The 57,671-nt window shown below is 46.4% G+C and carries 58 protein-coding genes and 1 other annotated feature (2 of these 59 running past the window's edge); of the genes, 54 read left to right on the top strand and 4 right to left on the bottom strand.

The window, feature by feature from the left end:
* The 31 genes from rplW to truA all read left to right on the top strand — a co-directional run.
* Nucleotides 1-145, top strand: the 3' portion of a protein-coding gene (gene rplW, locus F6I03_RS04125; RefSeq protein WP_070430151.1) for a 50S ribosomal protein L23. 149 nt of this gene lie to the left of the window's left edge; 145 of the gene's 294 nt are visible here — the last part of the coding sequence; the start codon falls outside the window, past its left edge; the stop codon is at nt 143-145.
* A gap of 18 nt (nt 146-163) precedes the next feature.
* On the top strand, nt 164-994 hold the full coding sequence (gene rplB / locus F6I03_RS04120) for a 50S ribosomal protein L2 (protein WP_067973042.1): 831 nt from the start codon (nt 164-166) through the stop codon (nt 992-994).
* A gap of 39 nt (nt 995-1,033) precedes the next feature.
* Nucleotides 1,034-1,312 (top strand): 30S ribosomal protein S19, encoded by a 279-nt coding sequence (gene rpsS / locus F6I03_RS04115; protein WP_067973039.1) that lies wholly within the window; start codon nt 1,034-1,036, stop codon nt 1,310-1,312.
* A gap of 21 nt (nt 1,313-1,333) precedes the next feature.
* Nucleotides 1,334-1,687, top strand: coding sequence for a 50S ribosomal protein L22 (gene rplV / locus F6I03_RS04110; RefSeq protein WP_067973036.1), 354 nt, complete (start codon nt 1,334-1,336; stop codon nt 1,685-1,687).
* Nucleotides 1,688-1,690: 3 nt separating this feature from the next.
* Nucleotides 1,691-2,341 carry a 30S ribosomal protein S3 gene (rpsC, locus tag F6I03_RS04105; protein ID WP_067973033.1) on the top strand — a complete coding sequence of 217 codons (651 nt, stop codon included), beginning with the start codon at nt 1,691-1,693 and terminating at the stop codon, nt 2,339-2,341.
* 1 nt (nt 2,342) lies between these two features.
* Nucleotides 2,343-2,771: a 50S ribosomal protein L16 gene (gene rplP, locus F6I03_RS04100; protein ID WP_067973029.1), complete on the top strand. Its 429-nt coding sequence runs from the start codon at nt 2,343-2,345 to the stop codon at nt 2,769-2,771.
* Nucleotides 2,764-2,961 (top strand): 50S ribosomal protein L29, encoded by a 198-nt coding sequence (gene rpmC, locus F6I03_RS04095; RefSeq protein WP_070430152.1) that lies wholly within the window; start codon nt 2,764-2,766, stop codon nt 2,959-2,961. The genes rplP and rpmC overlap by 8 nt, the downstream gene beginning before the upstream one ends.
* A gap of 28 nt (nt 2,962-2,989) precedes the next feature.
* A complete protein-coding gene (rpsQ, locus tag F6I03_RS04090) occupies nt 2,990-3,253 on the top strand; it encodes a 30S ribosomal protein S17 (RefSeq protein WP_070430153.1) in 264 nt (87 codons plus the stop codon).
* Between the two features lie 28 nt (nt 3,254-3,281).
* Nucleotides 3,282-3,650: a 50S ribosomal protein L14 gene (gene rplN / locus F6I03_RS04085; protein WP_070430154.1), complete on the top strand. Its 369-nt coding sequence runs from the start codon at nt 3,282-3,284 to the stop codon at nt 3,648-3,650.
* A gap of 28 nt (nt 3,651-3,678) precedes the next feature.
* Nucleotides 3,679-3,987 (top strand): 50S ribosomal protein L24, encoded by a 309-nt coding sequence (gene rplX / locus F6I03_RS04080; RefSeq protein ID WP_070430155.1) that lies wholly within the window; start codon nt 3,679-3,681, stop codon nt 3,985-3,987.
* 23 nt (nt 3,988-4,010) lie between these two features.
* Nucleotides 4,011-4,553, top strand: coding sequence for a 50S ribosomal protein L5 (gene rplE / locus F6I03_RS04075; RefSeq protein ID WP_070430156.1), 543 nt, complete (start codon nt 4,011-4,013; stop codon nt 4,551-4,553).
* Nucleotides 4,554-4,571: 18 nt separating this feature from the next.
* Nucleotides 4,572-4,757 (top strand): type Z 30S ribosomal protein S14, encoded by a 186-nt coding sequence (locus F6I03_RS04070; RefSeq protein WP_083272384.1) that lies wholly within the window; start codon nt 4,572-4,574, stop codon nt 4,755-4,757.
* Between the two features lie 34 nt (nt 4,758-4,791).
* Nucleotides 4,792-5,190, top strand: coding sequence for a 30S ribosomal protein S8 (rpsH, locus tag F6I03_RS04065; RefSeq protein WP_067973014.1), 399 nt, complete (start codon nt 4,792-4,794; stop codon nt 5,188-5,190).
* A gap of 38 nt (nt 5,191-5,228) precedes the next feature.
* Complete coding sequence (gene rplF / locus F6I03_RS04060) at nt 5,229-5,765, top strand: 50S ribosomal protein L6 (RefSeq protein WP_067973011.1); 537 nt, start codon at nt 5,229-5,231, stop codon at nt 5,763-5,765.
* Nucleotides 5,766-5,820: 55 nt separating this feature from the next.
* On the top strand, nt 5,821-6,168 hold the full coding sequence (gene rplR, locus F6I03_RS04055; protein ID WP_070430157.1) for a 50S ribosomal protein L18: 348 nt from the start codon (nt 5,821-5,823) through the stop codon (nt 6,166-6,168).
* 20 nt (nt 6,169-6,188) lie between these two features.
* On the top strand, nt 6,189-6,695 hold the full coding sequence (gene rpsE, locus F6I03_RS04050) for a 30S ribosomal protein S5 (protein WP_070430158.1): 507 nt from the start codon (nt 6,189-6,191) through the stop codon (nt 6,693-6,695).
* 13 nt (nt 6,696-6,708) lie between these two features.
* A complete protein-coding gene (gene rpmD / locus F6I03_RS04045) occupies nt 6,709-6,891 on the top strand; it encodes a 50S ribosomal protein L30 (protein ID WP_070430159.1) in 183 nt (60 codons plus the stop codon).
* 33 nt (nt 6,892-6,924) lie between these two features.
* Entirely contained in the window at nt 6,925-7,365 is a 441-nt protein-coding gene (rplO, locus tag F6I03_RS04040; protein ID WP_070430160.1) for a 50S ribosomal protein L15, read from the top strand.
* Entirely contained in the window at nt 7,365-8,663 is a 1,299-nt protein-coding gene (secY, locus tag F6I03_RS04035; protein ID WP_070430161.1) for a preprotein translocase subunit SecY, read from the top strand. Before rplO ends, secY begins: the two co-directional genes overlap by 1 nt.
* 27 nt (nt 8,664-8,690) lie before the next feature.
* The gene (locus tag F6I03_RS04030) at nt 8,691-9,338 is read left to right on the top strand and encodes an adenylate kinase (protein WP_070430162.1); all 648 of its coding nucleotides are present in this window, start codon (nt 8,691-8,693) and stop codon (nt 9,336-9,338) included.
* 120 nt (nt 9,339-9,458) lie between these two features.
* A complete protein-coding gene (gene infA / locus F6I03_RS04025; protein WP_067972992.1) occupies nt 9,459-9,677 on the top strand; it encodes a translation initiation factor IF-1 in 219 nt (72 codons plus the stop codon).
* A gap of 27 nt (nt 9,678-9,704) precedes the next feature.
* Complete coding sequence (gene rpmJ, locus F6I03_RS04020; RefSeq protein WP_083272385.1) at nt 9,705-9,818, top strand: 50S ribosomal protein L36; 114 nt, start codon at nt 9,705-9,707, stop codon at nt 9,816-9,818.
* Between the two features lie 19 nt (nt 9,819-9,837).
* Nucleotides 9,838-10,203: a 30S ribosomal protein S13 gene (gene rpsM, locus F6I03_RS04015; RefSeq protein ID WP_070430163.1), complete on the top strand. Its 366-nt coding sequence runs from the start codon at nt 9,838-9,840 to the stop codon at nt 10,201-10,203.
* 32 nt (nt 10,204-10,235) lie between these two features.
* Entirely contained in the window at nt 10,236-10,628 is a 393-nt protein-coding gene (gene rpsK, locus F6I03_RS04010) for a 30S ribosomal protein S11 (protein WP_067972985.1), read from the top strand.
* A gap of 87 nt (nt 10,629-10,715) precedes the next feature.
* Nucleotides 10,716-11,660, top strand: a complete 945-nt coding sequence (locus tag F6I03_RS04005; RefSeq protein WP_070430164.1) for a DNA-directed RNA polymerase subunit alpha — start codon at nt 10,716-10,718, stop codon at nt 11,658-11,660.
* Between the two features lie 26 nt (nt 11,661-11,686).
* Entirely contained in the window at nt 11,687-12,067 is a 381-nt protein-coding gene (rplQ, locus tag F6I03_RS04000) for a 50S ribosomal protein L17 (protein ID WP_067972980.1), read from the top strand.
* 669 nt (nt 12,068-12,736) lie between these two features.
* Nucleotides 12,737-14,680, top strand: coding sequence for an acyltransferase family protein (locus F6I03_RS03995; RefSeq protein WP_083290476.1), 1,944 nt, complete (start codon nt 12,737-12,739; stop codon nt 14,678-14,680).
* A gap of 184 nt (nt 14,681-14,864) precedes the next feature.
* Nucleotides 14,865-15,707, top strand: a complete 843-nt coding sequence (locus F6I03_RS03990) for an energy-coupling factor ABC transporter ATP-binding protein (protein ID WP_070430165.1) — start codon at nt 14,865-14,867, stop codon at nt 15,705-15,707.
* Nucleotides 15,683-16,561 (top strand): energy-coupling factor ABC transporter ATP-binding protein, encoded by an 879-nt coding sequence (locus F6I03_RS03985; protein ID WP_070430166.1) that lies wholly within the window; start codon nt 15,683-15,685, stop codon nt 16,559-16,561. Before F6I03_RS03990 ends, F6I03_RS03985 begins: the two co-directional genes overlap by 25 nt.
* Entirely contained in the window at nt 16,551-17,345 is a 795-nt protein-coding gene (locus tag F6I03_RS03980) for an energy-coupling factor transporter transmembrane component T family protein (protein WP_070430167.1), read from the top strand. The genes F6I03_RS03985 and F6I03_RS03980 overlap by 11 nt, the downstream gene beginning before the upstream one ends.
* Nucleotides 17,346-17,357: 12 nt before the next feature.
* On the top strand, nt 17,358-18,173 hold the full coding sequence (truA, locus tag F6I03_RS03975) for a tRNA pseudouridine(38-40) synthase TruA (protein WP_070430168.1): 816 nt from the start codon (nt 17,358-17,360) through the stop codon (nt 18,171-18,173).
* Nucleotides 18,174-18,448: 275 nt separating this feature from the next.
* Here the strand turns inward: truA and F6I03_RS03970 are convergent, their stop codons facing one another.
* Nucleotides 18,449-19,801, bottom strand: a complete 1,353-nt coding sequence (locus F6I03_RS03970; RefSeq protein WP_070430169.1) for an FAD-dependent oxidoreductase — start codon at nt 19,799-19,801, stop codon at nt 18,449-18,451.
* 384 nt (nt 19,802-20,185) lie between these two features.
* Between F6I03_RS03970 and F6I03_RS03965 the strand changes: the two genes are divergently transcribed.
* The 7 genes from F6I03_RS03965 (at nt 20,186) to F6I03_RS03935 (ending at nt 25,330) form a co-directional block, all read left to right on the top strand.
* Nucleotides 20,186-21,289, top strand: a complete 1,104-nt coding sequence (locus F6I03_RS03965) for an alcohol dehydrogenase catalytic domain-containing protein (protein ID WP_070430170.1) — start codon at nt 20,186-20,188, stop codon at nt 21,287-21,289.
* 12 nt (nt 21,290-21,301) lie between these two features.
* A complete protein-coding gene (gene fghA, locus F6I03_RS03960) occupies nt 21,302-22,129 on the top strand; it encodes an S-formylglutathione hydrolase (protein ID WP_070430171.1) in 828 nt (275 codons plus the stop codon).
* Between the two features lie 383 nt (nt 22,130-22,512).
* Nucleotides 22,513-22,956 (top strand): 50S ribosomal protein L13, encoded by a 444-nt coding sequence (gene rplM / locus F6I03_RS03955; RefSeq protein WP_070430172.1) that lies wholly within the window; start codon nt 22,513-22,515, stop codon nt 22,954-22,956.
* A 14-nt stretch (nt 22,957-22,970) separates the two neighbouring features.
* Nucleotides 22,971-23,363, top strand: a complete 393-nt coding sequence (gene rpsI / locus F6I03_RS03950; RefSeq protein ID WP_070430173.1) for a 30S ribosomal protein S9 — start codon at nt 22,971-22,973, stop codon at nt 23,361-23,363.
* A 178-nt stretch (nt 23,364-23,541) separates the two neighbouring features.
* Nucleotides 23,542-24,465, top strand: coding sequence for a diacylglycerol/lipid kinase family protein (locus tag F6I03_RS03945; protein WP_070430174.1), 924 nt, complete (start codon nt 23,542-23,544; stop codon nt 24,463-24,465).
* Between the two features lie 166 nt (nt 24,466-24,631).
* Nucleotides 24,632-24,829 (top strand): helix-turn-helix transcriptional regulator, encoded by a 198-nt coding sequence (locus tag F6I03_RS03940; RefSeq protein WP_070430175.1) that lies wholly within the window; start codon nt 24,632-24,634, stop codon nt 24,827-24,829.
* Nucleotides 24,830-25,330 carry a DUF3278 domain-containing protein gene (locus tag F6I03_RS03935; protein WP_070430176.1) on the top strand — a complete coding sequence of 167 codons (501 nt, stop codon included), beginning with the start codon at nt 24,830-24,832 and terminating at the stop codon, nt 25,328-25,330.
* Between the two features lie 90 nt (nt 25,331-25,420).
* Here F6I03_RS03935 and F6I03_RS03930 read toward each other — a convergent pair whose 3' ends face one another.
* Nucleotides 25,421-27,112, bottom strand: coding sequence for a sulfatase family protein (locus F6I03_RS03930; protein ID WP_070430177.1), 1,692 nt, complete (start codon nt 27,110-27,112; stop codon nt 25,421-25,423).
* A gap of 20 nt (nt 27,113-27,132) precedes the next feature.
* Nucleotides 27,133-28,419, bottom strand: coding sequence for a cation:proton antiporter (locus tag F6I03_RS03925; RefSeq protein WP_070430178.1), 1,287 nt, complete (start codon nt 28,417-28,419; stop codon nt 27,133-27,135).
* A 201-nt stretch (nt 28,420-28,620) separates the two neighbouring features.
* Between F6I03_RS03925 and F6I03_RS03920 the strand changes: the two genes are divergently transcribed.
* The 3 genes from F6I03_RS03920 (at nt 28,621) to F6I03_RS03910 (ending at nt 31,363) form a co-directional block, all read left to right on the top strand.
* Nucleotides 28,621-29,694 carry a threonine aldolase family protein gene (locus F6I03_RS03920; protein WP_070430179.1) on the top strand — a complete coding sequence of 358 codons (1,074 nt, stop codon included), beginning with the start codon at nt 28,621-28,623 and terminating at the stop codon, nt 29,692-29,694.
* Between the two features lie 35 nt (nt 29,695-29,729).
* Nucleotides 29,730-30,716 carry an alpha/beta hydrolase gene (locus F6I03_RS03915; protein ID WP_070430180.1) on the top strand — a complete coding sequence of 329 codons (987 nt, stop codon included), beginning with the start codon at nt 29,730-29,732 and terminating at the stop codon, nt 30,714-30,716.
* Between the two features lie 77 nt (nt 30,717-30,793).
* The gene (locus F6I03_RS03910; protein WP_070430181.1) at nt 30,794-31,363 is read left to right on the top strand and encodes a YdcF family protein; all 570 of its coding nucleotides are present in this window, start codon (nt 30,794-30,796) and stop codon (nt 31,361-31,363) included.
* A gap of 192 nt (nt 31,364-31,555) precedes the next feature.
* Here F6I03_RS03910 and F6I03_RS03905 read toward each other — a convergent pair whose 3' ends face one another.
* The gene (locus F6I03_RS03905) at nt 31,556-32,161 is read right to left on the bottom strand and encodes an SOS response-associated peptidase (RefSeq protein ID WP_070430182.1); all 606 of its coding nucleotides are present in this window, start codon (nt 32,159-32,161) and stop codon (nt 31,556-31,558) included.
* Between the two features lie 116 nt (nt 32,162-32,277).
* Here F6I03_RS03905 and F6I03_RS03900 point away from each other — a divergent pair, with 116 nt between their 5' ends.
* The 13 genes from F6I03_RS03900 to gtfA all read left to right on the top strand — a co-directional run.
* A complete protein-coding gene (locus F6I03_RS03900; RefSeq protein WP_070430183.1) occupies nt 32,278-32,799 on the top strand; it encodes a hypothetical protein in 522 nt (173 codons plus the stop codon).
* 260 nt (nt 32,800-33,059) lie between these two features.
* On the top strand, nt 33,060-34,310 hold the full coding sequence (locus F6I03_RS03895) for a hypothetical protein (RefSeq protein ID WP_083290477.1): 1,251 nt from the start codon (nt 33,060-33,062) through the stop codon (nt 34,308-34,310).
* A 158-nt stretch (nt 34,311-34,468) separates the two neighbouring features.
* Complete coding sequence (locus F6I03_RS03890; RefSeq protein WP_070430184.1) at nt 34,469-35,326, top strand: MetQ/NlpA family ABC transporter substrate-binding protein; 858 nt, start codon at nt 34,469-34,471, stop codon at nt 35,324-35,326.
* 125 nt (nt 35,327-35,451) lie between these two features.
* Nucleotides 35,452-35,685: a binding site (T-box leader), on the top strand.
* A 56-nt stretch (nt 35,686-35,741) separates the two neighbouring features.
* Nucleotides 35,742-36,578: a MetQ/NlpA family ABC transporter substrate-binding protein gene (locus tag F6I03_RS03885; protein WP_070430185.1), complete on the top strand. Its 837-nt coding sequence runs from the start codon at nt 35,742-35,744 to the stop codon at nt 36,576-36,578.
* Between the two features lie 23 nt (nt 36,579-36,601).
* Nucleotides 36,602-37,435: a MetQ/NlpA family ABC transporter substrate-binding protein gene (locus tag F6I03_RS03880; RefSeq protein ID WP_070430186.1), complete on the top strand. Its 834-nt coding sequence runs from the start codon at nt 36,602-36,604 to the stop codon at nt 37,433-37,435.
* Between the two features lie 16 nt (nt 37,436-37,451).
* Nucleotides 37,452-38,660, top strand: a complete 1,209-nt coding sequence (locus F6I03_RS03875; RefSeq protein ID WP_070430187.1) for a M20 family metallopeptidase — start codon at nt 37,452-37,454, stop codon at nt 38,658-38,660.
* A gap of 352 nt (nt 38,661-39,012) precedes the next feature.
* Entirely contained in the window at nt 39,013-48,963 is a 9,951-nt protein-coding gene (locus F6I03_RS03870; RefSeq protein WP_150983069.1) for a Rib/alpha-like domain-containing protein, read from the top strand.
* Between the two features lie 173 nt (nt 48,964-49,136).
* Nucleotides 49,137-50,453, top strand: coding sequence for an accessory Sec system protein translocase subunit SecY2 (gene secY2, locus F6I03_RS03865; RefSeq protein ID WP_083290520.1), 1,317 nt, complete (start codon nt 49,137-49,139; stop codon nt 50,451-50,453).
* Nucleotides 50,454-50,469: 16 nt separating this feature from the next.
* Nucleotides 50,470-52,008 (top strand): accessory Sec system protein Asp1, encoded by a 1,539-nt coding sequence (gene asp1 / locus F6I03_RS03860; protein WP_070626203.1) that lies wholly within the window; start codon nt 50,470-50,472, stop codon nt 52,006-52,008.
* Entirely contained in the window at nt 51,977-53,530 is a 1,554-nt protein-coding gene (asp2, locus tag F6I03_RS03855) for an accessory Sec system protein Asp2 (protein WP_070430495.1), read from the top strand. Before asp1 ends, asp2 begins: the two co-directional genes overlap by 32 nt.
* Nucleotides 53,508-54,473, top strand: coding sequence for an accessory Sec system protein Asp3 (gene asp3, locus F6I03_RS03850; RefSeq protein ID WP_070430494.1), 966 nt, complete (start codon nt 53,508-53,510; stop codon nt 54,471-54,473). The genes asp2 and asp3 overlap by 23 nt, the downstream gene beginning before the upstream one ends.
* Nucleotides 54,460-56,832: an accessory Sec system translocase SecA2 gene (gene secA2 / locus F6I03_RS03845; RefSeq protein ID WP_083290519.1), complete on the top strand. Its 2,373-nt coding sequence runs from the start codon at nt 54,460-54,462 to the stop codon at nt 56,830-56,832. Before asp3 ends, secA2 begins: the two co-directional genes overlap by 14 nt.
* 16 nt (nt 56,833-56,848) lie before the next feature.
* Nucleotides 56,849-57,671, top strand: the 5' portion of a protein-coding gene (gene gtfA / locus F6I03_RS03840) for an accessory Sec system glycosyltransferase GtfA (protein ID WP_070430492.1). 689 nt of this gene lie beyond the right edge of the window; only the first 823 of its 1,512 coding nucleotides appear in the window; it begins with the start codon at nt 56,849-56,851; its stop codon lies off the right edge, out of view.

Genomic DNA, 57,671 nt, shown 5'->3' with positions numbered 1-57,671 from the left:
TGTTAAAGTAAACATCATGAACGTGAAAGGTAAATTAAAACGTATGGGCCGCTACGCTGGTTATACCCGTAAGACCCGTAAAGCAATCGTGACTTTAGCTGAAGGCGACGCAATCGAAATCTTCGGCGCAGAAGACGCAGAATAAGAATAGGAGGAAACGAACGTGGCGATTAAAAAATATAAAGCTACTTCTAATGGTCGTCGTAACATGTCAGGTTATGACTTCTCAGAAATCACTAAATCGACTCCTGAGAAAACCCTCTTAGAAAAACAAAGCAAGCGTGCAGGTCGTAATAACCGTGGTAGCATCACAGTTCGTCACCACGGAGGCGGCCACAAGCAAGCTTACCGTATTATCGACTTCAAACGTAACAAAGATGATATCGAAGGTGTTGTTAAGGCAATCGAATACGATCCAAATCGTTCAGCAAACATTGCTTTAATCCACTATACTGACGGTGTCAAAGCTTACATCATCGCACCTAAGGGCCTTAAAGTAGGGACCCGCATCATGTCTGGTGAAAATGCCGACATTAAAGTAGGTAACGCCCTACCATTACGCTCTATCCCAGTGGGTACTGTTATCCACAATATCGAAACTAAGCCAGGTAAAGGTGGCCAATTAGTTCGTGCAGCTGGGACAAGCGCTCAAGTATTAGGTAAAGAAGACAAATACGTACTGGTTAAATTGAGCTCAGGCGAAGTTCGTATGATCTTAGGCACTTGCCGCGCAACAGTTGGTTCTGTTGGTAATGAACAACATGAACTTGTTACTGTTGGTAAAGCAGGTCGTTCACGCTGGTTAGGCAAACGTCCAACCGTTCGTGGTTCTGTTATGAACCCTAACGATCACCCTCACGGTGGTGGTGAAGGTCGTGCACCAATCGGACGTAAGGTTCAAATGACACCTTGGGGCAAACCTGCTCGTGGGATCAAGACACGTGATAAGAACGCACGCAGCAATAAACTTATTGTTCGTCGTCGTAACAAATAGCACTTCCATTAAATAGGAGATACGAAAGGAGCCAAATATATGAGCCGCAGTATTAAGAAAGGGCCTTTCTGTGACGACCATTTAATGAAAAAAGTGGAAGCACAGCAAGATGCCGACAAAAAATCAGTAATCAAAACCTGGTCACGTCGTTCAACGATTTTCCCTAACTTCATCGGGTTAACAATCGCTGTTTATGATGGACGCAAGCACGTACCAGTTTACATTCAAGAAGACATGGTTGGCCACAAATTAGGTGAATTTGTACCAACACGTACTTATCGTGGACATGCGAAAGACGATAAAGCAACACGTCGTTAAGATGAGGGGAGGAAATAAATAATGGCAGAACAAACAACTGCAAAAGCAACTGCAAGAACAGTTCGCATCTCTGCTCGCAAAGCACGCTTAGTTATCGATTTAATCCGTAACAAGACAGTCGGCGAAGCAATTGCTATTCTAAAGAACACTCCTCGTGCAGCATCGCCTGTAATCGAGAAAGTGTTGAACTCAGCAATCGCAAATGCAGAACACAACTATGACTTAGATGTCAGCAAATTATTTATCAGTGAAGCATATGTGAACGAAGGGCCTACAATGAAACGTTTCCGCCCTCGTGCAAAAGGTGGCGCCTCAAGAATCAACAAGCGTACCAGTCACATCACTGTTGTGGTAAAAGAAGCAGGGGAGGAATAATTAGTGGGTCAAAAAATTAATCCTACCGGTTTGCGTATCGGAGTTATCAAAGACTGGGACGCACGCTGGTATGCAGAAAAAGATTACGCAGATACTTTGCATGAAGACTTAAGCATCCGTGAATACATTGACAAAGCCTTGAGCGAAGCTTCAGTTTCTAACGTTGAAATTGAACGTGCTGCTAACAAGGTTAATGTAAACATCCACACTGCTAAACCAGGTATGGTTATCGGTAAAGGTGGGTCAGAAGTTGATGCATTACGTAAGAGCTTAAATAACTTAACAGGTAAACGTGTACACATCAATGTGGTTGAAATCAAGAACCCAGACTTAGATGCACGCTTAGTTGCTAAGAATATTTGTGAACAGCTTGAAAACCGTGTGGCCTTCCGTCGTGCGCAAAAACAAGCCGTTCAACGTACAATGAAAGCTGGCGCTCAAGGGATCAAAGTTATGGTTTCCGGCCGTTTAAACGGTGCAGATATGGCGCGTTCAGAAACAACTGACGAAGGAACTGTTCCATTACATACTTTACGTGCAGATATTGACTATGCATGGGAAGAAGCAGATACAACTTACGGTAAGATCGGTGTCAAAGTATGGATTTGTCGTGGTGAAGTCCTTCCTACAGTAAATAATCAAGAGGAGGAATAGCATGTTAGTACCAAAACGTGTAAAACATAGACGTGAATTCCGCGGTAAAATGCGCGGCGAAGCTAAAGGCGGAAAAGAAATTGCTTACGGCGAATACGGTCTACAAGCTCTAGATTCAAAATGGATTACTAACCGTCAAATTGAATCTGCGCGTATCGCCATGACACGTTTCATGAAACGTGGCGGGAAAGTTTGGATCAAAATCTTCCCTCATAAATCATATACCGCAAAAGCTATTGGTGTTCGGATGGGTTCTGGTAAAGGTGCTCCTGAAGGATGGGTTGCTCCCGTTAAACGTGGGAAAATCATGTTCGAAGTAGGCGGCGTTCCTGAAGAAGTTGCAAAAGAAGCGCTTCGTTTAGCAATGCATAAATTACCAGTTCGTTGCAAAATCGTAAAACGTGAAATTGGTGGTGAACTGAATGACTAAATTTGAAGAAATTAAAAATTTATCCGCTGCTGAACTTGAAGCAAAGGAAAAAGAATACAGACAAGAGTTGTTCAATCTCAGATTCCAATTGGCAACAGGTCAGTTAGAAAATACAGCACGCATCAAACAAGTGCGCAAAGAAATTGCTCGTATTAAAACCGCTCTACGCCAGGCAGAATTAGCTAAGTAATCATCAGTGAAGGAGGGAACCCAGTAGTATGGCAGAACGTAATAACCGTAAAGTATACCAAGGACGCGTTGTTTCTGACAAAATGGAAAAGACCATCGTTGTCCAAGTAGATACTTTTAAATTCCATCCAACTTATGGAAAACGTATTAAATACTCTAAAAAATATAAAGCACATGATGAAAACAATTCAGCAAAAATGGGTGATATTGTACGAATTATGGAAACACGTCCATTATCCAAAGATAAGCACTTCCGTCTTGTTGAAATCGTTGAAGAATCAGTTATCATTTAACAATTAACTGGAAGGAGGATACTTTAGGATGATTCAAACAGAAACTCGTATGAAAGTGGCTGATAACTCAGGCGCTCGTGAGGTTTTAACTATTAGTGTACTCGGCGGATCAGGCCGTAAGACCGCTAATATTGGTGACGTCGTAGTTTGTTCAGTGAAGAACGCTACACCAGGTGGCGTTGTTAAGAAGGGTGACGTTGTCAAAGCTGTTATCGTTCGTAGCAAGAGCGGCACACGTCGTGCAGATGGGTCATACATCAAATTTGACGAAAATGCATGCGTGATTATCCGCGACGACAAGACACCTCGTGGTACTCGTATCTTTGGCCCAGTTGCTCGGGAATTGCGCGAAAACAATTTCATGAAGATTGTTTCCCTAGCTCCAGAAGTATTATAATAAAAGATCAAAAAGGAGGTGCCCATCGATGCGTATTAAAACAGGTGATACTGTAATTGTGATTGCAGGTAAAGATAAAGGAACGCAAGCAACAGTTAAGCAAACTTTACCAAAACAAGATAAAGTCATTGTCGAAGGCGTAAACATTGTTAAGAAACACCAAAAACCTTCACAAGCAAACCCTCAAGGCGGAATTGTGGAAGAAGAAGCGCCAATCCATGTTTCTAACGTTCAATTAGTAGATCCAAAAACGGGCGAGAAAACACGCGTAGGTATCGAAGTAAAAGATGGCAAACGTGTACGTGTAGCTCGTAAATCTGGCGAAGCAATTGACTAATACGGGAAGGAGGACAATAGAACATGACTAATCGTTTAAAAGAAAAATACACAAACGACATCGTACCAGCATTAATTGAAAAATTTAATTATAGCTCTCCAATGCAAACTCCTAAGATTGACAAAATTGTCATCAACATGGGTGTTGGTGATGCTGTAACTAACTCTAAGAACTTAGACAAAGCAGTTGAAGAGTTAACTTTAATTTCAGGTCAAAAACCAGTTATTACCCATGCTAAGAAATCTATCGCTGGCTTCCGTTTACGTGAAGGAATGCCTATCGGTGCTAAAGTCACCCTACGTGGCGAACGCATGTATGACTTCTTAGACAAGCTAATCACTGTATCATTGCCACGTGTACGTGACTTCCGCGGAATCAGCAAACGCTCATTCGATGGCCGTGGGAACTACACCTTAGGCATCCGTGAACAATTAATCTTCCCTGAAATCGACTTTGATAATGTTGACAAAGTACGCGGGATGGATATCGTAATTGTTACAACTGCAAATACTGATGAAGAATCTAAAGAGTTATTAACTCAAATTGGAATGCCGTTCCAAAAATAATAGGAGGAGGGAATCGATTTGGCTAAAAAATCAATGATTGCGAAAAATAAACGCAAAGCAAAATATTCAACACAAGAATACACACGCTGCGAACGCTGCGGCCGTCCACACTCTGTTTACCGTAAATTCAAGCTATGCCGTATCTGCCTCCGTGAACTTGCCTATAAAGGACAAATTCCTGGTGTCAGAAAAGCTAGTTGGTAATCGAGAGTAATAAGTAAAGGAGGGTGAACAGGTAATGGTCATGACAGATCCAATCGCTGATTTCTTAACACGCGTGCGTAACGCAAATATGGTACGCCACGAGTCTTTTGAAGTTCCAGCATCAGCAATGAAAGTTGCAATCACAAAGATTCTTAAAGAAGAAGGTTACATCAAAGATTTCGAAGTCATTGAAGATGACAAACAAGGTATCATCCGTGTCTTCATGAAATATGGTAAGAATAACGAACGTGTAATCACTAACTTAAAACGTATTTCTAAACCAGGTTTACGTGTTTATGCAAAAACTGATGAAGTCCCTAAAGTCTTAAACGGTTTAGGAATTGCCATCATCTCTACTTCTGAAGGTGTTATCACTGATAAAGAAGCACGCGCTAAAAACGTTGGTGGCGAAGTCTTAGCTTACGTATGGTAAGCCCTTAAAAAAATAAAATTGAAAGAGGTGCAGTCTAGATGAGTCGTGTTGGTAATAAACCAGTAACAATTCCTAGTAACGTAACCATCGATGTACAAGACCACACTTTAACCGTTAAAGGCCCTAAAGGTGAACTGACTCGTACATTCGATCCACAAATCACAATCAATGTAGAAGAAAACGAAATCACTTTCGAACGTCCTAACAACCAAAAGAATGTTCGCGCTTTACACGGGACGACTCGTGCTTTAGTTAATAACATGGTTCTAGGGGTTAGCGAAGGTTTCAAGAAAACCTTACTCTTACAAGGGGTAGGTTACCGTGCACAAGCCCAAGGAAACAAATTAACGCTGAGCGTTGGTCTTTCCCACCCAGCAGAATTTGATATTCCAGAAGGTATCGAAGTTGATTTACCATCCAATACTGAAATTAATATTTCAGGTGCTGATAAAGACTTAGTTGGCCAATTCGCCGCTAACGTTCGTGAAATTCGTCGTCCAGAACCTTACAAAGGTAAAGGGGTACGTTACTCTGACGAACACATTATCCGTAAAGAAGGTAAAACCGGTAAATAATCTTAGGATTATCCTTACCTATCAAATTAAAGTAGAAATTAAGAGGTGAACCATTTTGATTAGCAAACCAGATAAAAATGTCTTACGTAAAAAACGTCACGCACGTGTACGTCGTCACATTTCTGGAACAGCAGAGTGCCCACGCTTGAGCGTTTTCCGCTCAAATAAACACATCTACGCTCAATTAATTGATGACGTAGCGGGTGTTACGCTTGCAAGTGCCTCTGATGGTGAAGAAACTGGGACAAAAGTTGAAAAAGCTGCAGCAGTTGGTAAGAAGATTGCCCAAGCAGCAGTCGAACAAGATGTCAAAACCGTTGTCTTTGACCGTGGCGGTTACCAATATCACGGCCGTGTTCAAGCCTTGGCTGACGCTGCACGTGAAAACGGACTAGAATTTTAGGAAAAGGAGGAAGCCATAACATGACAAACAAATTTGTACAAGTTAACGACCGTGAAATCGAAGATCGCGTTGTTGCTATCAATCGTGTCACTAAAGTAGTTAAAGGTGGCCGTCGCATGAACTTCTCAGCACTTGTTGTAGTTGGCGACAAAGATGGACACGTTGGATTCGGTACAGGTAAGGCTGCTGAAGTTCCTGAAGCAATCCGTAAAGCGGTTGAAGCTGCTAAGAAGAACATGATCGAAGTTCCTCGCGCAGGTACCACTATCCCTCATGAAGTATTAGGTATCTTCAACGGAGGCCAAGTCCTCTTGAAACCAGCCAAGAACGGTTCTGGGGTAGCCGCTGGTGGCCCTGTTCGTGCCGTTGTTGAATTAGCAGGTATTGCAGATATCACTTCTAAGTCACTCGGATCAAACACTCCAATTAACATTGTGCGTGCAACCATCCAAGGGCTAAAAGAATTGAAATCACCTGAAGAAATCGCTGAATTACGTGGTAAATCAGTTGAAGAAATCTTAGGTTAAGGAGGCTTACAACATGGCAAAAGTTCAAATAACTTTAAAACGCAGTGTTATCGGTCGTCCAGATGACCAAATCAAAACCTGCCAAGCGCTGGGCCTAACCCGGACTGGTCGTACAGTTGAAAAAGAAACTAATGCAGCGATCGATGGCATGATCAAGAAGATTGCGCATTTAGTTGAAGTTAAAGAAGTAAAATAATACAATAAGAAATAAGGAGGTGCCTTGAAGATTATGAAATTACACGAGTTAAAAGCAAGTGAAGGATCACGTCATGTCCGTAACCGTTTAGGACGTGGATCTGGATCAGGTAACGGTAAGACTTCAGGTCGCGGCCAAAAAGGTCAAAAAGCTCGTTCAGGCGGTAAAGTTCGTTTAGGTTTTGAAGGTGGGCAAACCCCATTGTACCGTCGTATCCCTAAACGTGGTTTTACAAACATTAACCGCAAAGAATTTGCGATTGTTAATGTGGACGATCTTAATGTTTTTGAAGATGGCGCAGAAGTAACGCCAGAAGCTTTAGTAGAAGCTGGCCTCGTTAAGAATACGAAGAAAGCTATTAAAGTTTTAGGTGCTGGTGAATTAGAACGCAAACTAACCGTTAAAGCAGCTAAATTCTCAGCTACAGCTAAAGAAGCAATTGAAGCAGCTGGGGGCACAATCGAGGTGATCTAATGTTCACTACTCTGAAAGCTGTATTTCAGGACAAAGACGTTAGAAGTCGCATACTCTTTACTTTGGGAATGTTAATTGTGTTCCGTCTCGGGACACATATAACAGTTCCAGGAGTGAATGCACAAGCGATAAATACGCTCGTAAATTCAGGGCTCTTTGGTCTATTGAATACCTTTGGCGGTGGGGCCTTGCACAATTACTCAATCTTTTCCTTAGGGGTTTCCCCCTATATCACGGCTCAGATTGTGGTACAGCTTTTGCAGATGGACATTGTGCCAGCCTTTACAGAATGGTCGAAACAAGGTGAAGTGGGACGGCGTAAGCTGAATAAGTGGACGCGCTATCTCTCCGTTCTTGTTTCTTTCTTCCAAGCCATTGCGATTTCGGTTGGCTTTAACTCCCTCTCGCAATTCGGCCTGATCAAGGATCCAGGCATGCTGACCTACTGTATCATTGCTTTAGTTATGACTGCAGGGTCTATGCTCGTCGTATGGATCGGAGAACAAATCACCCAGTTCGGTATTGGGAACGGGGTTTCCTTGATTATCTTCTCGGGTATTGTTGCTCGTATCCCTGGTGAAATTCTCACCGCTGTCAAGAAGGGCTTGATTGATGTAACTGACCAAGCTCAGTTCACTCAAAATGCCATCTTCGGTGGTGTTTTTACCCTTGTTGCATTACTTCTAATTATCTTAGTTGTTTACGTGAACCAAGCTGAGCGGCGCATTCCTGTGCGCTATTCCAAGCGGGCCAGCACGGTAGTGGAACAATCCCACATGCCGTTGAAGATTAACTCCGCTGGGGTGATCCCAGTTATCTTCGCTAGCTCGATCATCATGGTGCCACAGACTGTTCTCAGTCTTTTGTCGGCCCAGTTCTCAGATGCAGCCTGGTTCAAAACAGCAGAGACAGTCTTTAATCTCGAACAACCTATTGGGATGACCATTTATGCCGTAACGATTGTGCTCTTCACATTCTTCTACGCGCATATCCAAATCAATCCTGAACGTGTTGCCGAGAACTTCCAAAAATCAGGCGCTTATATCCCTAGTGTGCGTCCTGGTTTGCCAACAGAACGTTATATTTCCAAGATGCTCAATCGTTTAAGCAGTGTTGGCTCATTATTCCTAATGATGATTGCCATCCTACCTCTAATGGGGTCCTATTTCTTTGATCTTCCGCGAACGATTGGTCTTGGAGGGACAAGTTTACTCATCGTTGTTGGTGTTGCACTCGATACAGCTAAACAAATTGAAGGTCGCTTGATCAAGCGGCGCTATGTAGGCTTTATTCGCTAGTCAAGAATTAAAGTTCGGAGGATGGAAATGAATATTATTTTGATGGGACTGCCAGGTGCTGGTAAGGGTACCCAAGCAGAAAAAATTGTGGCAACTTATGACATTCCGCATATTTCTACGGGAGATATGTTCCGTCAAGCCATCAAAGACCAAACCCCACTCGGTAAAGAAGCGAAGTCATATATGGATAAGGGCGGCCTTGTCCCTGATGAAGTGACGAATGGGATTGTTAAAGAACGTTTGCAGCAAGCAGACACAGAAGCTAAGGGCTTCATGTTGGATGGCTTCCCTCGGACCCTCAACCAAGCTAAAGCCTTGGAAGAGATCCTTGAAGACATCGATAAAACAATCGATGCAGTTATCTACATCGATGTGGATCCTGAAGTTCTAGAAAAACGCCTCAGTGGTCGGATTATCTGTGGCAATTGTGGGGCAACCTTCAATGTCAACTTTAACCCACCTAAAGAAGAAGGCGTCTGCGATCGTTGTGGGGCAGAAGAATTCTATACCCGCGACGATGACAAGGCTGAAGTGGTTAAGAATCGGATCGAAGTGAACCAAGAGCAACAAGCACCAATCCTCGACTTCTACGAAAGTCAAGGCAAGGTTCACCGTGTGCCGGGCGATATCGGAATCGATAATGTCTTTAACGAAATTAAAAAGATCATTGAATAAATCCTTGATTTAGATGTTCTTTAATGGTATAATGTTCAGGTTAATCCTATTGAGAACTTTTGAGATGAGTTTTTCTTCATGTTGTCGTGTCGCACATATGTGTAACGAGGAGGAAATATAGTGTCTAAAGAAGATATGATCGAAGTAGAAGGTACGGTTACTGAGACCCTACCTAATGCAATGTTCAAAGTCGAACTTGAAAACGGCGTAGAGATTCTTGCCCATGTTTCTGGGAAGATTCGTGTGAATTATATTCGAATTCTACCGGGTGACCGTGTAAAAGTCGAAATGTCTCCATATGATCTGACCAAGGGACGGATTACATATCGTTTCAAGTAATTTCTAAATGATATAAGGAGGTCAATCGTGAAAGTTAGAGCGTCTGTTAAACCAATTTGCGACAAATGCAAAGTGATTCGTCGTAATGGCAAAGTCATGGTAATTTGCCAAAACCCTAAACATAAACAACGCCAAGGTTAATAAAGGAGGTGCCAATCGAATGGCTCGTATTGCAGGTGTAGATATTCCACGTAACAAACGTGTTGTCATTGCCTTAACATATATTTATGGGATCGGAAACACAACAGCTAAACAAATCTTAGCTGATGCTGGTGTCTCTGAAGATATCCGTGTGAACGATCTAAGCAATGACGAATTAGACAAGATTCGTGCAGAAGTTGATAAGATCAAGGTTGAAGGTGACTTACGTCGCGATGTCAACATGGACATCAAACGTTTACAAGAAATCGGTTCCTACCGTGGTATGCGTCACCGTCGTAACCTACCAGTTCGCGGTCAAAATACTAAGAACAATGCTCGTACCCGTAAAGGTCGCGGCGTAGCGATCCCTGGTAAGAAGAAATAATTAATTTAAAGTAAAGGAGGCAAGTTAATCAAATGGCTAAAGCAAAACGTCAAACACGTAAACGTCGTGTGAAGAAGAATGTTGAAGTTGGTGTCGCTCATATCCACTCAACTTTCAATAATACTATTGTTATGATTACTGATGAACATGGTAACGCAATTTCATGGTCATCTGCAGGTGCACTTGGTTTCAAGGGTTCTCGTAAATCAACACCTTATGCTGCCCAAATGGCTTCAGAAGCTGCTTCTAAGACAGCTATGGACCAAGGCATGAAGACAGTTGAAGTTTCTGTTAAAGGCCCAGGACCTGGTCGTGAATCTGCAATTCGTGCTTTACAAGCTGCTGGTTTGGAAGTTACCTCAATTCGTGACGTAACCCCAATCCCACATAACGGTTGCCGTCCTCCAAAACGTCGTCGTGTATAGTACTGTTTTTCAAACAGCTTGCCGAAAACTTTTTGGAAGCAGTAGTGGTGCAAAATTCACGTTTTGAAAGGGGAATACTTGTAGATTATGATCGAAATTGAAAAACCAACTATTGAAACGATTGAGATCAGCGATGATAACAAATTTGGTAAATTTGCGATTGAACCATTAGAACGTGGTTACGGAACAACCTTAGGCAATTCCCTGCGTCGTATTTTACTTTCATCATTGCCTGGTACAGCGGTAACATCAGTTCAGATTGATGATGTTTTACATGAATATTCTACAATCCCAGGTGTCCGCGAAGATGTCACTCAAATTGTGTTGAACATCAAGAAGCTTTCATTGAAACTTTATGATGTTGAAGAAAAACAAGTCGAAATTGATGTAGTTGGCCCAGCAGAGGTCACTGCAGCGGATATTACGGCCGATGCTGATTTTGATATCATGAACCCAGACCTACACATTTGTAGCCTAGAGGACGGTGCCCGTCTGCATATGCTGATGAATGTCCAAAATGGTCGTGGTTTTGTTCGGGCTGAACACAATAAATCAGAAAATATGCCAATTGGCGTAATTCCAGTAGATTCAATCTACACACCAATCGAAAAAGTTAACTACCAAGTTGAAAATATCCGTATTGGTGAAATTAACCAGTTCGATAAGTTGACTTATGATATCTGGACTGACGGGACCATCGCCCCTCATGAAGCGTTGAGTTTAGCTGCTAAGATTCTTACAGAGCACTTAGCGATCTTCGTTGATATGACCAATGAAGCCAAGTCTGCTGAAATTATGGTCGAAAAAGAAGAAACTCAGAAAGAAAAAATGCTCGAAATGTCAATCGAAGAATTGGATCTTTCTGTTCGCTCTTACAACTGTTTGAAACGTGCAGGTATCAATACTGTGGATGAATTAACTGACCGAACTGAACAAGAAATGATGAAAGTTCGTAACTTAGGCCGTAAGTCCCTCGATGAAGTCAAGAATAAGTTGGCTGCCCTCGATTTAAGCTTACGCCAAGAAGATTAATTATAAAGTGAAGGAGGAATTCTCTGATGAGTTACCGTAAATTAGGTCGCACCAGCTCACAACGTAAAGCTTTATTACGTGATTTGACGACTGATTTAATTATCAATGAACGTATCGAAACTACCGAATCTCGTGCTAAAGAAATCCGTAAATCTACTGAAAAAATGATTACTTTAGGCAAGAAAGGTGACCTTAGCGCACGTCGTCAAGCTGCTAAATTTGTTCGTAACGAAATCGCTGATGTTCGTGCGGAAGATGATGACATCGTTATTGAAACAGCCTTACAAAAATTATTCAACGAGTTAGGCCCTCGCTATGCAGATCGTCAAGGCGGCTATACCCGTATCCTTAAGACTGAACCTCGTCGTGGTGACGGTTCTAAGATGGCGATTATTGAATTAGTGTAAGCCAGATGTATGTAGAGCGTTATGATGATGGGGAAACCCAAGTCTAGCTCTTTCACTTCCGGGGCAGGTGCTCCGGAAGTGAAAATATATCCTAATTCCAAAACACGAGCATCCATGTTAATGCATGAATGCTTTTTTTGTTATCAGGGTGTGAGCAGTTGCGGTCAGACTTGAATGACTAGAGCCCAATCGGAAAAGAGCGGCTTTAGCCGATCGTTCCGATTGGGTGAAGTCACTTCAAGTCTGCAACTGCGAACCCGACTAGAGGGTGTGAGGGCTAGCGTGAGAAATAGATCTCTGGAGCCAAAAGACAGAGAAGACTGAAAGTCTTCGGCGGATTTTGGTGAAGAGGAGCACTTTCTGCATCCTCGAACCCGACTAGACAGGTTACGAAACTTAGCAGTTCTTAGCCCACAATTGAGACTGAGAAGTGTGGTTTGGCAGCCTCTAACCCACACTGGAGGCCCATGAATGTGGGTTGACGACGGGGCTTGAGGGGCACTAGCATATGAATCAGCAGCTTTCAAATCCACTTTAAAAATAAAAATTTTACAAATAAGTTTAACTGATCTTTTATAGACAAAATAAGAAAAAAATAATGTGGAGATTTGAAGACAGTAAGGGGGATTAGTGCTATTATTGGATTATTATTGATGAGGAGGGGCAATTTTGGCCAAACGTAAATATTTTAGACCCTTTGATAGCCTTCGCTTTCTGTCCATGCTGGCTATTATTTTTTATCATTACACCAAACACCTCTTGCCCGGTGGTTTTTTAGCTGTAGATATTTTCTTTGTTCTCTCAGCATTCTTAATCTCTAGTCGCTTGGAGAAGAGCTACCAGGCGACGGGAAGTTTTCCGCGTTTTTGGTCTACATTCTTTCGGCGACTGGGTCGGCTCTTCCGGCCTATGCTCTTTCTTTTAGTAGTCGGCACCTGCTATTTGTTGGTCTTTCGCTTCGACCTCCTAACCAATTTACCTCGTATGTTCTTGTCCAGCTTAGTCTTCTTGAATAACTGGTCACAGATCCTGGCGGGAGGGTCGTATTTTGCTGATTTTGCCCATCCGTCGATCTTTACCCATCTCTGGTATTTGAGCATGTATGCCCAATTCCTCTTCCTCTGGCCGGCCCTCGTTCATCTCGTCCGCCCCCAGTTCAAGTCCGCTAAGCAAGCTTCCTGGCTCTATCTGATCTTGGCCGTGCTGAGTGCTGTCCTAATGGCTGTGCTCTTTGACCCTGGAAAGGATCCGAGTCGGGTTTACTATGGGACGGATACGCGACTCTTCAGCTTTGCCTTGGGGGCTTGGGCTGGCACCGTCATGCAAACTGACCGGATGCGCCAGCTTGTGAAGAAGGGCGCCTCCTGGTTGACTTCACTCTTGACGGTCGGAATTGCCGGCTTACTTTTCTTTATGATGCGCTTTTTAACGGATTCGTGGAGCCTAACTTATTATGGCGGGATGTTTGCCTTTGACCTCTTAGTGGTCCTCTTCCTCGTCCTCCTAACCCTGCCTGGTAACTTATTGGCTAAGCTTTTGCGCTTCCGCCCCTTATCTTGGCTGGGGCAGATGACTTATGGGATGTACCTCTTCTACTATCCGGTTTTTATCATTTTCCGCTCAGCGCCCAAGTCCTCCAACTTCTTTGTAGCATCTATCGGTTGGCAGTTGGCCCTTATCATTTTCCTAGGGGCCCTTACCCACATTGTGGTCGTCCACCGCAAGTTTTATGTGCCGATCTTCAACCGGCCTAGGGGAGTCTCTCTCCAGCTCAAATCAGGCCTAAGAGCTGCCTTGTCTTCCCAGACCCCATTGGCCAGTCGCATCGCTTTCTGGGCTTATCTGGCTATGCTAGTGGGGACAGGTGTGGCTTTGGCGATAGCGCCTATTGAACATGAAACAGCCGAACAAATTCGTCAAGCTGAAGCACAAAAAGCTGCCCTGATCGAGCAGAACAAGGCCATAGCCAATGGGAATGTGAGCGATCCGGCGAGTGAAGAAGAAATCAAAGCCTATATCAACCAATTGCCAGCTGACCAACAGGGCTTCCTATCCTCCCTGCCTAAGGAACAGGTGCAGATGGCCCATAATCTCCAAGCGACCTTTATTGGGGATTCCCTGCTTCTAGGGGCGTCTGAATTGCTTTCGGTGACCTATCCGAATTCTTATATCAGCGCAGAGGTCGGCCGGCAGGTCTATGCCATCGCTCCAGTTATCGACCAGCTCAAAGCGAACCAGGCCCTCTTCAACCCGGTTGTGATTAACCTAGGGGCTAATGGGGGCTTCTCCAGCCAACAGATTGTCGACATGGTCGAACAAATTGGCAAGGATCGGAAGATTTACCTGGTGAATACCCATGTTAACCGTCCTTGGCGCGATGAAGTCAATAGCAATCTAAAGGCAGCAGCTGACCAATTGGGAGACCAGGTTCATTATCTGGATTGGAATGCTTACTTTATGAGCCAAGAGGCGGCACCGACTTGGTTAGGGGATGATGGGGTTCACTTTAATGATGAAGGCCGCAAGCAGTGGGTAGCCTTTGTGACCCGGTCTATCTATGAAACGGACCACCAAGAGCTTCCCGAGGACCAGGAGAAAAAGCCTCAGGATTAAGGTCTAATCTATTAGTTTATGATTGCAGTCTCAAGTATTTTAGCGTAAACTGTTAGTATCACCTTAATATGTGGCAGGGTTGACCATTCAGCCTTTAGAGGCGGTTTGGCAACTCACTGATTAAACAAAGAATACTGGACTCTGCCGGACTTGCGGTAGGGTCCTTTTAACTAAGGAGGCAGCTATGGAAGATACGATTGTTCGTGTCGAGGATTTAATCTTTGCCTATCAAGAAGACCAAGATAGACCCACGATCCAAGGGGTATCTTTTGAGATTAAGCGGGGCGAATGGCTGGCTGTGATCGGCCATAATGGGTCGGGCAAATCGACCCTAGCCAAGCTGATTGATGGCCTCTTGGAGGCTCAATCGGGTCAGATCTATGTGGACGGCCAGGAGCTAGCAGAGGAGACGGTATGGGAGATCCGCCAGAAGATTGGCTTTGTCTTTCAGAACCCGGATAACCAGTTTGTGGGGGCGACAGTTGAAGATGATGTGGCCTTTGCCCTAGAGAATGCCGGCATCCCTCGCGAGGAGATGGTGGACCGGGTGAACCGCGCTTTAGACCAGGTCAATATGTCCCAGTACAAGGACCGGGAGCCGTCTAGCCTGTCAGGTGGACAAAAGCAACGAGTGGCTATTGCGGGTGTTCTCGCCTTAGAGCCTGAATTAATTATCCTAGATGAAGCAACAGCCATGCTGGATCCCGAAGGCCGCCAGGAAGTGGTTTCTCTGATGCAAGCAATCAAGGAGAGCCAGGAAATGACAGTCCTATCTATTACTCACGACTTGAAGGAAGCATCCATGGCAGACCAGATCTTTGTCGTGAACCAGGGCCAAATTGTGAAAAAAGGTCGTCCAGAAGAAATTTTTGAAGAAGGTCAGGCGCTCGTTGAGATGGGCTTAGATGTCCCCTTTGCGGAACAATTGAAGGATGCTCTTCAGGCGCGCGGCCTTGACCTGCCGGATACATATTTAACGGAAGAAGGGTTGGTGGACCAGCTATGCAAATTGAATTCGACCAGGTAGACTTTGCCTATGGGGCGGGGACGGCCTTTGAGATGCAGGCCTTGCATGATGTAAGCTTAACCATTCCAGATAAGAGTTTTACAGCGTTAGTCGGCCATACTGGATCAGGTAAATCAACCGTTATCCAGCACCTCAATGCCTTGCTCTTGCCTAGTGGGGGCGAGATTCGCTTGGGTGATTTTCTCTTGACAGCTGAAAGCAAGGGCAAGGGCCTGAAGACTTTGCGGTCTAAAGTTGGCATGGTCTTCCAATTTCCAGAGTCCCAGCTCTTTGAAGAGACAGTCCTGGCTGATGTAATGTTTGGCCCTAAGAATTATGGGGCCTCTGAAGAGGAAGCCAAGGAACGGGCTTTAGAAGCGCTAGAACTTGTAGGGATTGCTCCTGCTTTTCATGAACGGTCTCCTTTCGAACTATCGGGTGGGCAGATGCGCCGGGTAGCGATTGCTGGTATTCTTGCCATGAAGCCGGAGGTCCTCGTCTTGGATGAACCGACTGCCGGCTTGGATCCCAAAGGCCAAAAAGAGATGATGGAAATGTTTTACCAGCTCTACCGGGACAAGGCGCTTACCGTTGTTCTTGTTTCCCACCATATGAATGATGTAGCCAAATATGCCAACCACGTGATTGTGATGGAAGGGGGCACCTGCATCCGCTCAGGCCAGCCGGAAGAAATCTTCCAAGATCCAGATTGGCTCCACCAGCACCAGTTAGACCTTCCGGATAGCTTACGCTTTGCCCGGGCCTATGAAGACAGGCTGGAGACCCCATTAGAGGGGATTCCCTTAACCGTGGACAGCTTAGCGGATGCTATTATGAAGCAATTAGGAAGGGGGCAAGGGACTAATGAAGGATAAGTTTATCTTAGGGCGTTATTTACCAGGGGATTCCTTTATCCACCGCCTAGATCCACGAGCTAAGCTAGTTAGCATGGTTCTCCTCTTGATTTTTATCTTTTTTGCTAATAATGTGTGGTCTTACGCTCTCTTGTTCGCCTTTGTCATGTTTTTGATCGCCTTAACCAATATTTCCTTGTCTGTTTTCATCAAGGGGTTACGGCCGATGTTGGTTTTGATTCTCTTCACCGTCATCTTGCAGCTCTTCTTTACCCGAACGGGCGAGGTGCTTTGGGAATGGGGCTTCTTGGTCCTCACCAAGGATGGCTTGATGAATGCGGTCTTTATCTTCTTACGCTTTGTTTTGATCATCTTTATTTCGACCTTACTTACCCTAACGACCCAACCTCTGGCTATAACGGATGCCTTAGAGAGCTTGTTTGCGCCTTTCCGCAAAGTCTTACCGGTCCATGAAATGGCCCTTATGCTCTCTATTGCTCTACGCTTTGTGCCAACCTTGATTGATGAGACGGATAAGATTATGAATGCCCAGCGTGCCCGGGGGGTAGACTTCAATGAGGGCAATTTATTTGAACGGGTAAAAGCCTTTATCCCCATCTTAATTCCGCTCTTTGTCAATGCCTTCAACCGGGCCTATGACCTGGCAACAGCTATGGAGGCTCGGGGTTATCGCGGGGCAGAGGGGCGGACCAAGTACCGCGAGTTGACCTGGCAGGGGCGCGACACTTTAGCCTTAGTGGTCGTTAGCCTGGTATGCCTAGGACTTCTTCTAGTCAAAGATTAAGGAGGCGATAATGTGCAACGTTACAAGCTAACTTTGGCCTACGATGGCTCTCCCTATGTTGGCTTCCAAGTTCAGCCGAATGGACCGAGTGTCCAAGGCGAATTGCAGCGTGCCTTGAAGTTAATGACCAAGGGCAAGCAGATTAATGTCCATGGATCGGGGCGGACGGATTCTGGGGTCCATGCTTATGGGCAAGTGGTCCACTTTGACTACCCAGCCCCCATTGCTGAAGAAGCCCTCTTGCGAGCCTTGAACAGTATCTGTGATGACAGCATCTGTATCCAGTCTGTTGAAGCTGTTGAACCGACCTTCCATGCCCGCTACCACACCTCTGGCAAGCGCTATATATACCGGGTGGAGGGGGCTCCTTTTATGTCCCCCTTCAAGCGCCACTTTGCTCTCCACCATCCCTATCGGACAGATCTGGAGCGGATGGAAGAGGCCCTCAGCTCTATTCTGGGCCGCCATGATTTCGAAAGTTTCTGCTCGACCCATACGGATAAGACTAACTTTGTGCGTACGATTTACCGGGCAGAGCTCCACCCTGGGCCAGACCCTTCTAGCTATTATTTTCTCTTTGAAGGGGACGGTTTCTTGTATAATATGGTGCGCATCTTGGTCGGCACCCTGCTTCAGATTGGGGATGGGCTCAAGCCAGTTGAGGAGATGGACCGTCTGCTTGAGGTGCGAGACCGGAATGAAGCCGGTCCTACAGCTCCAGCCCACGGCCTCTACTTAGACGAGGTCTTCTACTTATCGGCTGAAGACCGGGCCAAGAAAACGGCCCAATGGCTAGATTTTAAGCGGGAAGCGGATTTTGATGACTAGGAAGAGGAGGCGTTTGCTCTGTTACTTGTGATTTTTCTAGGGATTCTTGTGGCCCTTATGTTGGTCGGGTCTTCCTTTTATTTGTATAAGCGTTCACGCAATAAATGGTACTTGCTCTTTATAGGTATTGGCATGTTCTTTTGGGTTTTTGCGACGGCCATGCTCTTGATGGTCGTCTTCTCCTAATCTGCCGAGCGAGGCCTCATAAAGTCTTTTCTGACAGCAAAAAAGCTCCCAGTCCACAATCAGACTGGGAGCTTTGCTTATGCCTTAATTTATTCAGCTAATTTGGCTTCTTGGTCAAGGGCAGCTTGGGCTAAAATATTGAGGTAGTGCCATGGACGGTCGAAGTGTGGTTGGAAGAGGAAGTCCACATAGGCTAAGTCCTCAATGGTCATATGGTTTTGGATGGCGAGAGAGAGGGTGTTAGCAGATTGGGTAATGTCATACTTAGACATTAATTGTCCCCCTACAATTCGGCCAGTGCCAACTTCATAGACGAGTTTCATATGAACGATCTCATTAGTCGGCATGAATTCTGGACGGTAGAAGTCTTTAACGTAGACAGAGCGCGTATCTAGGCCGAATGATTCAGCTGAGCCATCGTTAACCCCAGTAGAACCAATGTTCCAGCCGAAGAGTTTCAGGCCAGAAGTGGATTGGGTCCCACGGTACTTCACGCGGTCTTCCTTAATGTTTTTACCAACTAAGTTCCCCATCCGGACAGCATTGGTAGCCAATGGAATGTAGGCATGGCCGTCGTTAGGGTTGTAGTTAACCGCACAAGAGTCGCCGCAAGCATAGATATCTGGGTCAGAGGTATGCATGAAGTCATCAACAATCAGCGCCCCATTGTCGAAGGTTTTGAGGTCACCGAAGAGTTCATTATTTGGCTTGAAGCCGACACAGAGAATGGCCATGTCACAGTCGTATTCGCCCTTGTTGGTACGAACGGCTTTAACAGCACCATTTTCATCAGCAACGAAGCCGTCAGCGAGTTCTGACATGTGCATTTCAACATTATGTTCTTGGATGGTTTCTTCTAGGATATCGGTCATTTCACTATCGAGATACTTGCTCAGTGGGTGAGGCATCCCATCAATTAAAACAACTTCTTTACCAGTTTCAGCGAAGGCTTCAACCAATTCAATACCGATGTAGCCACCACCGACAACGGCTATCCGTTTCTTATCATTCTTCTTAGCGATAATTTCTTGGGCATGGTTGAAGTTCTTGCAGAGAAGGACATTATCAAGGTCTAGGCCGTCGATTGGTGGAATAATAGGCCATGAACCTGAAGAAAGAACGAGCTTGTCATAGCTATCTTCGAAGACTTCGCCTGTCTTCAAGTCTTTGACTTGGACTTTCTTGTTGGCTTGGTCGAGTTCTAAGACATCATGTTCCATCTTCACATTAGCGCCGAGTTCAGCTAGGGCTTCAGGGCTAGAATAGAAGAGGCCGTCAACATCCTTAACCACGCCACCCACGTAGAGAGCAATCCCACATGAAAGGAAGGAGACATTGTCATTCCGTTCATAGATGGTTACATCGATGTCGTCGTTTTCATTGAGCATAGTGGTTACTGCAGCAGTTCCGGCATGGGTACAGCCAATTACAATAACTTTCATTTAACATTCTCCTTTGTCTTTAAAACAAAATTTATTACTAATTCTTTCACAATCTATTATACATAATGATAGCGATTTCACAAAGTGTTAACAGGAAAATAGATACAATAATTGTTCTGATAATAAAATGATGATGGCTCCAAATATCAGCCAAGAAGCTACCGTTAATAGAATGAAAGCGGTATTAAAATTTAGTTCTAGCAGATTTACAGTAATTTTTCTGAGAAAAAATTAATGGAATATCCTAATTAGATAAACAATAATTGTATTATCATGCCCTGGCTAACTGAAAGGGCTTTTAATTGTAGTTTTAGCCTCTTTGTGTCATGATAGAATCAGTAATATTGACTTAGCTTATCAACTGATAAAAGAAAGAGGGATACCATGAAAAGTAAAGCAGCAGTGGCTTTTGGGCCTAATGATTTAAGATTGGTCGAAGTTGATGTTGAAGACCCACACCCAGGTGAGGTGATGGTGAAGATTGCTTATACCTCAGTCTGTCATACGGATATTTATACTTTATCTGGGGATGACCCTTCTGCCATCTTTCCTTGTATTTTAGGGCATGAAGCAGCTGGTGAAGTGGTTAAAGTGGGTGAGGGCGTCAAGAGCGTTGAAGTGGGCGACCATGTCATTCCCCTCTGGAAACCAGAATGCGGGAAATGTGAGTATTGCCAGAAAGGTTTGAATTTCTGCTCAGCCATAAGTGAGACCCAGGGCCAGGGCGTGATGCCGGATGGGACGCCACGTTTCTCTTATGAAGGGAAGCCAATCTACCATTTCATGGGGACGTCAACCTTCAGTGAATATACGGTCCTGCCAGAGATCGCCTTGACCAAGATTGACCCAGAAGTGGCCATGGATGAAGTTTGTCTCTTAGGTTGCGGGGTGACGACAGGAATTGGGGCGGTCCGCAATGATGCGGCCGTTTATGAAGAGGCTACAGCAGCTGTCTTCGGGATCGGTACCCTAGGCCTAGCAGCCATCCAAGAACTCAAACGCTCCCAAGCTGAGCGGATTATCGCGGTGGATATTGATCCCAACAAAGCAGAAATTGCCCGTGATTTTGGGGCGACAGACTTCATTAACTCGAGCGAATTGGACCGCCCTGTCCAAGAAGAAATTATTGCGCTTACTGACGGCGGGGTAGACTTTAGCTTTGTTTGTGTTGGGAATACGGATGTCATGAACGCCGGCCTAGAAGCCACGCACAAGGGCTGGGGCGAGAGCGTCATTATGGGGGTTGCAGCTGGTAACGATAAGATCTCAACCCGCCCCTTCCAATTGATTACGGGCCGGACCTGGCTAGGCACTTCCTTTGGCGGGGTGACGGGCCGGACCGGGCTCAGCGAATTGGTCGCTGAATATGCCGAGGGAGGCATTGACCTCAAAGCCTTTATCAGCCACCGTATTGGCTTTGATGAGATCGAACAAGCCATCGAATGGCAAGAGAATGGGGAATCCTTACGTGATATTCTAAGTTTTTAGGAGGTTTAGATGATGGAATTGATCGAAAGTAAGAAAATTTTTGCTGGTGCCCAACAGCGCTACCAACACCAGTCAGAGGTCCTAGGCTGTGAGATGGTTTTCAGCCTCTTCCTGCCTAAAGAGGCCCAAGACCGTCCTGTTCCCTTGCTTTGGTTCTTATCGGGCTTGACCTGCGATGACCAGAATTTCTCCACCAAGTCAGGTTTCCAGCGTTATGCCGCAGACCTGGGTCTAGCTGTCTTGATCCCGGACACCTCACCTCGGGGCCAAGAGGTAGCTGATGATGAGGCCTATGATTTGGGGCAGGGGGCTGGCTTCTATCTCAATGCCAGCCAGGAGCCCTGGGTGACTCACTATCACATGTATGATTACTTAATGGAAGAACTCGCTGAGCTGGTTGAGGACTGCCTCCCTCATGGGTCGAGTCAACAAGCCATTATGGGACACTCTATGGGCGGCTATGGGGCGCTTATGATAGGGCTGAAGAATCCCCAACGCTTCCAAAGCATTTCAGCCTTCGCTCCAATCTCTAACCCAAGCCAGGTACCATGGGGGCGCAAGGCCTTCACGGCTTACTTAGGACCAGATGAGAAGGATTGGGTTGCTTGGGATCCGGTTGCCCTGGTCAAGGAAGCCGAAGTGAAGTCGCCAATCTACATTAGCCAAGGGACAGCCGATGAATTCTACCCTGAACAATTGGACGAAAAAGCTTTCCTAGAGGCAGCTGAGGCTGCTAGCTATCCCGTCCGCTATCAGAAGGAAGAAGGCTATGACCATTCCTATTACACCATTTCGACTTTTATTGGGGACCATTTGAATTTCCACAAAGCAAATCTCTAACCCCTGAAGCCAAATGGCATTCAATTTGTCTCGTAAAAAAAGAAACTGGGCTTTGTTTCCAGTTTCTTTTTCATTTATAGCTATAGCGGCTTATTTTGCGGCTGAGTTCTTTTCTCTCTTGCGGATAAGATGGGAGAGGACAAGACCGGTCAAGCTTAGGATGGGGATGCCTTCGACGAGGAAGGCCAGGGCATATTTCTTTTTCATGCAGACACCTCCTTACTGCTATTATAGCAAGTTTTACAAATAAAATTAAGCTTGACCATTGACTTCTTTTGACGGATAAGGTATGATATTAAACGGTATTGTTTGCCCCACGATTGCCCCGGAAATCAATTGTGAATTGCAACAATCAGTCAAGAAAAACGGAGGAAAAGTAGATAATGCGTACAACATATATGGCAAAAGCTAACGAAGTTGAACGCCAATGGGTTATCTTAGACGCAACAGATATTCCATTAGGTCGTCTTTCAACAGTAGCAGCATCAATGCTGCGCGGTAAAAACAAAGCAACTTTCACCCCTAACGTAGACACTGGTGACCAAGTCATTATCATCAATGCTGAAAAAGTTAAATTAACTGGTAAGAAAGCATCTGATAAGAAGTACTACCACCACTCAGGTTACCCAGGTGGTATCTACGAAACAACTGCAGGGGCTTTACGTGCGGAAAAACCTGAACGTTTAATTGAACTTTCAATTAAAGGGATGCTTCCTAAGAACAAATTAGGTCGTCAACAATTTACGCACTTACATGTTTATGCTGGCGCGGAACACCCACACCAAGCACAACAACCTGAAACTGTAGACATCAAGGACTTAATTTAAGGAGGGAACAGCTAGTGGCACAAGCACAATATCAAGCAACTGGACGTCGTAAGAACTCTACTGCCCGTGTACGCTTAGTACCTGGTAATGGGAAGATCGTTTTTAACGGCAAAGAAATGGAAGACTACCTTCCATACGCATCACTATTCGTTATCGTTAAACAACCTTTAGCAGTTACTCAAACTGAAGGTCAATATGATGTACACATCAACGTTAACGGTGGCGGTTACGCTGGGCAATCAGGTGCAGCTCGTCACGGTATCGCCCGTGCCTTACTGCAAGTTGATCCAGACTTCCGTAAACCATTAAAAGACGCTGGCTTGCTCACACGTGACCCACGTATGAAAGAACGTAAGAAACCAGGTCTTAAGAAAGCCCGTAAAGCGCCTCAATTCTCAAAACGTTAAGAATTGGTGTTTACGAAATTTCCAGCACTTGCCCTCGGCAGGTGCTTTTTTTATGCTTGCCATCGCCTATCATTTTGATAAAATAGGACAAAATGCCTGTCAATTCTTGGCATAGCTGTGAGCCTGATCGAGCTTCATTGGCTTAATAAAGTAAAGGAGAGTCGAACTTTTGGAATGCATGCATATTATCTGTAATCCCCAGTCAGGGATGGGTAGGGGCAGGAAACGCTTGAATGAAGTGACGACCTATTTGGAATCCCTGGGGACGGATTACCAGACCTACCTGACCCAGTATCCCGGGCATATGGCAGAGCTCGTGGCTACTTCCTTAGCCCACTTAAAAGCAGAAGACCGCTTAATCTTAGTTGGCGGGGATGGGAGTTTGCATGACTTGGTCAATGCCCTGGCCGACCAAGACTTGGCCTATCCCATTGCATTCATTCCAGCAGGGACCGGGAATGACTTTAGCCGTTACTACCAGGCAGGGAAGGAAAGTATTGAAGACCTCCTAGCTCCGATGTTTGCAGGCCGTGTGCGGCAAGTAGAGCTTGGTCAGATCCTGTTGACTAGCGATTACTCAGAGGTCAATTTCGTGAATAGCCTGGGCTTTGGCCTCGATGGTCAGGTCATCCATGAGAGCGAGGTCCTCAAAGCGAGGGGAGGGCTTTGGCAATGGTCCTGGGCCAACCGGCTCCGCTATTTGCTAGGAGTCTTTCGGTCTTTGACCAAGCTGCCGGACTTTAGGCTGGAATTAGAATTAGCGGGTCAGCACCAAGTCTTCTCTCGGGTGACATTGTTGACTTTGATGTTGAACCCTTACTTCGGTGGGGGCATCCAGCTCGATCCCCGGGTGACGGAATTAGAGGGCGAGTTTGCTGTGCTTGTGATCCACGACCTGGACTGGCAGGCAATTCCAGGCTTGCTCTATCAGATTCTGTGGCGCAAAGACCAAGGAAATTCTAAATACCTGGCCTTCTACCATGGCCCAACTTGCACTCTAAACCTGACCCCTAATATCCCTGGTCAGGTGGATGGCGAAGCCATTTTCTCTTTGGATGGGTCATTGAACTGTCGACTGGCCCAACAAGCTTTTTATCTTTAACCAAGAGATGTCGATAAGTGCTGTTTTAGCGAAAGGAAAGCTTAGCCGAATTGCTGCTGGTCCTTTCGCTTTTTTTTGAAGGAGATGTCATTTATAATTGACAAATTACATAAGTTCCCGTAAACTGAAGGTGTCAGATATAAATGACATTAAGGAGGAGAAGGCGATGAACCGTGTGCGGACCTACCGCCAGCAGCTGGCTATTTCTCAGGCCGAACTTGCTCGCCGGGTCGGGGTGGCCCGGCAGACCATTAATTTAATAGAAAATGATAAATATAACCCGTCACTGGAGCTTTGTCTGCGCCTAGCTCATGCTCTGGGCACCGACTTAAATCAATTGTTTTGGGATAAGGAGGAGTCTTAAATGAAAGAACGTATTATCCAACACTACCTTGGCTTTGTGGGCCATCGTGATGAATACCAAGAACAGAAACTAAATGAAGTTTTAGCCTTTGCTGGAATTGTGACCCAGTATGCTATTGCCATCTTGATGTTAATCAGCTTGATTTGGGACATCCACCAGGGTCAGGTCAGCTTGGGGACCATCTTTCTCTTTCTGATCATGATGGGGAATTCCCTCTATATCCTGGCTAAAACCCGCAAGTACCGGCTAACCGAGACTGAATTCTATGATCGGCGTGACTACCAGCAGGCGGTCCGCCAGCTCCGTCAGCAGATGATCCGCGTCGGTTTGCTATGGACTCTGGGTATGATGTTCTGGATGGAAGTGGTCTTTCCTTACTTGGACGGACGGCCGATCGAATGGCACTGGGCTAAGGCCCTGATTTATATCATAGGAGGTCTAGCCTTTGCCACCACGGCTTACCTCATTAGCAAGTCAAAACTCCGCTTAGTCGAGCGCTAGGTCTCAAATAAGAAAGCTAAAAAGCAGCCGAGCTCGCCAGCTAAATGGCGTCTCGGCTGCTTTGCTTTTTTTGAGAATGTCGCTAAAGTTCTAGTCTTTATTCTTCAAGGCAGAATTCTTATCCAATTCCTCCTGGCTGATTTGGCCGTTTTCTACGGCTGCCTGGTTAAGGCCTTGGACATAGTCTTCATAATCTGGCATGAAGGCCACTTGTTCCCAGTCACCGGTTGGTAGGTCCGCTTGGTTGGCCTGGGCCTCACCAGGGGTAGACCGGCCTTCCTTAATGTATTGAACCAGAGCCTGGCTGAGGTCAGCGACCACATCCGGATGGTCGTCGATGACATTGTGGCTTTCAGAGAGGTCGTCGCGCAGGTCATAGAGTTCGGTGGCTTGGAAGGTCTCCTTATAGCTGTCCACATTGCGCTCATAAGCACCTAAACCGCCATCTTTGACCATGATGAGCTTCCAGAAGTCACGGCGGATGGAGAAGCCCCCGTTACCAGCTGAATGGATGATGTCTTCGCGGATGGCTTGGTCCTCACCCTGCCAGAGGGGGAGGTTGGAGTAGCTATCTTCAGCGACATCATCGCGTTTGTCCTCACCGAGGATATCGGCAATGGTGTTGTAGAAGTCGGAGTGGGAGACCATGTGGTTAGAAACCGTATTCGCTTCGATCATCCGCGGATAGGTCACGATCGTAGGTTCCCGGTGACCGCCTTCCCAGATATGCATCTTATGACCGCGGAGCCCGTTACTTGGGTCGTGGCCTTCTTCTTCCTTCAAGCGGTCAATATCGACAATCGGAGAGGCTCCGTTATCGGAAGTGAAGATGAATAGGGTGTCATCGTAGATACCGGCTTCCTTTAGCTTATCGGCAATCTCACCGACATAGGCATCCAGTTGGAGTACGAAGTCCCCATAGTCGCCAATCCCAGATTTGCCGCGGAAGCGTTCTTGAGGGATGATGGGGCCGTGGACCAGGTGGTTAGGATAGTAGAGGAAGAAGGGAGCATCCGCTTCAATCATATCATCTAGGACTTCCAGGGCCTTGGCTTGCATTTGGTCAGGCACATGGTAGGGGCTGTGTTCAGGGGCCATAACGCCGGCTTCGATAGAGCGGTTGGTTTCAGGCTTAATCCGAGAAATATTATGGTCTCCAGCCATGTATTCGGGTTGGAAGAGGGCTCGGTCATTCTCGATAATGGTGAAGGGGCCTTGGTCCAGACTGGCTGCTGTCCCGTAGAAGTAGTCGAAGCCGTAGTTGAGCGGACCAAATTGAATGGGTTGGCTATAATCGATATCTGTTCCTCGGAAGATAGGTTCCGCTGTGGTATTGCCGAAGTAAGGGCGGCCCTTCTGATAGTCCGCTTCTTGGTCACGGTACTTGTCCCCGTCTACGCCATAGCGCTCATAGTCCTTGTGATCTTTTAGGGTCCATTCCATCCCCAAGTGCCATTTACCAATGGCTGCTGTTTGATAGCCGTGGTCCTTGAGCATTTGCGGGAGGGTGCGCCGGTCCTTCTCAATGAGACTTTGGGCGTCGCCAGGAATGACAGTACTCTTGAGCTGAGACCGCCAGTTGTAGCGGCCGGTTAAGAGCCCATACCTTGAGGGCGTACAGAGGGCGCTGGTGGCATGGGAATCGGTGAAGCGCATGCCGTCCTGAGCGAGGGCATCGATGTGTTCGGTATGAATCTTGGACTCAGAGTTGAAGGCAGAAACATCGCCCATTCCTAAGTCATCTGCAAAAATTAAAACAATATTTGGTTTCTTTTGACTCATTAAAAGTCCTCCTTTAAATGTTAATAATCGTAGTAGCGGGTATCCCGACTCTGTGTGCAATAAGAGGTGTCCTCGTTCACATAGTCGTCATCGTCGTCGGCTTGGTCCGTTTCGTCGGCCCATTCATAGGCCTTCTTCGCCATGAGCACAGCGATAATTTCATTGACCAGGGCAGCAGCAGGGATGATGACCTGGATACTGGCTCCGAGGTCACTGGCCACCTGACCAATTGCTTGGGCTGCCATGGAGGAGAAGACGAGGGAGATACCGGAATGGGGCATCATGGTTAAGGCCAGGTACTTTTGGACGCTGGGGTCTGCTTCGATGCGCTTACCTCCCAGATAAGACCCAATAAAACTACCAAGTAGGCGGAAGCTAATATAGGCCAAACTCCAGATCCCAGCTTGGACGAGCAAGCCAGGATCGAGTGGGGCGGCGAGGTTCAAGATGATAAGCAAGAGCCCAGCTGATTGGATGGGGCTAAAGTCATCACTCAGGGCCTCGCGTTGGTCGTCTGAAATGACATTGACCAGGGCGGCTGAGAAAGCCGCTCCCAGTATGATGTAATTGGCCATGGGACTAGGGTAGAGCCAGTGGTCAATCGCTAGCATGATCGCAGTTGTTAAGACAATACTCGTGAGGAAGCGACCAATACCTGATTCTTCCGCTCCGGATAAGAAACGACCGGCTAGATAACCTAGGCCGACACCGACTAGGATCGGAAGGACCATCATCAAGGATAGATTGAGTACAGCCGAAGTGGAAGCCTCACTCACTTGGGACTGGACAACCGAAATGAAGAAGTAGAAGATGATGTTCACTAAGAGAGTATTCATAACAGTCATAGAAACCGTTGCCCGTGAGAGCGGCCCATCAGTCTTATATTCGTTAATGACCGATAGCACTGGGGCTGGGGCTGTGGCCATAGCAATCACCGCGAAGATGATCGCAATCAGGAAAGGCACCCCGATCCAAGCGAAAATCAGGCCAAAAGCCAGGCTGACCATCAGGAAAATTCCTAGCATCTGCCAGATAGCGAGTTCAAAGATGGAGGTCCCAACTTTTTTAATCTGACTCACAATTAAGTTGGACCCAATCATGATACCGACAATAACTTGGGCCAGGGTAGCCAGTAATTGGAAGGCGGGGTGGCCTGTAATACCTTCATGAAAGAGATTGAGTAGGTTAGGGCCTACCAACATGCCGCATAGGAGCCAGCCCAGGATAGCAGGCAGTTTGATTTTTTGGATTAAGCGGCCTGCTCCATAGACCAAGGCAATGGCTAGAAGAAAATGTAAAAATGGCATAAAAAACCTCCTTTTTTGATTTAAAGTATAAAAATAACCTATCTTTACTCTAACATGAATTGCGTGAAAATTCTGTTCTAAGCTCTTGTGAATAAAGAATTTTTTTATGATGGAAGAGTAAAAAAATGATTAGACATCCCCTCATTTGTACATATAATTTTAAGAAAAGGAATGAAGTCTTAAGAATGAGAGGTGCTCGATATGTTTTCTTTTGCCTGTGATTATTTAGAGGGTGCTCACGAACGCTTGCTTAGTCGTCTGATGGCGAGTAACCGTGACCAAGCACCAGGCTATGGCCAAGACCCCTATACGCAAGGGGCGGTTCAAGCGATCCGACAGGCTTGTGCTTGCCCTGAAGCAGAGGTTTATTTTACGGTGGGTGGGACCCAGACCAATAAGTTGGTGATTGATAGCTTACTGACAGACTATCGTGGCGTGATAGCGGTAGATACTGCCCATATCAACACGCAAGAGACCGGGGCGGTTGAATCTCGTGGCCACAAAATTTTGACTATCAGCCACGACCAAGGCAAGCTCACAGCTGAGCGCTTAGCGGCCTATCTGGAAGCCTTTGAAGCTAATCCTAACCGCGCCCATATGGTAGCTCCCGGGATGGTCTATATCACCTATCCGACGGAGCTTGGAACCCTTTATTCCAAAGAAGAATTGACCCAAATCTATCAAATCTGCCAAGATAATGACCTTCCCCTCTATATTGATGGCGCTCGCTTGGGTTATGGTTTGATGAGCCCCGAGGCAGACCTGACCCTCGCTGAGCTCGCACACTTGTGTGACGCTTTCTATATTGGTGCCAATAAGATTGGGGCCCTTTGTGGGGAAGCCATTGTCTTTAGCCAGCGACCGGCTCCAGCTTATTTCCCAGCCCTGGTCAAACAACACGGGGGGCTAATTGCTAAAGGCCGCTTACTCGGTATCCAATTTGATGAACTCTTTAAGGATGGTTTGTATGATGAGCTGAGCCAGCACGCGGTCAATCAGGGCCTAGCGGTCAAGCGAATTTTTGAAGAGGCAGGCTATACCTTCTATACGGATTCCTATACCAACCAACAGTTCGTTATGCTCAGGCCAGCAGAGGCTGCCCAATTAGCGGATCATGTGGGCTTCAGTACTTGGGGGCCAACAGCGGATGGCCAAGTCATCCTCCGCTTTGTCACCAGTTGGGCCACGACTGATGCCGCTATTGAAGCGCTCGAAGATGCTGTTAAACACATTTCACTTGCGAAAAAGCTTGAGCCGCAAGCTCATATTGTTTAAAATATAATATATTAAACAATATAAGGAGCGATTAAGTGAATCGGAGGAAGAAAAGGTCCATCTTATATGGCCTAGTTATTGTCCTGGTCTTGCTGGGACTGAGCACGTTTGCGGTAGGGTCTTATTTCGTCAACTATGCCCTCGTTCCCCAGCAAGGGGCAGAGAATCGCCAGGAAAAGCTTGCGCCCTCTCCTGGACAGCTGGCTATTGACCAGGCTAGGGCGAGAGAAGAGAGGGCAAGGCAGGACTGGCTAGACCACTTGGGCAAGCGCCGTCAGCCGGTGTCGATCCAGTCAGCAGACGGCTTAAGGCTCTATGGTCACCAGATTAAGCAAGAAGGAGCCAAGCATCGCTGGGTCATTATCGTCCATGGTTATCAGTCCAGTGAAGACGAATCTAATCTTCTGGCTAGGCACTTCGACGAGGCGGGCTATAATGTCTTAACCTATAACCAGCGAGCTCATGCCCCTAGCCAAGGCGACTATATCGGGATGGGCTATCTTGAAAAGGATGACCTCTTAGCTTGGACAAAGTGGCTGGCCCAAGAAGATCCCCAGGCGGAGATTGTCTACCATGGGACCTCCATGGGTGGGGCAACGGTTCTAATGGCATCGGGCCTGGCCCTGCCTAAGCAAGTGAAGGCGATTATTTCAGATTGCGCTTATAGCTCAACTTGGGAAATTTTTGCTTCAGAATTGAAATGGCGCTTTAACTTGCCCGCTTTTCCGGTCCTTTATATGGCAGAAGTGATGGGACGCTTGCAGGCAGGTTATGATATCCGCTGGGCTGAACCGAGAGATTATGTGGCTAAGAGCCACTTACCTATTCTCTTTATTCATACCGAAACAGATGATTTTGTCCCAGTTGAGATGGCGCGTGAACTCTATGCTTATAAGAAACAAGGGCCCAAAGCCCTCTATCTTCTTCCAGAAGGGGGCCATGCTGAAGCTAAATTCCAGCCCGCCTATTACCAACAGCTTGAGGACTTCTTAGCTGACTATTTAAGCCCGAGTATGGATTAACTAAGCCTGGAGAGCTAAAACAAGCAAAGTCTCCAAAAACTTGCTAGAATAGGGCGAGTGACGAAAGGGGTCTTGTTATGCTCCATCTTGGCTTAGGAATTCTTATTATTCTATGCCTTCTTGCACGCTTCATTTATCTTTATTACCATCTAGATACGGGTCAAGCGCCCCAGCCAGCCGATATCATTCTAGTGGCTGAGGGACCGGCTCCGGAACGAAGTGACCAGGCGGCAAAGCTCTTAAAGGCGGGCTACAGTCAGACGGGTTACCTATTAGTCTCTCCCCGTCATGCTCACAAGGATTGGGATATATTTCCAACTTACATCAAGAAAGGTGCACCAGCTCAGGCTTTAGTGGCTGAGGACCAAGCGACCTCTACCTGGACCAATGCGGTGAATAGTCTAGCAATCATGGCTGACCGGGGCTGGACCAGTGCCAATGTGGTGACGAGTGACTACCACATGCGGCGGACCATGCTAACCTTCCATCGGGCCAACCGCAAGTATGGCTTCGATCTGACCTTCGTGAGCGCCCACCGGGATGGTCATGGCTACCGGGCAACACCCAATGGTCGGCGGATGGCTCGGATGGAAGTGCTGAAGTGGGTGGGCTACCGGCTCTACCTCTATCACTGGATTGATTGGTAGACCATTTTAACAATCAAAATTAAAGAGATTGGGGCAAAGCTCCAGTCTCTTTTAAAATACGAACTATTTTTTAAAAACCTGCTCCAAAAGTCAGCTCTGACTCCACTTCATAAAGGCTAGCCGAGCCTCTGGCAAGGCTCTTCTATCCTTTATTCCAGTGGTTCAGAGCTTAACGACTTTTGTCACACTCTTTTATTCTAAGTCCAGGGTGACCAGGTGGCTGAGCTGGTCGGGGCTGTCTTTTTGCATGGCGAGTTCTGGGCTCTGTCCTTGGTAGTTGGAGGCGTAGTGCCAGTCCCCCAACCAGGAGCGGAGGTCTTCCTTATGAATCAGATAGGGCATGCGTTGGTGGACGCGGCCGACAATCTGGTCAGCGGGCTGTGTCATGAGGATGGCCTGGGCTTGGACTTGCCCCTGAGCTTGGGGGATGACCTGGTAACAGCCCCCCACAAAGAGTACCTCACTCGCTGAGAAGAGGAAGCGCGTCTTATCAGCAGACCATTCGTAGAAGGCGGACATGGGGAAGATGCAGCGGCGGTAGCGGAAGGCCTGAGCGAAGGCCAGCTTATCGTTAATCGTCTCGGACCGGGCATTGATCAGGAGCTGTTTCTTCTTGAAGCCATCGAAGCCCCAGCGCATAGCAGCCACTCGAACCTTAGCCTGGGGGTCTAAACCCAGACAGAGGACGTCTTGGCCAGGGTAGACGGTGCCTACACTGACCTGGGAGTCCTGTCCCAGTTTCCCATAGAAATGGGCCAAGAGGGGATCGTTAACTTGATATTCATAGCGTCCGCACATGGAATCGCTCCTTTCCTTTTAGCTTAATCATAACACAGGGTTTCTTTTACATAATAATTAACAAATTGTTACAAGTGTGTTACAATAGAGCTAAGAAGGACAGAGGAGGGATCCCCATGAAAAAGAGAGTTATTGCCAGTGTTGGACTTGCTGCTTTATTGGTGGCCCTCAATGTGCCAAATGCAGCGGCTAGTCAATCGCTTTTTGAACTGAATCCAAATGAAGCCAGTCAAGCCTTTCTGAAACAAATTCCAGTGCTTAATCAATTGAGCGCGCGTCCCCAAGTCGTCACTATTGAGACGACTGACCAGGTCGCAGCCCCTATTCAAAGCCAACAAGCTCAGCCAGGGCCAGCCTTTTATCCAGGCAGGGCACCTGAAGCGAAAGCTCAGCCAGCCAAGCGGGCTCAAGCGCCAGTAAGTGAAGTTCAGCCAAGCCAAGAGGCGCCAGAGACGACCAAAGCTTATTTAATGGCACCTAGCCAAGATTCTAAAACAGGCCGGACCCAGTATGAGTACCGGGCCGATAGCCCAGATTCTCGGATCTCTCATCTGGAGGCCCTCTACCAGGTAGATGAGGCCACAGGACAGGTCTACCAGATGGATATCTTAACGGGACAATGGGTCTTGCTTGAGTAAAAGGTACCCTTCTGTTAAATTAAAGGGTCGTTGAATAAATAGAAAAGCTATTGCTTGAGCTAAAAGATGAGCTGTAAGGAAAAAAGGAGTACAATTATTGTACTCCTTTTTTTATGGCCAAAGCTTAAGATAAGCTTAACAATAGGCTTTATTCATACTTTATAAGCTTAAATCGCATTTGATTATCAATAAAAAACATAAAACATGCATCCCGATTATTTTTCCTTATAATGGTAAACAGTGTAAGGAAAGGAAGGAATATGAATACATTTAAAAGTATGGTAAAAATTGGTCTCGCCTATCTCGGCGTGATCATTGGAGCAGGCTTTGCTTCCGGGCAAGAGATGTTCCAGTATTTTGTGAGTTTTGGTAAAATGGGGATTTGGGGTCTGATTATCTCCTCCATCCTCTTCATTGTCGGAGGGGTTGTCCTCCTCCAATTCGGGAGCTACTACAAGGCTCAAGAGCATAGTGAGGTATTTAACCACATCTCATCACCATTTATTTCCAAAGTGATTGATTTCTTAATCAATATGACCCTCTTTTGTACAGGTTTTATTATGATCGCTGGGGCAGGGACAAACCTCAACCAGCAATTTGGTTGGCCAATCTGGGTTGGGGCCCTTTTGGTTTCGATTCTGGTCATTGTGACTGGTTACATGGATGTGGATAAGGTGACAGGCTTAATCGGGATGGTAACGCCCTTTGTCATTGTCTTCTTACTCGGGATCTTTATCCATACCCTTAATACGATGCCGATTCCTTATGAGGAAGCCATGGCGACGGCAGCTGCCCAAACGACGACCCTACCGAACTGGCTGATTTCAACTTTGAACTATACCAGCTTGGCTTTGATGTTGGCTATCTCAATGGCAGTGGTCATTGGGGGCGAAGAATATAGTCCCAAGCAGGCAGGTCTCGGTGGCCTCTTTGGTGGGGTCCTCGTAGGGGCCTTGCTCTTCGCTTCTTTCTTCTCCATCAGCTTGAATATCGATGGGGTTCTGGGCTCCTCTATGCCACTGTTGACCCTCTTCGATAACTTAGACCCTCGCCTAGGGGTAGCTATGGCCATTATCATCTTCGGGATGATCTATAATACGGCAATCGGTATGTACTATGCCCTGGCTAAGCGCGTATCCCGGTCTAAACCCGAAAACTTTAGTCGGAACATGATTATTCTGGTTGGGATTGGCTTCGTGCTTTCCTTCGCCGGTTTCGATACCCTGGTGGCTTATCTCTATCCCTTCATCGGCTATTGTGGTTTCTTCGTTATTGGTCTTCTCATTATTCAGTGGGCCATTCGCTACCGCCACATCCACCGGGAAATCCAGGTCCGTGATGAGTTGATCAAGATGGAAGTTGACCGTCAAGATGAGGACTATGAATTTGGCCGGGAAGAAGCTGCTGACATGCGGGCCCTCTATGATGAATCACGGGTCGATAACAAGGAACTCTATGATGAAGTGACGGAACTCGGTCAAGATATGACGAATGACACAGAAGATGACTAATACTTACACGCAAGAGAAGTCCCAATTAGGGCTTCTTTTTGTTTGTTCTCAAGCCACTTAAGCGGCTTGTTCCCCCAGCCCAGTCATGCTAAGATATTCCTAGTAATAAGCCCCGACTTAAGCGAGACGGGGACTAGAAGAAGTAAGAGGGAGAAATCATGAAGGGATACCAAAAAATTTTGACCCTGGTCTTGGTCGGCTTAGTGAGTCTGGCAGGCTGTGCCAAGCTAGACCTGGGCACTATGGAAACAGCTGCAGAGCCAACTGACCAGGAAAGCATTAAACTAGGCATCATGGGGGACGATACGAGCTTATGGGAACCGGTCCAGGAGCGCTTGAAGGCGCAAGGGATTAGCTTGGACCTCTTTAAATTTACTAGTTATGACCAGGCCAACAAAGACCTTCTCAATGGCCAGATCGATGTCAATGCGAGCCAGACTAAGGCTTATTTAGAGAACTTTAATACCAAGCGCAAGGCCAAACTAGCCCCCATCGGCAATACCATGTTCAGCCCCCTCGGCCTCTACTCGCACAAGGTAGATCATTTGGATGACCTGAGAATCAAAGCTCGGCTGGTGATTCCCAAGGACCCGACGAATGCGGGCCGGGCCTTGAAGCTATTGGAAGAAGCGGGTTTGATTACCCTTAAAGAGAACCTAGAGGGCGAGCCCACGCTAAAAGACATCCAGGACAATCCCAAGCAATTCAAGATTGACCAAGTGGAGGCTGATAAGACCCCGCCAGAACTGACTAAGGCGGACGCCGTGGTGATCAACACGAATTTCGCCCTGGAGGCCAAGATGGACCCTGTTCAAGATGCCCTGGTCCGTGAAGACCTGGCTGAAGAAGAAGCGGCAGCCTATGTTCAAGTCCTGGCTGTCAGAGCGGAAGAAGCAGATGATCCCCGCTATCAGAAACTCGTCGATGCCTTCCAAGCATCTGATGTCGCCGCTCGGATTAAAGAAATCAGTAAAGGGGCCAGCCAGGCCGCTTGGGAAACTTTTGGTCGGCAGTAGCTGAACGGCCCAGGAGACGGCTTTGTTATCGCTATTTCCGATCACCTCTGATGATTTTTTAGTATGGAGTCCAGTCTTGTTCCTGCTTATTTCTCTATGTTAGACTAAGGCTATCAACCAATAAAGAGATCTCGCTGATAAGGAGAGTAAATCTTTCGAACTTTTTAGAGAGGCCCTGGGGGTGGAAGGGGCTAAGGGAGGAAAGATTGAAGATGGCCTTGGAGAGCGGAAGAGCAATCAGAGTTCTTCCCGGCCCAGCTCAGCCGTTAACCGGAGCACCACTCACTATCAAATAGTGGCTGGGTTAAGGGAGCTTAGGCTCTGAATTAAAGGTGGTAACACGATACGTCGTCCTTTGTCTGGTAATGAACCGGGCAGGGGACTTTTTTATTAGGAAAGATAAGGAGCGATTCGCATGAAACAATGGACCAAAGCAGTGATACTAGGGGTGACCTCCCTCTTCGCCTTAGCCGCTTGTGGCAATGGCGGCCAGAGTGCACAAAAAGAAACAGAGACCGTCAAATTAGGCTTGGTCGGTGATGATACGAGAGAGTGGGATATTGCGAAAGAGAAGTTGGCTGACCAAGGCATTAAACTGGAATATGTGAAATTCTCGGATTATAACCAGCCCAACCAGGCCCTAGCCCAAGGGGAGGTGGACCTCAACGCCTTCCAGACCAAGGTTTATCTGAATAACTTTAATGACCAGTATGGCGCGGACTTGGTAGGTATTGGGAATACGGTGGTGACCCCGCTGGCCATCTATTCGGACAAGCATGACAAGGTGGAGGACCTGCCAGATGGGGCCAAGGTAGCTATCCCTAATGATGTGACCATGGGTGGCCGGGCACTTATCCTCTTAGAATCCACGGGCTTGATCGAAGTGGATGATGCGGCTGGCATTACGCCGACGCTCAGTGACATCACGAAAAATGATAAAAATCTTCAAATTGAAGAGATGGACGCCTCACAGACTCCGCGTTCCTTAGGGGATGTGGACATTGCCCTGATCAATTCAAACTATGCCGTAGAGGCCGGCTTGAATCCTAAGATTGACGGCATCTTCACAGAACCGATTGATGAGAAGTCAGAACCCTATGTCAATGTCGTAGCTGCCCGTAAGGAAGACCAGGATAACCCCACTTATGCCAAGGTAGTCGACGCCTATCAAACGGATGAAACAGCCAAGGTTATCGATGAAATTGGTAAAGGCGTTAACATTGCCGCCTGGAAAGAATTCGGCAAGAAATAAGGAATAGAAGAGGAGCGATTTAAATGAATAAATGGACGAAAACAGTAATCCTTGGACTGACTGCCCTCCTAGGGCTCACCGCCTGTGGAAATGGCCAGGAAGCCAAGCAAGAGACAGAAACGGTAAAACTCGGCGTCGTAGGAGATGATACCAGAGACTGGGACAGTGTCCGTGACCGTTTGGCAGATGAGGGGATTAAGTTGGAATATGTGAAATTCTCAGACTACAACCAGCCCAACCAAGCCCTAGCCCAGGGGGAGATCGACCTTAACGCCTTCCAGCACCAAGTCTTTCTGGATAAGTTTAATGAACAATTTGGAACGGACTTAGTTGCGATCGGGAATACAGTGGTTGCCCCACTGGCTATCTACTCCAATAAGATTGATAAGCTTGAGGACCTGGCAGATGGCGCCAAGGTAGCTATCCCGAATGACGTAACCAATGGTGGCCGGGCGCTCATCCTCTTGGAATCAGCCGGTCTGATTGAAGTAGATGACGCAGCCGGGATCACCCCGACCGTGAATGACATCACCAAAAACGACAAGAACTTACAGATTGAAGAAATGGATGCCTCGCAAACACCTCGTGCCCTCGGGGATGTGGATATTGCACTCGTGAATTCAGGCTATGCGGTCGACGCCGGTTTGGATCCCGAAACAGATGCCCTCTTCACTGAGCCTGTCGATGAACGGTCTAAACCCTATGTCAATATCGTCGCCGCACGCAAGGAAGACGAGGATAATCCAGTCTATGCCAAAGTGGTAGACGCCTATCAAACAGATGAAACCAAACAGGTCATTGACGAGAAGAGTAAGGGTGCCAATCTAGCAGCCTGGGAAGAATTCGGTAAAAAATAAGAAAGGAGCCTGAAAGATGACAGCAGACCAATTGAAAGAACAGATTGTAGACTTTGTTGACCAGCATTTGACGACCTATCAGGAGAACGCACTCCGCATCCATAGCCAGCCAGAGACCTCTAATCACGAGTACTTTGCCCAAGAGATTCTGACCAAGCAATTGGGGGCTGAAGGCTTTACCGTGAAGCGGGACGTGGCGGGCCATCCCACAGGCTTTGATGCCCGCTACCAAGCAGAGAAAGAAGGCCCCGTCTTAGCCTTTCTTGCGGAATACGATGCCTTAGAAGGCCTGGGACACGGCTGTGGCCATAATCTTTTCGGGAATTATTCCAGTTTGGCCGCTGCAGCCCTGAAGTCTGTGATTGACCAAGTCGGTGGTGAGATCCGGGTCTACGGGACACCGGGGGAAGAAGGTGGCGAGAATGGGTCAGCCAAGGAGAGCTTCGTGCGCGAAGGCTTCTTTGACGATGTGGATGCCGCGCTCTGTGCCCATCCGGGTTCAGGCAAGCATATTCCAACCAGCCATCTTCTGGCCAATGATCCCGTCGACATTGAATTCTTCGGCAAGTCCTCCCACGCCACAGCGGCACCGGAAGACGGCATTTCCGCTCTTTCTCCCTTAATTCAGACCTTTGTTGGCATTGACGCTCTTCGTTTCCACCTGCCTAAGGATGTCAGTATCCATGGCGTGATCTTAGACGGGGGCCAGGCAGCGAATGTCGTGCCAGACTATAGCCGGGGGCGCTTCTATATCCGGGCCAAGAACCGGAAGACCCTGGATGAAGTCCGTGAGAAAGTGAAGCGGATTGCAGAAGGAGCAGCTCATGGCACAGGGGCCGAGCTCAAGTTCGGGCTCTTCCAGAACAAGGTGGACGATATGATTATCACCGAGAGCTTCGACCAGCTCTTCTTCAAACAGATTGCCTGGGCAGGCTTGACGGCGGATGATATTGGTGAAGCGGACAGCCAGGCCCATGGCTCTTCCGATGTGGGAAATGTCAGCTATGCCGTAGCCACCATCCAGCCCTTCCTAGCTATCTCCAAAGAAAACATTCCTGGACATTCCCAGGCCCTAGTGGATGCGGCAGCTTCTGAGGAAGGCCTCGATTCCATTCGCATCGCGGCCATCCTCCTAGCCTGCACCGCCCTCGATCTAATCCTAGAACCCGATACCTTGGCTCAAATCCAAGCGGACCACAAGGAAAGCCTGGCACGTGGGAATTAAGCACATTTGATAAGGAAGACTGTTTTCACTATTAAAGTGAAGACGGTCTTTTTTTATTTATCAATAAAGCGAATAATTTGAATTCTTAGGACTTAATTTGTTATCAAAAACTCATAAAAGAAAGACAAAATCTATACAAAAAGCCGCGTTTTCGATACAAAAAGGAACTAATTTTGATATTTAGCTTTCAGTTAATAAAATAGTTTGAAACTATAATTTATTTTTGCTTAAATAGTTATAACTGTCCTCGATAATTAAATAGGGATGGGAATTTGATGAGAGATCAAAGTTTTATCGCTTTAATGTTTTGTCGCTTTTATTTGTATTTTTATTTAGAGAAGAAGGAGAGTCTATGAAGAGAAAGTTTAGGCATGGCGACTTCTTAGAAACCGAACGTCAAACACGTGTCAAACTTCATAAGTCAGGGAAGCACTGGGTGAGTACTTGCCTGTCGAAGTTTGGCCTTTTGCGTTTCTTTGGTAGCCAAGAAGTCGTAGAAGATGTTCAAATTTCAGAAGATGTTGATCTCGGCAGCCAAGGTCACTTGTTCAAGGGACTAACGACCCTAGGTGCCTTAGTTGGTGGGGCTGGGTTAACCTCAGCCCAGGTTTCTGCGGACGAATTACCAACTGAGAAGGCTTACGAGAAAGAAACCCTAGCGGAAGCGGAAACAGCAGAATTATCAGCTGCTTCTGAGACACCGAGCCAAGATGTGGCAAGTGAAACCGTAAGTGTTCAAACACAGGAACAAGAGGATGAAGCTTCTGTGGAGGCTTCAATTTCAGCTTCCATCAGTGAATCGACTTCAATTAGTGAGTCACTGTCAATTTCTGCGAGCGAGTCGGCTTCTATCAGTGCCTCAGAATCTGAATCCGCTTCAGTCAGTGGATCGAGCTCTGAAGCGGCTAGCTTGTCTGAAAGTGCGGAAACTTCGACTTCTGAAGGAGACAAAGCGAGTGAGTCTGCAGCAGAGGCAAGTTCTGAAACGGAATCAAGTGATCAAGCAGCTGAAGACAGTCGATCTGCCGATGAAGCAAGCCGTGAACCCGTTCTAGAAGACCAGTCCGCCGCTGATCAAGCACCACAAGCTCAGGCTCAAACACGTCCTGAAGCTGGGACAAGCAGCCAGGTCTTTAATGTGGACCAGGCTCGTTTTGACCTGGATACAGCAGTCGATCCAGTCATTGCCCAGAATGGTGCGGAAGTAACCGCTCTGGCTGGTGCCGCAAGTGTTCAAACCAATGGTAAGACCCCGAACGAAGCGGCACGGGAAGATGAGAATCTCCAAGCAGGCTTAGAACGTTCGACTGCTCAAGAAGATGACCGCAGCCAAGCAGGTTATTATGCGGCTGTAAGCAATCTCGCCGGCAACAAGGCCCAGGTCAAAGAAGACCTAGAAAAGGCCCTAGCTCATAACGATGGGGCAGCTAGCGATTTAGCATCCTATAAGTCTCGAATTGACGCTGCCAACACCATTGAAGAAATTGGCTCTGTAGTTAAAGAAGCTCAAACAAAATATCCTGCGGCTAATGTAGCACCACAAGAGGAAACACCTGAAGAGAAAGCACAAAAAGAAGCTCAACTCAATTCAGCGAAGGCATCTGCTAAGACTAGTGCCCAAGCAATCTTAGATGCACGGGCCCAGGCCAATAACTCCCAAGCAACTGGTGCAGATCCAGCCCATGTAGCAGCTGTACAAGCTAAGATCGATGCTGCTCAATCGACAGCTGAAGTTGATAAAATTATTTCTGACTTAAATGATTCAGCAAGTGCGGATACTATTCTAGTTCCTAAGACTGATCAGGATGGGAGAAGATACTTCGAAGATGTCGATACGGGTAAGAAGTATTATCTAGAACCTAACTGGAATGAAGATTCCATCAAGGGCCAGAACTCAATGCGTTGGGAATTGGAGCCAGGTCAAGAACTGAGAGTCATTAATAACCCTTCAGAGCCTTTGAGCGTCCAACAGTTGAAATACAAGGGCTTCCATGAGACAGCCGATGGCGACCAAGTTATCGATATGATGTATACCCATACCCCTCGATCAGCCTATGTTTGGACTCGCCTAAACTTAAGAATTTCCGATGACCTCCAAAAACGGATTGACTGGACCAAATCCTATTATGAAGACCGGAATGGGAATGTTTATCGCTTCATTAATGGTAGCCAAGCCAATGATAAGCTTCTAGTTCTATCAAATATTGAAACCGGGACTGAAACAAAACGGTCACCAATCCGTCTGTACCTGCGTGACAATGTAACGAGAGCAGAATTGGATACGATTGATACGACCATCCAGGCTCGTCTCTTAGATGCTAATGGGAATGTCTATACTAAGTACATGGGTGGTACTAATGATTCCAATATGAGTTTAACCGGCTATGGTTCTTATACCCAGTCTGTCACCATACCTAAGACGACTTCGACTAATCTAAAGTCAGGGCTCAACCCTTACCTACAAGTTATTTCATCTGTTGACCAGGCGCCAGACTTTGTTTCTAGTCAAAATACAGTTTCCTATAATCCATCTGAAAACAAACTCTATGTGGCGAGTCAGTTCCATAAGAAAGATACGGATAACCGAAATGAGAAACTCAACGGCCAATCCATTGCTTACCGTCTAGCCTTTGATAAAGAACTTTTAGATGTTTTGAAGGAAGATGACTATGGGTACATTGGTTATGTCGAACCTTCCATTACATCAGGAATGAAGGGAGCGGTTAATCCAAATAATGTTAGAACCGGCTTTACCCGCAATCAAGTCAATGTAGTTGGTGATATGGCTTATGTGATCTATGCACCGAATGAATTTGACTATAATGATGAAACTGGTCAAATAATTTATGCTAATAAGGGTACCCAAGGCTTTATCGATAATATTTCGACGGAACTGTCAGGCCAGCAATTTACCCTAACGACTTTAAATGTCGATTCTGATAACCTGAAGAAGCTCTATCCAACCATTAATGACCAACAGCCTGAAATGACTGCAATCTCAGTGCATTCAGCGATGATCATCGAAAATGATCATGGTATCGACCGGGTTAAGATGACTACTGATCAGGAGGCTGTGGCTAGACAAGGGGATAAGATTGAAATCCGCTTCGCTAAACCAACTAACCATGGCGTCAAAAGATCTGATTTAATCGATGGGGAGATTCTCTATTGGAATGAATCTGCGGCTAAGTTAGCCATGAAGGCAGGCGAAGCACCAATTATCGGTCATCTAGGGGTTTATCCAGCTTCTCGTGGGGCTAGAGGATCGGATGCCAGATATGACTTTGCCGTCAATGCCAATAATACTGTTTATACCTACACCTTACCTCATGACTTCAAGCTAGCGGCTGGGTCTGAGATTAGTCTCTACACTGGGGCTAACGGCAAATTGGTTGATAACAGCGGTGAAGTTTATATCAACGGCGTAAAAGTTGCTGAATTCGGACCAGGCCAGGCAGAAACTTCTTATGCTCCAAGATTAATTATCGGGACAGAAGTTAATTCATCAGCTCTGCTCGACAGAACCCAATACATGCCTGTTGTTGAGGACATGTATGACTTTGACAAGGTGATTACAGGCTATACCTATGTCCCTAACCAATTGGTAGAAATTTCTTATATTGATGCGAATTCAGGCCAGACCCGTTATGTGCGGACTATGTCAGGGAATGCAGCAGAACTAGGTGCAAGTTATACTGTTGAAGGTGACAAGACCTATCCAGAACCCGGCAAGGGCTTGTACAAGTTTGAATATGCAATCCCCGATACAGACCGCGTGGTGAAAGATTCTCCAATTGTCGCAAGATCCTTCAATTATCAGGTTGGGACTGAAGAAAGAGCTCTTGCAGATAATGAAGAAGCCATCCAAACTTCTGTAGGGTCAGATGCGGTTATTGCTCGTGTACTTATCCAGGTTACCTATGACCTCAACCAACCTAACGGAACTTCTACCCGCCGCGTGATGACCTATGCCGCGCCAGTCGAAACGACAGATGCTGCCGGTAATACGACGGCCATTGATAACTCCGACGTTCCTCGTAACGAAGACTTCTCCAATGAAGTGGGCTATACCAATAACGGCCTAGAAGGTAATATGGCCAATGACCCGACCTTGGAAGGTTATCGTTTCTTGGGTTGGAACACCGCTCAAGATGGGTCAGGAGAATTTGTCACGCCTGAAACTGCCTTCCAAAACTCAACCACGGTCTATGCGCAATGGGAAAAAGTGTCCATGGCTGAAGAGTTCGAGCCAGGCTATGACAACATTTCGCTTGAAGAAGGCCAAGCTGGAACAGTTAATGCGCCAAGTTTCGTTAAGAATGGTCAAGCTGCTAATCCAGAAGTCCTACAATACACAACAAGTGCAAGTGGTGTAACAGTTAACAATGATGGCTCAATTACCGTTCCAGCAAGTCTCACTGAAGGCCAAGCTGGTCAGACGATTCAAATCCCGGTCACTATTACTTATGGGGACAATTCAACCGATACCGTCGATGTCTATGTTGATGTGACACGCAAGCCAGAAAATGAGCTCTACGAACCAAGTGTGACACCAGTTGAGAAAGATTATGGTCAAGCTCCAACTCAAGATGAGATCAAGAACGCGGTAACTGTACTTGGTTACGAGGAAAACCCAGCTTATCCAGGTCAAACACCAACCGTAACAATTGATGATCCAAATGCTTTACCAGATGGCAAGACTCCAGGCGTTCATGAGGTGCCAGTTACTGTTGAGTACCTAGATGGAACGAAGGATCCAGTGACGGTTAAGGTTATTGTTAACAAATCAAATGAAGACACTTATCAACCAAGTTATCCTCAACCAACAGTTACAGCTGGTGAAACAAGCCCAACTGAGCTAACACCAAGCTTTACTGCTAATGTACCTAATGATCCAAATGATCCGATCGGTCCTTCTCACGAGGAACAAGGTGTTACTCCTCCAGCGGGAACTAAATTTAGCATTAATGTAGGAACTGGGGGTACAGGTTTTGCGACGGCAGATGGTGATCAAGCAACAATTGATCCAAATACTGGAGTAATCAGCTTTACACCAGGAAGCAACCATGCAACTGAGACGCAAGTTAACATTCCAGTTAAAGTTACTTATCCTGATGAAACAAGTGATGAAGTTACAGCAACTGTAACCGTTAAGCCTCAACCAGAAAATGATAAGTACGAACCAAGTGTGGCTCCAGTTGAAAAAGACTATGGTGAACCAGCTACTGAAAACGATGTGACAACAGCAGTAACAATTCCTGGCTATGAAGAGAATCCAGCTTATCCAGATCAAAGACCTACAGTAACAGTTGACGATCCAAGCACTTTGCCAGACGGTAATACGCCAGGTAACTATACTGTTCCAGTTACAGTGACATATCCAGATGGAACTAAGGACCAAGCTGACGTTACCGTGACAGTTAAGATGAAGGATAAGGCTGTTTATGATACTTCCTATCCAGCAGTTAATCATGCAGAATCTGGTCAAGGTTCGATCACGATCAGCCCTACCATCTTCACTGAAGCTGAGATTCAGGACCCTGCTTATCCGAACGATCCATTGAAGACAGTTACCACTAAGAAGGCGATGTCCGATGTGCCAACTGGAACGACATTCGCTTTCCAAGATCCAAATGCAGCAGGTGTCACAACTACTGAAGTGACTTTGAATAATGGTGATACAGCCTCAATTAATCCAATAACTGGGGAAATTACTTATACGCCAGCTGCTGGACATAAGGAAGATAGTGTTCAGACCTTACCGACTATCGTTACAAGCTATCCAACAGGTCAAGTAGATCATGATAATGTGACGGTAAAGGTTGAAAAAGACAATGATTCACTGTCTGAATCTGCTTCTAACGCAGAAAGTGAATCCACCCACAGCTTGTCAGAAGCAATGTCACAAGCAGCTTCAGCGAGTGCCTACAGCACATCAGTAGCGGCTTCAGAATCTGCTCATAGTACGTCAGTAGCAGCATCAAACTCAGCACATAGCTTGTCGGAGGCAATGTCACAAGCGGCCTCAGCCAGTGCCTACAGCACATCAGTAGCAGCTAGTCAATCCGCTCACAGCGCCTCAGTGGCGACATCAGAAGCAGTAAGCCAAGTGGCAAGTACATCTGTAGCGACGTCACAAGCAGCAAGTGAATTGGCACATAGCGCATCCCAAGTCGCTAGCCAATCTGCGCATAGCCTATCTGAAGTGATGTCACAAGCAGCTTCAGCAAGTGCCTATAGTACATCAGTAGCAGCGTCAGAATCCGCCCACAGTGCGTCAGTAGCAATGTCACAAGTAGCCTCAGCAAGTGCTTACAGCACGTCTGTAGCAGCTAGTCAATCCGCTCACAGTGCCTCAGTGGCAACCTCAGAAGCGGTTAGCCAAGTAGCAAGCACGTCCGTAGCAGCCTCCGAGTCTGCTCATAGCTTGTCCGAAGCAATGTCACAAGCGGCCTCAGCCAGTGCCTACAGCACATCAGTAGCAAATAGCGAATCTACTCATAGTGCATCTGTAGCGGCTAGTCAATCTGCTCACAGCGCATCGGTTGCGACTTCAGAAGCAGTGAGTCAAGTGGCGAGCACGGCCGTAGCTGCATCCGAATCTGCCCACAGCTTGTCCGAAGCGATGTCACAAGCGGCCTCAGCGAGTGCCTACAGTACGTCTGTAGTAGCTAGTCAATCCGCTCACAGCGCCTCAGTGGCGACATCAGAAGCAGTAAGCCAAGTGGCAAGTACATCTGTAGCGACGTCACAAGCAGCAAGTGAATTGGCACATAGCGCATCCCAAGTCGCTAGCCAATCTGCGCATAGCCTATCTGAAGTGATGTCACAAGCAGCTTCAGCAAGTGCCTATAGTACATCAGTAGCAGCGTCAGAATCCGCCCACAGTGCGTCAGTAGCTGCATCAAACTCGGCAAACAGTTTATCTGAGGCTATGTCACAAGTAGCTTCAGCCAGTGCTTACAGCACGTCAGTAGCAGCTAGTCAATCCGCTCACAGTGCCTCAGTGGCAACCTCAGAAGCCGTAAGCCAAGTAGCAAGCACATCAGAAGCAGCCTCCGAATCCGCTCACAGCACGTCAGTAGCGGCTTCAGAATCTGCTCATAGTACGTCAGTAGCAGCATCAAACTCAGCACATAGCTTGTCGGAGGCAATGTCTCAAGCGGCCTCAGCGAGTGCTTACAGCACGTCAGTAGCAGCTAGTCAATCCGCTCACAGTGCCTCAGTGGCAACCTCAGAAGCCGTAAGCCAAGTAGCAAGCACATCAGAAGCAGCCTCCGAATCCGCTCACAGTGCGTCAGTAGCTGCATCAAACTCGGCAAACAGTTTATCTGTAGCAATGTCACAAGTAGCTTCAGCAAGTGCTTACAGCACGTCAGTAGCAGCTAGTCAATCCGCTCACAGTGCCTCAGTGGCAACCTCAGAAGCCGTAAGCCAAGTGGCAAGCACTTCAGTAGCTGCGTCTGAATCTGCGAATAGTTTATCAGAAGCTATGTCACAAGTAGCCTCAGCAAGTGCTTATAGTACCTCAGTAGCGAATAGTCAGTCTGCGCATAGCGCATCCGTAGCAGCCTCCGAGTCTGCTCATAGCTTGTCAGAAGCAATGTCACAAGCAGCTTCAGCCAGTGCCTACAGCACGTCAGTGGCAGCGTCTGAATCTGCCCATAGTGCATCGATTGCGACTTCAGAAGCAGTAAGTCAAGTAGCAAGCACATCAGAAGCCGCCTCCGAATCCGCTCACAGTGCCTCAGTAGCTGCATCAAACTCAGCACATAGCTTGTCGGAGGTAATGTCTCAAGCGGCCTCGGCCAGTGCCTACAGCACGTCAGTGGCAGCATCTGAGTCTGCGCATAGTGCATCAGTAGCAGCGTCTGAATCCACCCACAGTGCGTCAGTAGCTGCATCAAACTCGGCAAACAGTTTATCTGTGGCTATGTCACAAGCAGCTTCAGCCAGTGCCTACAGCACGTCAGTAGCGGCTTCAGAATCTGCTCACAGCGCATCGGTTGCGACTTCAGAAGCAGTGAGTCAAGTGGCGAGCACGTCCGTAGCTGCATCGGAATCCGCCCACAGCTTGTCAGAAGCAATGTCACAAGCGGCCTCCGCAAGTGCCTATAGCACGTCAGTAGCGAATAGCCAGTCTGCTCATAGCGCATCTATCGCAACATCGGAAGCAGTGAGCCAAGTGGCCAGTACATCCGTAGCAACGTCACAAGCAGCAAGTGAATTGGCACATAGCGCATCCCAAGTCGCTAGCCAATCTGCGCATAGTGCATCAGTAGCTACTTCAGAGGCGGTAAGTCAGGTAGCTAGTACATCAGTAGTAGCATCGGAATCCGCCCACAGCTTGTCAGAAGCAATGTCACAAGCAGCATCAGCCAGTGCCTACAGCACATCAGTAGCAAATAGCGAATCTACTCATAGTGCATCTGTAGCGGCTAGTCAATCTGCTCACAGCGCATCGGTTGCGACTTCAGAAGCAGTGAGTCAAGTGGCGAGCACGTCCGTAGCTGCATCGGAATCCGCCCACAGTTTGTCTGAAGCTATGTCACAAGTAGCCTCAGCAAGTGCTTATAGTACCTCAGTAGCGAATAGTCAGTCTGCGCATAGCGCATCCGTAGCAGCCTCCGAGTCTGCTCATAGCTTGTCAGAAGCAATGTCACAAGCGGCCTCAGCAAGTGCCCACAGCACGTCAGTAGCTGCATCAAACTCGGCAAACAGTTTATCTGTGGCTATGTCACAAGTAGCTTCAGCAAGTGCTTACAGCACGTCAGTGGCAGCATCGGAATCCGCCCACAGCTTGTCAGAAGCAATGTCACAAGTAGCTTCAGCAAGTGCCTATAGTACATCAGTAGCAGCGTCAGAATCCGCCCACAGTGCGTCAGTAGCTGCATCAAACTCGGCAAACAGTTTATCTGTGGCTATGTCACAAGCAGCTTCAGCGAGTGCCTACAGCACGTCAGTAGCTGCATCAAACTCAGCACATAGCTTGTCGGAGGCAATGTCACAAGCGGCCTCAGCCAGTGCTTACAGCACATCAGTAGCCGCTAGTCAATCCGCTCATAGCGCATCAATAGCGACTTCAGAGGCAGTAAGCCAAGCCACAAGCACTTCAGAAGCAGCACACAGCGCTTCACAGGCAGCTAGTCAATCTGCTAATAGCGCATCTGTTGTTATCTCTGAATTAATGAGCCAGTTAGCGAGTGCGTCAACAGCTGCATCCGAATCTGCCTACAGCGCCTCGGTAGCTACTTCAGAAGCGGTTAGCCAAGTGGCCAGCACGTCCGTAGCTGCATCGGAATCCGCCCACAGCGCCTCAGTGGCGACATCTGAAGCGGTTAGCCAAGTGGCCAGCACATCATTAGCAGCCTCCGAATCCGCCCATAGCGCTTCAGTTGCAGCTTCGGCTTTAGCTCATAGCTTATCCGAGGCAATGTCCGAAACGATTAGTGAGCATGTCTCCCTATCTGAACTTGACTCGAGATCGGATTCCTTACTTGAATCACAACAGACTTCAACGAGTCTCGAGCAATCGGCTACGATTTCTGAACAAGGTTCTGTGATTGCAAGTCTTTTATCTGAAGCGCAAAGTCAAGCGCCAAATTCAGAATCTAACATGGTTTCTGAAGTCCACTCTCATGGTCCAGGTTGGATTGAATCTGAACTTCCAGAATTTGATATTGAAAGCTTCTCTACTTCCTTATCAGCTTCAGCGAGTGCATCACTTGAAACATCGATTAGTGCTTCTCAAAGTGAATCGGTAGCGGTGAGTCTGAGCCAGGCTGCTTCAGCATCAGAATCGATTTCATTATCGGAATCAGCTTCAATTAGTGCTAGTCAGTCAAGTTCTGATCAGGCAGTAGCTCCAGGTTCAACGAGCGATTCGTTGACTGAATCAACAGCTACGAGCACGTCTGAAGGTCAAGTAGTCGCACCAAGTTCGATGAGCGACTCCCTCACTGAATCAACAAGCACTAGCGTGTCTGTTGATCAGGCAGCCGCGCCAAGTTCGACAAGTGATTCTGCGGCGACATCAACAAACGCCAACAATTCAGCTGCTCAACATGCTAGCGATTCTGCTCTTAGCAGTGCAAGTCAGTCTGCTCAAACTTCCTCGACCAGCCAAGGTCAAGCAGCGACAGCTAAACAAATGACGGGTGCTCAGACAATGGCACACCGCCGTCAACCACGCACCAACCAAGTCTTGCCTAAGACAGGTGGAACTTCTAGCTTATTAGCACCGGGTCTACTCTTTGCTCTTGCAGGTCTTGGCATGGTATCAAGTAAACGCAAGAAGAAATAAAAAGCATAGTAATTCCTTGCAATAGTTAGTAAGGAATTGCTAAGCTAAGAGCTGAGAAGGACTTTCTCCTTCCTAATCTAATTGGATAGAAACTGTCCTGTAATTAACACGAAACTATGAGTGAACTCAGATTAATGTGTTACAGTATAGTATTGCGTTTAAGATAATAGGGCTTGGGAGCTTTGGCTCCCAACCCTTTTATTTTTTATAAAGAAGAAAGGATTATCAAACTTGTGTCTATAAGTTTACGGCGATTTTTCAATTTATCATTATTACAACAAAAAATATTATTCACAGCACTTATTTTAATTATTCTCGTAATTGGAAAGACGCTTCCTTTACCACTCGTTGACTTTCAGACTTTGAGTGACCACTACCAGGCAGATGATTTTCTGTCAGTTGCCTTGAGTGTGACTGGGGGTGACTTGGAGAGAGCCTCCCTCTTTACTTTGGGGATTGGCCCTTATATGTCAACCATGATTATTTGGCGCTTTGTGGCCATGTCTAAGTGGTATAAAAAGCTTAAAGTTCCCATAAAAAAAGAGACGATCTATCGTAACCTTCTAACCTTGGTTATTGGCAGTATTCAGGCTTTAAGCTTGGTGATGGCCTATCCCTTAAATCAGGAAATTGCCTTAGCTGATGGCCTGATGCAAGCAATACTTGTCATTTTCTTACTGGCCGGAAGTTTTTATCTGATTTGGCTAGGCAATAAGAATACTGAATTTGGTATTGGGGGGCCGACGGTGATTATCTTAGCTAATATGCTCATGCGGATTCCGCGCAATTTTTCTGCGATGCAAACGTATATCACTGGAATTGCCAATCAAGAGGAAATCTATCTCTTTGCTTTTTCCGCTCTCTTTGCTGCTTTTACTGCTTTAACGACCATCTTAATGGAGAAGGGAGAACGGCGCATTCCTTTAAATCGGGTTATGATCAATAACGATTTTGCTGAAAAGTCTTACCTTCCGATTAAAGCGAATCCGAGTGGGGGGATGGCAATTATGTATGCCATGACAATCACAGCCTTGCCGCGTTATATCCTACAATTAATTCTTCATTTCAATCCGGAAGCTAGTTGGGCAGAGGCACTTATGGCTAATCTAGGAATGACCCAGCCTTTAGGGGCAGGTATTTACCTAGCAATTGTTATCTTTCTAAGTTTAGGTTTTGCCTTTGTGAATGTCGATCCTGAAGAATTAGCGGAGAATCTACAAAAATCAGGAGATTATATTAGCGGAGTCAATCCCGGCAAGGCAACGGAGGGTTATCTGCGTCGGGTTATCTTCTATATGGCTTGTATCGGAACAGGCTACATGCTCTTTGTCGTTGGCTTACCCACTGTTTTAGGTGTTATCTTTCCTGAACATGCTCGCACATTGCGGTCTGCTTCAAGTATTTTAATTTTATTCTCACTGAGTTTAGGGATTCTTGAGGAACTTAAGGCCTTACATATCCGAGGTAAATATAAGGGTATCTTTGAATAAGTAAAGGAGGACTTGGATGTATTATTTTGTACCGTCTTGGTATTTAGGCGATCAATCCTGGGATGAAAGTCATCTATCTTATGACCAATTGTTCTTTGATGACACGATTAATCAGATGCGAATCTTTCATGAAGCAGGAGAAACTATCGAACTTCTTCTCTTAAATTATATGCCTCATCTGAGGAATCGCCTCCACGACCAAGTCTTAGATCGAATTCCCTATTGGTCAGTCTTTGATGCTGTACAAGGTTTTGAGGATGCACCAAGTCAGGCTCTATTGTTGGAGGACTTGGTCTGGCCTGGACGCATTCAATTCGTGCCGACACCTTTTGCAATGTTGGCCTATCTGGAGGGAGAGCACTATGCAGATATCAATTATTCTTCTGAAGGCTGGATCCATGATGTCGTCTTCTATAAGGATAGATGTAAAGAAAAAAATCTAGTCTTTGACGATCGTGGTTACCTATCGAGTGCCTATTACTACAATGCAAAGGAGCATTTAGTGCGGCATGACTTCTTTAATTCATCGGGACAAAGAATTTTGAGCCATGATTACCAGACAGGCCAAGTTACTTCTTGGTCAGATAGATTTCCTCGAGTCTTTGATACAATGACGCATTTCATTAGAGCTCAAGTGACCGATTACTTTAGTGATCACTTAAGCCAGAAGGATGTGCTCGTCATCGCTAATGACAAGCAGCATGATGACTTATTATTGGCTGCTGGGCCCAAAGGAAAGAAAGTTTATTCCATATTTTCTAGGCGGCCACTGGATAAAAAATCTAACCTGCTTGATCAAGCAGACCTAGTTATTGTTGATAGTGAAGCAAGCCAGGGTATATTAAGGGATAGCGACAGTAAGCAGGCAGAGAACATATTAAACTTGACGCCCTTCGATACGCGTTTGCAGTTAGGTTTGAGTCAACGGGTTAAGGCTCTACGTGTCTTCTACCAGCTTGATGGTGTGACCGATAGCCAGGTGCAGGAATTTTTGGAATTAATGCTAAAAAAAATAAAGGCAGACCGGCGTATAGAGGTGATTTTAGCAGGTTTTCGTTTATCCTATGAAAGGGAAGGCGTCCTTAAAGACATCGTGCAGACTTTTGAAGAGAAAATCCACCCCGTCCAGCAAGAGGTGGAAGACTTTGAAGATAAGTTACCAGATGATGAGCAGCTTCCCGCTTTTCAATTGCGAAACCTGCAGACGGATAAGGATTTGATTCAAGAGTTTCAGACGACTCGTTTGGTGATTGATCTGGCTAAGACGCCCAACCTGTATACGCAGATTGCAGCTATCAGTGCTGGAATTCCGCAAATTAACCAGGTAACGACTGCCTATGTTGATCATAAGAAGAATGGCTGGATTGCAAAGAATAGGGACCAACTGAGTGAAGGCATTGATTATTATCTTCAAGGCCTGAAACATTGGAATGAGGCCTTAGTTTATGCGGTTGATAAGATTAATCGTTATCATGGAAATGAAATTGTAGAAGCATGGCAAGCTTATTTAGGGGAGAAGACAAGTGACAAGAGTATTGCAGATAGGAACAAGTGACTGGTCGCAGGGGGTTGAATTTCTTTGTGAAGTGGATTGGACGTTTATAGAGCCATCGAATCCTTCTCTTACTTTAGAAGAACTGGGTTTGGATACGGAGCCGAGACCCTTTTCATTGGTGTTAATTACTGGAGAAGTGCCTCCGTTATGGGCAACAGATCTCTTGCCTTATATGGAAGCTTACAGTGTCTTCATTGATAGTCGCTATATGGATTACTATAAGCAAACTAGTTTTAAGGCTTGGTTTGATTATAAACTTGCAAAGTTTGTTCAAATAATGGATCCTGCTTACTTTGTCGTCGAAATGACTAAACTTTATTTTGATGGCAATTATGGAGAGCGGATGAATATTACGCTGATCCAGTTCCAAGACAGTTTTAAAGGGCGTTGTCGGATGGAAGGACATAATAGCTATCAAGTTGAAGCTATTGATGAAAGTGAATGGACGCCCTTCCTCTATTGGCAGAGAAACTTGGTTGTTAGTCGTGACCGTTATATCGATCTATGGTTGGAATATCAAGCTGATGATTCACTTGATATTCGCTTACGGGTTTATTATACCCGCTTGGGATCTATCAATGAGCTAGTCCAAGTAGCAGTATATACCGAGGAAGATCTTAAAGAAACGATTACTTTAGATCCAAGCGAAGATGCTTATGCCACATGCTGTTTAGAGGTCAAGGGAAAGGGGAAGATCCGTTTAAGTGATCTTCATATTCGACACTCCCGTAAGGAATTTGGTTGCTTTATCCCAGGAGGCCAAGTCTTAAGAGATAATCGCCGAGAAGAACTGATCTTCTACTTTCATCCAGGTAACCTTAAGCCCCCGCTCAATGTTTATTTTTCGGGTTATCGGACAGCAGAAGGTTTTGAAGGATTCTGGATGATGAAGGGGCTTGAACATCCCTTTATATTAGTAGGGGATCCTAGGTCAGAAGGGGGAGCCTTCTACCAAGTGAGTCAAGAATTGGAAAGTCGGCTCTTAGCGAAGATTAACTCCTGTCTTGATCAACTTGGCTTTGATGACAGTCAAATTATTTTCTCAGGCTTATCCATGGGCACGACAGGCGCATGCTATTACAGCAGTTTCTTTAACCCTTATGCCGTGGTGATAGGTAAACCCTTGTTATCGTTAGGAAACATGGCTAGAAAGCAACGCCTCGTCCGGCCCGATGAATTTCAGACTTCTCTGGATCTCGTGCGACGTTTTGATCATGGCGACCAGGAAGAAGTTTTAGAGTTTATGGATCAGCGTATCTTGAACCGCATGGCAGAGGGAGCTTATCGTGGGACGACCTTCGCAGTATCTTATATGAAGAATGATGATTACGATGATACCGCTTACTATAGGCTCTTGGAAGTTTTGAGAGGAAAGTCGGCTAAGGTGATAAGTAAGAGTTTCCTTGGTCGTCATAATGACAACACACCTGGTATTACCAACTGGTTTATCAACCAATACCGGCGTTTACTGACAGAAGCAGAAGGTGAGGAGGTCTTGAATGCAAGTCGGACGATCAATTAGATGGGGCCAAGCTAACGCTGGCGATTTTGCTTATGGGTCGCAAATCATTTGGCAGAGTCCAGATGAAGTTTATTTTGAAAATGCCCTCATGCCCTCAGGAAAGCAGATAACATCATGGTCCTCTCGAAGCTTTTTCCAGATGACTAAGGAAAGTGCCAAGCTTCCCCTGCTAAGACGGGGGGCAGCTTACCAGCTGTTTTTCTTAGGTCAAAGTTCTCCTCAAGCCAGGGTTTTCTTTAAGGTATCCTTCTATGATTATTATGGAAGCTTGATTGAAGAAAGCTACTTGCGCAAGCGAGGTGATTACTTCAAGGTACCAGAAAATTATAATGCCTATGCTATCACGATGCAGAACGGCGGCTGTCGTGCTGTTGACTTTCGACAAATTATCCTACGAGCCTATGAAGAGAAGCGGGCAGGAGATTTTGAGCAAGCTTATGCTCTACATGTTGGAACAAAGACTAAGTACTTAATCTTTGATGAACTGGGTAACGGTCCACAGATTGCGTCATTAAGGGGAAGTCATACGCCTTATAGCTATATCACTTCTAGGCTGAGCAAGGGTCAGCTTTATTTAAGAGAAGAAGCGCGAGAGCTTGTTGACCAAGCCTATAGGAAACAAGATCAGTTGACTTTAGTGGGTTATGGCCCTATTAGTAACATAGCCGCCCTATATCATGGCGAACGGTTAAGCTGTCCAACTTTGATTACAGAAGATTTATTGACGGAGGCTGACTATCTTAGCCTCCACGCCAGTTTAGGCCTAGATCAAACATTAAAGGGAGCCCTGGCCAATTATAAGGACTTGTTGCACAGGGATGGGGTAAGGATTTATGCACCAGGACAACTTCAATCGACAGAGAGCGTCTCTGCCTTCTTGCAAGATTATAAACCCCAATTAAAGCATTTGGGCCATGAGGGGGAATTCGATGCCAAAATTTGATTTAGATAAGGGCCGCCTGCGCCGACTTCGCAAAATACTAAAAAAAGTTAATCAGGAAGCTAATGGGATGGCAAGACTAACAGATGGTCAATTGCGTCATAAGACTGATGAGTTCAAGGCGCGCTACCAAGAGGGAGAGAGCCTAGATGAACTCTTACCGGAAGCTTTTGCGGCGGTTCGCGAAGCGGCTAAGCGTGTCCTCGGGATGTACCCTTACGATGTCCAAGTACTCGGGGGGATTGTCCTCCATGAGGGGCATATTGCTGAAATGAAGACAGGGGAAGGGAAAACCCTAACAGCAACCCTACCTATCTACCTGAACGCTCTGACAGGTCGTGGGGTTATCCTGGTGACCGTGAATGACTATTTGAGCTGCCGGGATGCTGAAGAAATGGGCCCACTTTATCGTTTCATGGGCTTGTCAATTGCCATGGGGGCTCCTGAAGATGCGGATGATCTCGAAGCTGAAGATAAGAAGGCCATCTATGCAGCAGATATTGTCTATACCACCCATTCTAGCTTGGGCTTCGACTATCTGATTGAAAATCTAGCGGATTCTCGCGACCAGCAGTATTTACGCGACTTCTATTATGTCATTATTGATGAAGTAGATGCAGTTTTGTTGGATAGTGCGACAAGTCCTCTAGTCATTGCAGGCTCGCCTAGGGTTCAATCAAATCTCTATGCCTTAGCAGATGATTTTGTCGTCAGTCTGGAAGAGGAACAAGATTATTATGTTACTGATGAAAAGGATGGGGTCTGGTTAACTCAAAAAGGAATCAAGTTAGCCGAAGAATATTTCCGCTTAGAGAAGTTCTACCATAAAGATAATCGTGAACTTGTTCGCCAGGTGAGCTTAGCCTTAAGGGCTCACTGCCTCTTCGAGAATGAGAAAGATTATGTTGTTCAAGATGATGAGCTCGTCCTACTCGATTCAACAGATGGGCGTTTGCTTAAAGGAACCCGTCTTCAAGCGGGGCAACATCAGGCTCTTGAAGCCAAGGAGCATGTCTCATTAACCGCGGATAATCGGTCCATGGCCTCTATTACCTATCAGAATTTATTTAAATTGTTTGATAAAATGGCGGGAATGACAGGGACCGGTAAGCCAGCAGAAGATGAGTTCATAGAGACTTATCAGATGGAAGTTATCGCGATTCCTACCCATAAGCCAGTTATTCGTAAAGACTTACCGGATTCTATTTACCGCAGCTTCCCTGATAAGGTTTATGCGGCTATCCAATATATTAAAGAGCGCCATGCGACCGGACAGCCCCTGTTAATTGCCACTGGCTCCGTTCAATTATCCGCCTTATATTCAGCTATTCTACTGAAAGAAGGCATTCCACATAATGTATTGAACGCCTACAACGCTGTCAAAGAAGCTGAAATGGTCAAAGAAGCGGGCCAAATGGGGGCAGTCACAGTGGCTACCGCTATGGCAGGGCGAGGAACCGATATTAAGCTCGGATCAGGAGTCGCTGAATTGGGAGGCCTAGCTGTGATTGGAACAGAGCATATGACAAGTGAGCGTATCGACCTTCAATTACGAGGCCGTGCAGGCCGTCAAGGGGATCCTGGTATGAGTAAATTCTTTGTTTCTTTAGAAGATGAATTGATTCACAAATGGGGCCCTGAACATATTCGCTATTATTCTGATGAGGATACTAGGCCCCCTCAAGCCAAGGCATTGTCGAATTTTCGCTATCAAAAATATTTTGAACAAGCCCAAGAAGCAAGTGACAGCAGCAGTGAAAGCTCCCGTCAGCAAATCCTACAAATGGATGAAGACATGCGTATCCAGCGTGAGTTAATTTACCGTGACCGCAATGCCTTGCTTGCAGGGGGAGGGTTAAAAGCGATTGACTTTGAATCCCTTGCCCAAGAAGTTTTTGAGGCCTTCACTCGGACCTTAACTTCTGATCAAAGTCGCGCCTTTCAAATTGAACGCTTTATCTATGACTATCTCTCCTATAATATTAGTCCGGACTTTGGAGCACTTGGCCAGATGTCGGATAAGCAGCTGCAAAATTATTTAATGAAATTATTCAATAGTCAATACCAAGCAAAAAAGAGACGTTTCAACGACCAAGCACTCTTTGAAGATTTTATCCGCAAGTGTCTATTGAAGGCGATTGATGCGACTTGGATTGAACAGGTCGACTATCTGACGCAATTCAAGCAAGTCGTGATGAGTCGGCGGTCTGCACAGCGTAACCCGATTTATGAATACCAACGTGAAGCTTATTGGTCCTATCAAGAAATGCGTCAGCGGATTTATTTTGAGATTGTGCGTTACCTGTCACTGAGTGAGCTAGTCCAATCAGAGACCGGCAAAATGCTAGTGCAATTTGCCTAGGAAAGAGGAGGAGCTTATGACAATTTATAATATTAATTTGGGAATTGGTTGGGCTTCAAGTGGAGTCGAATATTCCCAGATCTACCGGTCTAGAATTTTTGACCAGCTAGGAGAGTCAGCTAAGTTTGTCTTTGTTGATCTTATTTTAAATGAAAATATTGCTCACTTTACGCAAAATATTGGTTTTAGGGATGAAGATATTATTTGGATGTATCTTTACTTCACAGATATCAAGATTCGAGCAACTTCTTATCGCTTAGCGGATGTGAAGGCCAGCCTGGCTCACGCCATCGAAGAGGAGAAGAAAGAGGGGGACCAAATTGTCCGACTCTACTATGACCAAGGCCAGCAGTATGCAACTTGTTACCTTGTTGAAGGAAGCGATGACTTAGTTAACCGAGTGGAATTTGTGGTTAATGGTTGCTTGGTGAGTAAGGATTACTATAACTATACGCGTTTTCTTTCGGAGTATTATGCGCCCCAGGATAATAAGGCAAAACTCTATCAGCGCCGGTATTTCAATGAAGATGGTTCCGTTGCATATGAAGAGATTGTTGATGGAGCCCATAGTGTTTTTAAGATGCCGGATGCTATCCTCTACAATAAAGAAGAGCTCTTTGCCTATTTTATTCAAAAATTAAACTTATCCGAAAGAGATATCGTTATCTTAGACCGGGCAACTGGTACCGGTCAGGCTGTTTTCCAATATGCTCCACCAGCTAAGATTGGCGTTGTTATCCATGCGGAACATTTTAGTGAAGGGCCAACGACTAATGACTATATTCTCTGGAATAACTATTATGACTATCAGTTTATGCATAGTGATACGGTTGATTTCT

Source organism: Aerococcus sanguinicola, assembly GCF_008726925.1.
Classification (GTDB): Bacteria; Bacillota; Bacilli; order Lactobacillales; family Aerococcaceae; genus Aerococcus.
This window is presented reverse-complemented; position numbering and strand designations above follow the sequence as displayed.

Bases quoted from the DNA above. Each gene is read 5' to 3' on its own strand.
- F6I03_RS03980 (WP_070430167.1), top strand. From the start codon at position 16,551: ATGAAGGATAAGTTTATCTTAGGGCGTTATTTACCAGGGGATTCCTTT.
- F6I03_RS04005 (WP_070430164.1), top strand. From the start codon at position 10,716: ATGATCGAAATTGAAAAACCAACTATTGAAACGATTGAGATCAGCGAT.
- rpmC (WP_070430152.1), top strand. From the start codon at position 2,764: ATGACTAAATTTGAAGAAATTAAAAATTTATCCGCTGCTGAACTTGAA.
- rplN (WP_070430154.1), top strand. From the start codon at position 3,282: ATGATTCAAACAGAAACTCGTATGAAAGTGGCTGATAACTCAGGCGCT.
- rplE (WP_070430156.1), top strand. From the start codon at position 4,011: ATGACTAATCGTTTAAAAGAAAAATACACAAACGACATCGTACCAGCA.
- secA2 (WP_083290519.1), top strand. From the start codon at position 54,460: ATGCCAAAATTTGATTTAGATAAGGGCCGCCTGCGCCGACTTCGCAAA.
- F6I03_RS03965 (WP_070430170.1), top strand. From the start codon at position 20,186: ATGAAAAGTAAAGCAGCAGTGGCTTTTGGGCCTAATGATTTAAGATTG.
- rpsM (WP_070430163.1), top strand. From the start codon at position 9,838: ATGGCTCGTATTGCAGGTGTAGATATTCCACGTAACAAACGTGTTGTC.
- F6I03_RS03890 (WP_070430184.1), top strand. From the start codon at position 34,469: ATGAAGGGATACCAAAAAATTTTGACCCTGGTCTTGGTCGGCTTAGTG.
- F6I03_RS03925 (WP_070430178.1), bottom strand. From the start codon at position 28,419: ATGCCATTTTTACATTTTCTTCTAGCCATTGCCTTGGTCTATGGAGCA.
- F6I03_RS03940 (WP_070430175.1), top strand. From the start codon at position 24,632: ATGAACCGTGTGCGGACCTACCGCCAGCAGCTGGCTATTTCTCAGGCC.
- F6I03_RS03870 (WP_150983069.1), top strand. From the start codon at position 39,013: ATGAAGAGAAAGTTTAGGCATGGCGACTTCTTAGAAACCGAACGTCAA.
- rpsE (WP_070430158.1), top strand. From the start codon at position 6,189: ATGACAAACAAATTTGTACAAGTTAACGACCGTGAAATCGAAGATCGC.
- rplM (WP_070430172.1), top strand. From the start codon at position 22,513: ATGCGTACAACATATATGGCAAAAGCTAACGAAGTTGAACGCCAATGG.
- F6I03_RS03885 (WP_070430185.1), top strand. From the start codon at position 35,742: ATGAAACAATGGACCAAAGCAGTGATACTAGGGGTGACCTCCCTCTTC.
- secY (WP_070430161.1), top strand. From the start codon at position 7,365: ATGTTCACTACTCTGAAAGCTGTATTTCAGGACAAAGACGTTAGAAGT.
- F6I03_RS03990 (WP_070430165.1), top strand. From the start codon at position 14,865: ATGGAAGATACGATTGTTCGTGTCGAGGATTTAATCTTTGCCTATCAA.
- F6I03_RS03970 (WP_070430169.1), bottom strand. From the start codon at position 19,801: ATGAAAGTTATTGTAATTGGCTGTACCCATGCCGGAACTGCTGCAGTA.
- rpsS (WP_067973039.1), top strand. From the start codon at position 1,034: ATGAGCCGCAGTATTAAGAAAGGGCCTTTCTGTGACGACCATTTAATG.
- F6I03_RS04030 (WP_070430162.1), top strand. From the start codon at position 8,691: ATGAATATTATTTTGATGGGACTGCCAGGTGCTGGTAAGGGTACCCAA.
- asp1 (WP_070626203.1), top strand. From the start codon at position 50,470: ATGTATTATTTTGTACCGTCTTGGTATTTAGGCGATCAATCCTGGGAT.
- rplF (WP_067973011.1), top strand. From the start codon at position 5,229: ATGAGTCGTGTTGGTAATAAACCAGTAACAATTCCTAGTAACGTAACC.
- fghA (WP_070430171.1), top strand. From the start codon at position 21,302: ATGGAATTGATCGAAAGTAAGAAAATTTTTGCTGGTGCCCAACAGCGC.
- F6I03_RS03935 (WP_070430176.1), top strand. From the start codon at position 24,830: ATGAAAGAACGTATTATCCAACACTACCTTGGCTTTGTGGGCCATCGT.
- asp3 (WP_070430494.1), top strand. From the start codon at position 53,508: ATGCAAGTCGGACGATCAATTAGATGGGGCCAAGCTAACGCTGGCGAT.
- rplQ (WP_067972980.1), top strand. From the start codon at position 11,687: ATGAGTTACCGTAAATTAGGTCGCACCAGCTCACAACGTAAAGCTTTA.
- rpsH (WP_067973014.1), top strand. From the start codon at position 4,792: ATGGTCATGACAGATCCAATCGCTGATTTCTTAACACGCGTGCGTAAC.
- F6I03_RS03905 (WP_070430182.1), bottom strand. From the start codon at position 32,161: ATGTGCGGACGCTATGAATATCAAGTTAACGATCCCCTCTTGGCCCAT.
- F6I03_RS03945 (WP_070430174.1), top strand. From the start codon at position 23,542: ATGCATATTATCTGTAATCCCCAGTCAGGGATGGGTAGGGGCAGGAAA.
- rplP (WP_067973029.1), top strand. From the start codon at position 2,343: ATGTTAGTACCAAAACGTGTAAAACATAGACGTGAATTCCGCGGTAAA.
- F6I03_RS03985 (WP_070430166.1), top strand. From the start codon at position 15,683: ATGCAAATTGAATTCGACCAGGTAGACTTTGCCTATGGGGCGGGGACG.
- F6I03_RS03910 (WP_070430181.1), top strand. From the start codon at position 30,794: ATGCTCCATCTTGGCTTAGGAATTCTTATTATTCTATGCCTTCTTGCA.
- F6I03_RS03895 (WP_083290477.1), top strand. From the start codon at position 33,060: ATGAATACATTTAAAAGTATGGTAAAAATTGGTCTCGCCTATCTCGGC.
- rplX (WP_070430155.1), top strand. From the start codon at position 3,679: ATGCGTATTAAAACAGGTGATACTGTAATTGTGATTGCAGGTAAAGAT.
- F6I03_RS03900 (WP_070430183.1), top strand. From the start codon at position 32,278: ATGAAAAAGAGAGTTATTGCCAGTGTTGGACTTGCTGCTTTATTGGTG.
- F6I03_RS03930 (WP_070430177.1), bottom strand. From the start codon at position 27,112: ATGAGTCAAAAGAAACCAAATATTGTTTTAATTTTTGCAGATGACTTA.
- F6I03_RS03880 (WP_070430186.1), top strand. From the start codon at position 36,602: ATGAATAAATGGACGAAAACAGTAATCCTTGGACTGACTGCCCTCCTA.
- rpmD (WP_070430159.1), top strand. From the start codon at position 6,709: ATGGCAAAAGTTCAAATAACTTTAAAACGCAGTGTTATCGGTCGTCCA.
- rplV (WP_067973036.1), top strand. From the start codon at position 1,334: ATGGCAGAACAAACAACTGCAAAAGCAACTGCAAGAACAGTTCGCATC.
- rplO (WP_070430160.1), top strand. From the start codon at position 6,925: ATGAAATTACACGAGTTAAAAGCAAGTGAAGGATCACGTCATGTCCGT.
- F6I03_RS03875 (WP_070430187.1), top strand. From the start codon at position 37,452: ATGACAGCAGACCAATTGAAAGAACAGATTGTAGACTTTGTTGACCAG.
- rpsQ (WP_070430153.1), top strand. From the start codon at position 2,990: ATGGCAGAACGTAATAACCGTAAAGTATACCAAGGACGCGTTGTTTCT.
- F6I03_RS03920 (WP_070430179.1), top strand. From the start codon at position 28,621: ATGTTTTCTTTTGCCTGTGATTATTTAGAGGGTGCTCACGAACGCTTG.
- rpsK (WP_067972985.1), top strand. From the start codon at position 10,236: ATGGCTAAAGCAAAACGTCAAACACGTAAACGTCGTGTGAAGAAGAAT.